Below are 57326 nucleotides of genomic sequence, written 5' to 3' on the forward strand. Positions count from 1 at the left end.
TGGCTGCTGCCGCCGGTACCCTGGCCCTGGGCGCATTGCTTGCGTCCGTCAAGGCGGGGCTGGAGCAGATGGCGCCGGTCAAGGGCCGTTTCTGCGTGCAACGCTGGGGTGGCCTCACTCTGGTGGATGACACCTACAACGCCAGCGTGGAGTCCGTGCTGGCGGGTATCGATGCCCTGACCGCCATGAACGGCTACAAGGTGCTGGTATTCGGTGACATGAAAGAGTTGGGTGAGGAGTCCGCCGCGCAGCATGCCCGGGTCGGACACCACGCCCGTGAGCAGGGCCTCGATGCCGTGCTGACCGTAGGGGAACAGAGTCGCCACACCGCAGATGCCGCGGCTGGCCGACATTTCGATAACAAGGCGTCGTTGTTTGAAGTGCTTGCGCAAATGATAAATACACATCAAGAAATCGCGATCTTGGTCAAGGGTGCCCGCGGCTCCCACATGGAAGATATCGTCGAGATGGTCAAGGGCCATCAGGAGTCAGCCACATGCTAGTCTGGCTGGCGGAACTGCTCACCCCGCACTTCACCTTCTTCAACGTCTTCTCCTACCTGACGTTTCGCGCCATCTTGTCGATCATCACCGGTCTGGTGGTGGAGCTCTGGATGGGGCCGCGCCTCATCCGTCGCCTGCAGATCATGAAGTTCGGCCAGGTGATCCGCAACGACGGTCCCGAATCCCACCTCAGCAAGAAGGGCACCCCGACCATGGGCGGCCTGATGATCATTGCAGCCATTTTCACTTCTGTGCTGCTCTGGTGCCGCCTCGACAACCCCTATGTCTGGCTGGTGCTGTTCGTGCTGGGGGCCTATGGCGCCATCGGTTTTGCCGATGACTATCTCAAGGTGGTGCGCAAGAACACCGATGGCCTCATCGCCCGCTGGAAGTACTTCTGGCAGTCCGCGGTCGCGCTGGGTGTGGCAGTCTTCCTCTACGCCACGGCCACCCACGATGGTCAGACCCAGCTGGTGGTCCCCTTCCTCAAGGATGTGATGCCCCAGCTCGGCCTGATGTTCATCCTGCTGACCTACTTCGTCATCGTCGGTACCTCCAACGCGGTCAACCTGACCGATGGCCTGGATGGCCTCGCCATCATGCCCACCGTGATGGTGGCGGGGGGCTTCGCCCTGATCGCCTGGGCGACCGGTAACGTCAACTTCGCGAACTACCTGCACATTCCCTACGTGCCCTACACCTCCGAACTGGTGATCGTCTGTACCGCCATCGTGGGCGCGGGCCTGGGCTTCCTCTGGTTCAACACCTACCCGGCCCAGGTCTTCATGGGGGACGTGGGTTCCCTGGCCCTGGGCGGCGCGCTCGGTACCATAGCCGTGCTGGTGCGCCAGGAGTTCCTGCTGGTGATCATGGGGGGCGTCTTCGTGATGGAGACCGTCTCGGTGATCCTGCAGGTCGGATCCTACAAACTGCGCGGCGTGCGGATCTTCCGCATGGCCCCCATCCATCACCACTATGAGAAGAAGGGCTGGCCGGAGCCGCGCGTCATCGTGCGCTTCTGGATCATCACCCTCATGCTGGTGCTGCTTGGCCTCGCCACCCTGAAGGTGAGGTAAGCCATGGTCATCATCATCGGACTCGGCAAAACCGGACTCTCCTGCGTCGATTACTTCCTCGACCGCGGCGTCACGCCGCTGGTGATGGACACCCGTGCCAACCCGCCGGGCAAGGACGAGCTTCCCCCCGAGGTGGAGCTCATCCACGGGCTGGACGCGGAGCGGCTCAAGCAGGCGCACATGATAGTGGCCAGCCCGGGCATCGCCCTGGCGACTCCGGAGTTGAAGGCCGCCGCCGAGTTCGGGGTGCGCATCGTCGGTGACATCGAACTGTTCGTGCGTGAAACCCAGACGCCCGTCATCGCCATCACCGGTTCCAACGGCAAGAGCACGGTCACCACCCTGGTGGGTGAGATGATCGCCGAGGCGGGACTCAAGGTCGGTGTGGGGGGCAATATTGGCACCCCGGCGCTGTCACTCCTCAAGCAGCCCATGGATCTCTGCGTGCTGGAGCTCTCCAGCTTCCAGCTCGAGACCACCTACAGCCTGCGGGCCGCCGCCTCCGTGGTCCTGAACCTCAGTGAAGATCATATGGATCGCTATGCCGGCATGGCGGATTACCGCGCCGCCAAGATGGAGATCCATCAGCACTCCCAGCACATCCTGATCAATCGCGACGATCCCCAGACCCTGCCCGATGTGGGTCAGGTGTGGCAGAGTTTCGGCCTCGACTGCAACGGCTACGGTCGCTGCGAGCTGGAGGGCCGTCACTGGCTGACCTTGCACGGCGAGCCGCTCCTGGCGGTGGACGAGATGAAGATAGTGGGTGCCCACAACCAGGCCAATGCCCTGGCGGCCATGGCCCTGTGCGATGCGGTGGGCATTCCCCGCGAGGCACAACTTGCCGTGCTGCGCCGCTTTGAAGGCCTGCCTCACCGTGCCCGCTTCGTGCGGGAGGTAAATGGGGTGCGCTGGATCAACGACTCCAAGGCCACCAACGTGGGGGCGACCCTGGCCGCCGTGGCCGGGGTACGTGAAGCGGTCAAGGGCCGCCTGCTGCTGCTGGCCGGTGGCCAAGGCAAGGGGCAGGACTTCGGCCCGGTGCAGGCGCTGCTCGGCAGCCAGATCGATCACATGTACTGCTTTGGCCAGGATGCCGAGGTGCTGCTGGCCTTGGGCGAACAGACCGAGCGGGTTGCCGATCTTGACGCTGCTGTCGCCAAGGCGGCGGTCGATGCCAGGCCCGGTGACTGGGTGCTGCTGGCGCCGGCCTGCGCGAGCCTGGATCAGTTCAAATCCTTTGAAGCGCGCGGCGATCGCTTCACCGAACTGGTGATGGGCTTATGAACGCCCTGCGCGTGGTTGCGGGATTCTTGCAGCGCTGGTTGCTACCGGCGCGCCCCGCCGGTCTCTACGATCGGCAGCTGGTGGTACTGGCTCTCGCCCTGATGGGCGTCGGGCTGGTAATAGTGGCGTCCGCTTCCATTCCTGAGGGGATCGCCATCAACAACGATCCCTTCATGTTCGTGAAGCGCCACGGCATGTTCCTGGTGATGGCGCTGGGTATCTCCTGGTTCGTGTTGCAGGTGCCCATGGCACGCTGGCAGCACTACAACGGTCCCATGTTGTTGCTGGCCATCGTGCTGCTGGTGATGGTGTTGCTGGTGGGCCGCAGCGTCAACGGTTCGGTACGCTGGCTGCCGCTGGGCCCCTTCAACTTGCAGCCGGCCGAGTTCGGCAAGCTGGCGCTGTTCGTCTATCTGGCGGGTTATCTGGTGCGCCGTCAAAGCGAGGTGCGCGAGCGCTTCATCGGCTTCATGAAACCCATGGCGGTGCTGTTCGTGGTGGCCATCCTGCTGCTGGCCCAGCCGGATCTCGGGTCAGTGGTGGTGATGTTCGTCACCTCCCTCGGGATGCTGTTCCTGGCCGGTGCCCGGCTGGTGCAGTTCATCGGTCTCATCCTGGTGGGGGTGAGCGCCGTGGTTACCCTGATCATCGCGGAGCCCTACCGGATGCGGCGGGTGACCTCCTTCCTCGACCCCTGGGCAGACCCCTTCGGCAGCGGCTATCAGCTGACCCAGTCCCTGATGGCCTTTGGTCGGGGGAGCTGGTTTGGCGAGGGGCTCGGCAACTCCATCCAGAAGATGGAGTACCTGCCGGAGGCCCACACCGACTTCGTGTTCGCCATTCTGGGCGAAGAGCTGGGCTACGTGGGGGTGCTTGGCGCACTCTTCCTGATTTTTGCGCTGGCGGTGAAGGCGCTCAAGCTGGGTCACCAGGCGCTGGTGGCCGAGCGGCTCTATGAAGGTTATCTGGCCATCGGCATCGGCATCTGGTTCAGCTTCCAGACTTTCGTCAACGTCGGTGCCGCCAGCGGCATGATGCCTACCAAGGGGCTGACCCTGCCGCTGGTCAGTTATGGCGGCTCCAGTCTCATCATCATGATGGTGGCGGTGAGCATGTTGATTCGTATCGATTTCGAGTTGCGCCAGGCAAGTGCCCAGGCGCGCGTGCGGGAGGTTGCGTGAGCAAGACGTTACTGGTGATGGCGGGTGGTACCGGGGGGCATGTGTTCCCCGGCCTGGCCGTCGCCGATCGCCTCAAGGCCCAGGGCTGGACCATCCACTGGCTCGGTACTGCCGACCGGATGGAGGCGGAGCTGGTGCCTGCCCATGGTTATCCCATCTCCTTCATCGACATCCAGGGGGTGCGTGGCAACGGCATCAAACGGCTGCTCGCGGCGCCCTACCGTGTCATCAAATCCGTGCTGCAGGCCCGCCAGGTGCTCAAGACCATCCAGCCCGATGTGGTGCTGGGCATGGGGGGCTTCGCCTCCGGCCCGGGTGGCGTGGCCGCCTGGCTGTCCGGCATTCCGCTGCTGCTGCACGAGCAGAATGCCGCCGCCGGCCTGACCAACAAGCTGCTGGCCCGTATCGCCAGGCGGGTACTGATGGCCTTCCCGGGTGCCTTCGCCCCCAATGCCCGTACCGCCGTGGTGGGTAACCCGGTGCGCCCCGAGGTGGTGGCGCTGCCGGATCCCCAACTGCGCAGCAGCAGCGATCCTCTGCGCCTGCTTGTGGTCGGTGGCAGCCTGGGGGCCCGGGTCCTCAACGAGCAGGTGCCTCCTGCGGTTGCAACTGCCGGTGTGCCCATCGAGGTGCGTCACCAGTGCGGCAAGGGCAACGGGGAGTTTGTGGCTGCCTCCTATGCCGGGCTGGGGGTCGAGGCCGAGGTGAGTGAATTTATCAAGGACATGGCGGATGCCTATGCCTGGGCCGACCTGGTGGTGTGCCGCGCCGGCGCATTGACCGTCTCCGAAGTGGCCGCTGCCGGTGTGGCCGCCATCTTCGTGCCCCTGCCCCATGCGGTGGACGATCACCAGACCCGCAACGCCCTGACCCTGGTCGACGGCGGTGCGGCCGAGTTCCTGCCCCAGTCCGAGCTGACGCCGGCGGCGCTGGCGTCGCGTCTATCCTGGCTCGCCGGGCGCAGGGAAACTCTGTTGAACATGGCCCAGGCCGCGCGCCGGGTCGCCATCATCGATGCTGCCGAACGGGTTGCCGATGAGTGCAAACGGCTCGCCACCGGCTGAGCCAAACGAGATGGAAGGCCAAGATGTGCCGCCAAGGCCCCGCTTCTGTCTTCGAACTGATGAATGTCGCCGAATGAAAATGGCCTGTGGCCGCGAATTGAGAAAGAACTATGACCAAGGTTGAACTGGCAAAACTGCGTACCGTTATCCCCGAAATGCGCCGCGTGCGTCGCATCCACTTCATCGGCATCGGTGGCGCCGGTATGGGCGGTATTGCGGAAGTGCTTGCCAATGAAGGGTATCAGGTGACCGGCTCTGATCTGGCCCGCAACGGGGTGACCGAACGCCTGGCCTCTTTGGGCGCACACATTTTTGTCGGTCACAGTGCCGAGCATGTGGACGGTGCCAGCGTGGTGGTGGTTTCCACCGCCATCAAGCAGGACAACCCCGAGCTGCTGGCTGCCCGCGAGCTGCGTATTCCCGTGGTGCGCCGCGCCGAAATGCTGGCGGAACTGATGCGCTTCCGTCACGGCATCGCCATCGCCGGGACCCACGGCAAGACCACCACCACCAGTCTGGTGGCGAGCATCTATGCCGAGGCGGATCGCGACCCCACCTTCGTCATCGGCGGTCTGCTCAACAGCGCCGGCACCAATGCCCGCCTGGGCAGCAGCCGTTATCTGATTGCCGAGGCGGACGAGAGCGACGCCTCCTTCCTGCATCTGCAACCCATGGTCTCCATCGTGACCAACATCGAAGCGGATCACATGGACACCTATGGTGGCGATTTCTCCAGGTTGAAGGCCACCTTCATCGATTTCCTGCACAATCTGCCGTTCTACGGCCTGGCCGTGGTGTGCGTGGATGACCCCGTGATCCGCGCCATGCTGCCGGAGATCGCCCGTCCCACCCTCACCTACGGTCTGAGCGATGATGCCGATGTGCAGGTGCTGGACTTCGTGCAGACCAGCAATCGCAGCCGTTTCCGGGTGCGCCGTGCAGGGGCGGGTGAGCTGGAGGTGACCCTGAATCTGCCGGGCATCCACAACGCCCTCAACGCCGCCGCCGCCATTGCGGTGGCAACCGAAGACGGCATCGGCGACGAGGCCATCATCCAGGCACTTTCCAAGTTTGAAGGGGTGGGGCGCCGCTTCCAGCAATATGGCGAGTTTGAAACCGGCCGTGGCAAGGCCATGCTGGTGGACGATTACGGTCATCACCCGAGCGAAGTGAAGGTGACCATCAACGCCGCTCGCGCCGGCTGGCCCGAGAAGCGGCTGGTGATGGTGTTCCAGCCGCACCGCTACAGCCGGACCCGGGATCTCTACGAAGATTTCGCGGATGTGCTTTCCAAGGTGGACGTGCTGGTGATGCTGGAGGTCTATGCCGCCGGTGAGGAGCCCATTCCCGGTGCCGATGGCCGTGCCTTGTGCCGTTCCATCCGCTCCCGCGGCACCCTGGAGCCCATCTTTGTCGCAACGCCGGACGATGTGCCCGCGGTGCTGGCCGACCTGATTGGCGAGGGGGATCTGGTATTGACCCAGGGGGCGGGTAACGTCGGTGCGCTGGCCCGTCGTCTCGGCGAGATGAAATTGAGCGTGGATAGCATGAAATCCGGTGCCTGAGGGCCCAATGAGTATTTTGACCGCCAAGCCGAGGCCTATATAATGGCGAACCGGTCTGCAAGTGGCCGGCATGGCGCGTTTTACGGGGATCGATCGGGTGGAGGCAAGGGCACAAGGGCGCACCAAGGGGGGCTTCATCGCCGGGGTGGCATTTTTCATCCTGGTCATGTGGGGGCTCTACCAGACTGCGCTGGATGTTAAAGACTGGCTGACGGATGCCAGTCGGTTGCCCATGAGCGAGCTGTTGCTGCAGGGGCAACACGAATATTTGAAGGCCGATGAGTTGCGTGCTGCCGTGCTGGATGGTGCCGAACTTCGCAACTTCTTCGAGCTGGATGTGAACGAATTGCAGGCGCGTCTGAACGCCCTGCCCTGGGTGGCCCAGGTCTCGGTACGAAAGAAGTGGCCGAACAAGATCAAGGTCTATCTCACGGAACAGGATGTGGCGGCTCGCTGGAACGGTAACCGCTTCGTCAACACCAAGGGTGAGGTATTCAGTGCCCCGGACAGGGTGAAGAAGCCCCTGATGCAGTTGTCCGGGCCCGATGATCAGGCCGCCAAGGTGCTGGAAGCCAGCCATCAGTACGAAACGCTGCTGGCGGCCAAGGGATACAAGTTGCTGGGGGTGAATCTGACCCCCCGCCATGCCTGGGAACTGACCCTGGATGGCAACATTCAGCTGTTTGTGGGGCGCTCGGATATCGCGCTTCGTCTGCAGCGGTTTATCGATGCCTTTCCGGTCATCGAGCCCCGTGAGCGGGTTGCTTACGTGGATCTTCGATACGACACCGGGATGGCAGTTGGCTGGAAGAAAAGCGAAGAGAAAGTGAATGACCAACACCGCAGATAGAAATTTGATTGTCGGACTGGATATCGGCACGACCAAGGTGGCGGTACTGGTTGGCGAAGTATTGCCTGATGGCGAACTCAATGTCATCGGCATGGGCAGCCACGCTTCTCGCGGGATGGAGAAGGGCGGGGTCAATGACCTCGACTCCGTGGTCAAGTCCCTGCGCCGCGCGGTGGAAGAGGCCGAGATGATGGCAGACTGCCAGATCAGTTCCGTCTATCTGGGGCTGTCCGGCAAGCACATCGATTGCCGCAACGAGACCGGCATGGTGCCCATCTCCGACGAAGAGGTGACCCAGGAGGATGTGGACAACGTCATCCACACCGCCAAGTCGGTGCGGTTGTCGGACGAGCTGCGGGTGCTGCACGTGCTGCCCCAGGAGTTCGCCATCGACTATCAGGAAGGGATCAAGAACCCGGTCGGCCTCTCCGGCGTGCGGATGGCAGCCAAGGTGCATCTCATCACCTGCCACAACGACATGGCGCGCAACATCGAGAAGTGTGTGGAGAAGGTGGGTCTGCGGGTGGATCAGCTGATCTTCTCCGCCCTGGCCTCCAGCTACGCCGTGCTGACCGAAGACGAGAAGGAGCTGGGTGTCTGCGTGGTGGACATCGGTGGTGGCACCATGGACATGTCGCTCTTTACCGGCGGCGCCCTGCGCCACACCAAGGTGATTCCCTATGCCGGCAGCACGGTGACCAGCGACATCGCCTATGCCTTCGGCACGCCGCCGCTGGATGCGGAGGCGATCAAGGTGCGCTATGGCTGTGCCCTCGGCCGCCTGGTCAGCAAGGAAGACAATATCGAAGTGCCCAGTGTCGGCGGTCGCCCGGCGCGCAGCCTGCAACGGCAGACACTGGCGGAAGTGATTGAACCCCGTTACACCGAGTTGCTCTCCATGGTGAATGACGAGCTGGTGCGGGTGCAGAGCGAACTGAAGGCACAGGGGGTCAAGCATCAGCTGGCCGCCGGTGTGGTCTTGACCGGTGGCGCGGCCCAGATCGAAGGCATTGTGGAGTGCGCAGAGCAGATCTTCCAGAGCCAGGTCCGGGTGGGCGAGCCCATGAATATCCGGGGATTGAGTGACTACGTACAGGCACCGGTGTACTCGACTGCGGTCGGGTTGTTGCAGTACGGCCGCACCAACCAATCCACCGGCAGTAACAAGGAATATGCCGCCAAGGCAAGCGTAGGTGGGCTGGTCAAACGGGTCAGCAACTGGTTGCGTGGCGAGTTCTAAAGATTTTGCTGAGTCAGGCAAATAAAGCGGAGAGACAACATGTTTGAATTTATGGATAGCCACACTGACGAAGCCGTCATCAAGGTGATAGGTGTGGGTGGCGGCGGCGGCAACGCAGTCGAGCACATGGTTCGTCAAAACATCGAAGGTGTCGAGTTCATCACCGTGAACACCGACGCCCAGGCACTGCGCAACTCCAGTGCCAATACCACCTTGCAGATCGGCGGTGGTATCACCAAGGGTTTGGGTGCCGGGGCCAACCCGGAAGTGGGTCGTGACGCCGCCATGGAAGACAGGGAAGCGCTGCGCGAGCTGCTGACCGGTTCCGACATGGTGTTCATCGCTGCCGGCATGGGTGGTGGTACTGGTACAGGTGCTGCACCGATCGTGGCCGAAGTGGCCCGCGAGATGGGTATCCTGACCGTTGCCGTCGTGACCAAGCCGTTCTCCTTCGAAGGGAAGAAGCGGATGGGCTTCGCCGCTCACGGCATCGAAGAGCTCTCCAAGAACGTCGACTCCCTGATCACCATCCCCAACGACAAGTTGCTGAAGGTGCTGGGTCGCGGCATCTCCCTGCTGGACGCCTTCAAGGCAGCCAACGACGTGCTGCTGGGTGCGGTGCAAGGCATCGCCGAGCTGATCACCCGCCCGGGCCTCATCAACGTCGACTTCGCGGACGTGCGGACCGTGATGCGCGAGATGGGTACCGCCATGATGGGTACCGGCTCCGCCTCCGGTGACGACCGTGCCGAAGAAGCGGCCGAGAAGGCCATCTCCAGCCCGCTGCTGGAAGACGTGGATCTGGCCGGTGCCCGCGGCATCCTGGTCAACATCACTGCCGGCATGGACATGACCATCGAAGAGTTCGAGACCGTGGGTAACGCGGTCAAGGCCTTCGCGTCCGAGAACGCCACCGTGGTGGTGGGTACCGTAATCGACCCGGAAATGCACGACGAACTGCGCGTTACCGTAGTGGCGACCGGTATCGGTGCCGAGCGCAAGCCCGACATCACTCTGGTCAAGAACAACATGGTTCAAGAGCGTCCGGCTCGTCAGCCCCTGATCAGCGAAGCCCTGCAGTCTCGCGTGATGGAAGAGGCCCCGGCCAAGGTGGTGAACGCCGAGCCGCAAGCTCGTCGCGAACCGGATTATCTCGATATTCCTGCGTTCCTGCGCAAGCAGGCAGACTAAGCCTCTGATGGCTCTGGTTTGTTTGTTGCTTAAGGATTGTGCTAAGATGGCCCGGCAACGACCATCTGGTCAGGAATTTGAGCTGTTAAAGCGGATACGCCCATGATTAGACAAAGAACCTTGAAAACGAGTGTCCAGGCCACCGGTGTGGGCCTGCATTCGGGCCGGAAAGTCACTATGACGTTCCGTCCGGCGCCTGTTAACACAGGGATCGTTTACTTGCGTACCGATCTGAATCCTGTGGTCGCGCTGCCAGCCAATGCCGATCAGGTGCGTGATACTGTGCTTTGTACCGCTCTGGTGAATGAAGCCGGTGTTCGCGTGTCGACCATCGAACATCTGTCTGCCGCTCTGGCCGGGATGGGGATCGACAACCTCTATGTCGAGGTTGATGCCCCCGAGATCCCGGTAATGGACGGCAGTGCGCATCCGTTCATCTATCTGCTGCAGGAAGTGGGTATTCGTGAACAGAACGCACCCAAGCAGTTCGTGCGGATCAAGCAGAGCATCCGGGTTGAAGACGGCGACAAGTGGGCGGAATTCCACCCCTATCGCAACGGCTTCAAGATGGATCTCGAGATCGATTTCCAGCATCCGGTGTTTGAAGGGCGCAACCAGCGTTGCGTGCTGGACTTCTCCGGCAGCTCCTTCGTGAAAGAGATCAGCCGTGCTCGTACCTTCGGCTTCATGCGTGATATCGAGTACCTGCGTTCCCAGAACTTGGCACTGGGCGGCAGCCTGGAAAACGCCGTGGTGCTGGATGACTACCGGGTGCTGAACGAAGATGGTCTGCGCTACGAAGACGAGTTCGTGAAGCACAAGATGCTGGATGCCATCGGCGATCTGTACATGTGCAATCGCAGTATCATCGGTGAATTCCGTGCCTACAAGACGGGCCATGCCCTGAACAACAAGCTGCTGCGTGCCTTGCTGGCCCAGCAAGAGGCTTGGGAACTGGTGACCTTCGAGGGTGAGGGCGACAAAGCGCCTATCGCTTACTACGACAACGGTCTGGTTCTGGCCTGATAGCTGTGCAACAGGACGTCGGTCATCTCTCCGCACCGACGTCCTGTCATTTGTTTATTCCATCCTTTAATACCGATTATCTCCCGGTTTTATTGCCCGTGCAGGCCCTTGGCCTCACCTGACCGAGAAGACAGATTTCTATGAGCATTACCCTGATCCTCCACGGTAAGCAGCGCCGCAGGTTGCACTTACCCAAACAACGTCTGGCCTGGGTCGGCGGTATTCTCTTCACTGTATTGGCCTTGGGGGGCGGCTGGCTCTGGCAGAGCTGGCAGCAGAAAATGGAGGCGCTGGAAGTGGCGCTGACCCTGGCGCAGCAGCAAAAATCCACGCAAGGGGCCGATGAAGCCCGCGAACAGCTTGCCATGCTGGCCGCCCAGGTGGGCACCATGCAGGGACAACTTGGTCGCCTCAACGCCCTCGGCGAGCGCCTGACCGAGAAGGCGGACCTCGATCCCGAGGAGTTCAACTTCAAGGAGCTGCCCCCCATGGGCGGCCCTTCCTATGATGCAGACCTGGAAGTCAGCCTGGGTGAACTGCAAGATTCCATGGAACACCTCAGCCGTCAGCTCAGCAGCCGCGAAGAACAGCTGTCGGTACTTGAATCCTTCATCATGAACCACCATATCACCGATGCGGGTTTCATCCCCGGCTCACCGGTCAAGCAGGAGCGTGTCTGGATCTCCTCCGGTTTCGGTGGGCGGGTCGATCCGTTCAACGGTCGCGCCAAGATGCACAAAGGGGTGGATTTCCGCGGCAGGCCCGGCACCCCCATCCTGGCGACAGGCAAGGGGATTGTCAGCTGGGCAGGGCGCCATCCGGAGTTTGGCAACATGGTGGAGATTGACCATGGCAATGGTCTGGTCACCCGCTATGCCCACAATTCCAAGTTGCTGGTGGATGTGGGCACCCTGGTCGATGAGGGCCAGAAGATTGCCCTGATGGGGCGAACCGGTCGTGCAACCGGAGTTCATTTGCATTACGAAGTGTTGAAAGATGGTCGTCAGGTCAACCCCGCGCGCTTTCTGAATGCCAGACGGGGTTAGGTTTTTTCTTCAGGTTCCAGTGACGGAACGCTTATATAACCAAAACAGTTGGTACCCATGATTAGCACACTGCTCACCAAGATTATCGGCAGCCGGAACGACAGAACGCTCAAGGCTTTGCGCAAAATTGTAAAACAAATCAATGCGATGGAGCCTCAGTTCGAGGCGCTGTCCGATCAGGAACTGCAGGCGAAGACCGCCGAGTACCGTCAGCGTCTGGAGCAGGGCGAAACACTGGAGCAGTTGCTGCCGGAAGCGTTCGCCACCGTCCGTGAAGCCTCCCGCCGTGTGTTCGGCATGCGTCACTTCGACGTCCAGCTGATCGGCGGCATGGTGCTGAACTCCAACCGCATCGCCGAAATGAAGACAGGTGAAGGTAAAACCCTGACGGCCACGCTGCCGGCCTACCTGAACGCCCTGACCGGCCGCGGTGTGCATGTCGTGACGGTGAACGACTATCTGGCCAAGCGTGATGCGGAAGCCAACCGCCCGCTGTTCGCCTTCCTCGGCATGACGGTGGACTGCAACGTGCCCGGCATGGATGCATCCCAGAAGCGCGATGCCTACGCTGCCGACATCACCTACGGTACCAACAACGAATTCGGTTTCGACTACCTGCGCGACAACATGGCATTCTCGCCGGAGCAGCGCGTACAGCGTCCGCTCAACTACGCGCTGGTGGATGAGGTGGACTCGGTGCTCATCGATGAAGCCCGCACCCCGCTCATCATCTCCGGTCCGGCGGAAGACAGCTCCGCCATGTACACCCAGATCAACAAGTTGATCCCCCTGCTGGTCAAGCAGGACAAGGAAGACTCCGAGGAGTACACCGGCGACGGCCACTACACGGTGGACGAGAAGAACCGCCAGGCGCTGCTGACCGAGAACGGCCAGATCTTCGTGGAAGAGCTGCTCAAGAAAGAGGGACTGCTGGCCGAGGATGACTCCCTGTTCTCCGCCACCAACATCAGCCTGCTGCATCACGTCAATGCCGGCCTGCGCGCGCACACCCTGTTCGAGCGCAACGTCGACTACATCGTCCAGAAGGACGAGATCGTCATCGTCGACGAGCACACCGGCCGCACCATGCCGGGTCGTCGCTGGTCAGACGGTCTGCACCAGGCGGTCGAGGCGAAGGAAGGGGTCAAGATCCAGAACGAGAACCAGACCCTGGCCTCCATCACCTTCCAGAACTACTTCCGTCTGTACGACAAGCTGGCGGGCATGACCGGTACTGCGGATACCGAAGCCTTTGAATTCCAGCAGATCTATGGCCTGGATACCGTGGTCATCCCGACCAACAAGCCGATGGTGCGCAAGGACATGGGCGATCTCGTCTACCTGACCGCCCAGGAGAAATACGCGGCCATCGTGCAGGACATCCGCGAGTGCGTGAAGCGCGGCCAGCCCGTGCTGGTTGGCACCGTCTCCATCGAGAACTCCGAGCTGCTCTCCGGCATCCTGACCAAGGAAAATATCCCGCACAAGGTACTGAACGCCAAGTTCCATGCCATGGAAGCGGAGATCGTCGCCCAGGCTGGCCAGACCGGCGCCGTCACCATCGCCACCAACATGGCCGGTCGTGGTACCGACATCGTGCTCGGCGGCAACTGGCAGGCGGAGATCGCCCAGCTGGAAAACCCGTCAAGCGAGCAGATTGCCGAGCTGAAAGCGGCCTGGCAGGTGCGTCATGACGAAGTGCTGGCGGCCGGTGGCCTGCACATCATCGGTACCGAGCGTCACGAATCCCGTCGTATCGACAACCAGCTGCGCGGCCGTTCCGGTCGTCAGGGTGATCCGGGTTCCTCCCGCTTCTACCTCTCTATGGAAGATACCCTGATGCGGATCTTCGCCTCCGACCGCGTGACCGGCATGATGAAGAAGCTGGGCATGGAAGAGGGCGAGGCCATCGAGCATCCCTGGGTGACCAAGGCCATCGAGAATGCCCAGCGCAAGGTGGAAGGTCGCAACTTCGACATCCGTAAAAACCTGCTCGAGTTCGACGACGTGGCCAACGATCAGCGCAAGGTGGTCTACGAGCAGCGCAACGAACTGCTGGACACCAACGACATCTCCGAGACCATTCACGTCATCCGTGACGACGTCTACGGCGCCATCATCGACGAGTACATCCCGCCCCAGTCCCTGGAAGAGATGTGGGACGTACCGGGTCTGGAAGCGCGTCTGAAGTCCGATTTCGCCCTGGATCTGCCGTTGCAGCAGTGGCTGGCGGAAGACGACAAGCTGTATGAAGAGAAGCTGCGCGAACGCATCCTGGATGAAGCCACCAAGCTCTATGCCCACAAGGAAGAGCTGGTCGGCAAGGAGGTGCTGCGCAACTTCGAGAAGGCGGTGATGCTGCAAACGCTGGATGGTCTGTGGAAGGAGCACCTGGCGGCCATGGATCACCTGCGCCAGGGCATCCATCTGCGCGGCTACGCCCAGAAGAACCCCAAGCAGGAGTACAAGCGCGAATCCTTCGATCTGTTCACCCAGATGCTGGAGACCCTCAAGCGCGACGTGGTCAGCATCCTGAGCCGAGTACAGGTGCAGGAGCGGGATGTGGAGGCGATGGAAGAGCAGCAGCGCCAGCAGGCCGAAGCCGCTCCCCGTACCTACACCCATGCCACGGCCGAAAACCAGCTGGCTGACGAGGAAACGGGTGGGGCCGAGGGCCATACCACCTTCGTGCGCGACGAACAGAAGATCGGGCGCAATGATCCCTGCCCCTGTGGTTCGGGTAAAAAATACAAGCACTGTCACGGTCAGCTGACGTGACACCCTGCCATGATGAATACACCGCCTCCGGGCGGTGTATTCATTTTCGGACCAAGGAGGGGACGATGAGCAGATTGCCGGCGGGATGGGATGGGGAGGCACATGGGCACTGGCTGCAGGAGAGACGCCAGGAGGCGATCCGTTGTGTGCTGAGCAGGCTGAACGCAGAGACGAACAAATCTGTTCCCCTGCAACTGCAGTTTGCCTATTACCTCTTTTTGTCCGGCGATCCCGCCTCGGCGGCCCAGGTGCTGACGCTGGCGTACCGGTCCGCACCCGATAACACTGAGGTGCTGCGCAATCTCTGTGTCTGCCTCTCGCGCTCCGAACAACATGAGCGGGCCGTGATGCACCTGGTCGAACTGGTGCGGCGCGAGCCGGATGATTATCTGGTCCATGACGGGCTTTGCACTTCCCTTGCCAAGCTGGGACGCCATGAAGAAGCGGCACAAGCGGGAACCCGTGCCCTGACTCTCAAGGATGAGGCCGTCTCGCAGCCTGTCGCGGGGTGGGTGCTGCCGGCAGAGGGGCCGGATGACTGGCTCGCGGAGCAGGGGGAGAAGCAGGCAGTCATCGCCTTCTCCTTGTGGGGAGTACAGCCCCGCTATTTGCGGGGAGCGCTCGACAATGTGCTGGCCGCAGCTTACCTCTATCCGGGCTGGCGGGTGCGTTTTTATGTGGATGGCAGTGTCCCTCAGGGGTTTCTGGCCTGCCTGCAAGAACATGGCGCCGAGATAAAGGTGCAGCCCGATGGCCAATCCCAGCGTCAGCGCCTCTGCTGGCGCTTCCAGGTCGCCAATGATCCCGGAGTGGGGCGCTTTCTTGTGCGCGATGCGGACTCCGTGCTGAATCTGCGGGAGCGGCTTGCGGTCGATGACTGGCTTGCATCGGGGCGCTGGTTCCATATCATGCGTGACTGGTGGAGCCACACCGATCTGGTGCTGGCCGGCATGTGGGGCGGTGTGGCCGGTGTGCTGCCTCCCCTTGCGCCGCTGATGGCGAGCTATCAGCCCAGTACCATGGAAACACCGAACATCGACCAGTGGTTCTTGCGAGACTGTTTATGGCGCTATCTGCGCCAGAGCGCGCGGGTACACGATCGTTGTTTCACTCCGCCCGGTGCGGTGCCCTGGCCGCAGGTTGCGCCGCCGGGCAATGAGCATGTCGGGCAGGATCTCTTCAGGGCCCGGGGGGATCAGCAGGCCATTCGGCTTGCCCCCTGGATCGCCCGTTTGCCGTGTTTACGCTGAGGACAATGATGGAACAGAAGAAACGGATCTGGGTGGCGGTGGGCGTCATCGAGAACGAACGGGGCGATATCTTCATCGCCAAACGCTCAGCCGATCGCCATCAGGGGGATCGCTGGGAGTTTCCCGGTGGCAAGGTGGAGTCGGGGGAGGATCTGCTCACCGCGCTGGACAGGGAATTGTGGGAAGAGATCGGGATCCGGGTGCAGGATTGTGCCCCCTTCATGGAGCTGCACCACGACTACCCCGACAAGCAGGTCTTGCTGGATATCTGGAAGGTGACCCGCTTCCACGGCGAGCCCTTTGGCAAGGAGGGGCAGGAGTGCCGCTGGGTGCCACTGGCCTCGCTGCACGAATACCGCTTCCCGGATGCCAACGGCCCCATCGTCGCGCGGTTGCAGGCCTCGCTTGCCTGAAAGGGAATCGATACCAACGAAAAAGGGCCTGAGGGCCCTTTTTTGATCGTGAAGTGTTTATTGCCAGGGATCGCCCTGTTCCGGGTCGGGCAGCAGATCCGGGTTGATCTCGCCCGGGATGCGCTTCTGTTCATCCGCCCACTCGCCGAGGTCGATCAGCTGGCAGCGCTTGCTGCAGAAGGGGCGAAACGGGCTCTGCGGGCCCCATTCGATCTCGCTCTGACAGGTCGGGCACTTTACCTTGGTCACCATGGGGCGCTCCTCAACAACAGGCGAGCTGGAAGGAAACGTCGCCTATCTGCTGTTCCGTCGTTGGCAGGAAGCGCAGGGCGAAGCGGTTCTTGTGGCCGCTCAGGGTCGGATAGCAGGGCTGGGTGCCCGCCAGACGGATGCGGATCAGTTCAGCCCCTTCGGCGGTATCCTGGAAGAAGCCGTTGGTGGCCACCTGGTCGCTGAAGTTGCCCGACTCGCGCCACAGGCGCAGCAACAGGGAGATGGCGTTCATCAGCAGGGTGATGTCACTCAGCCATTGCTGCATCTGCTGGTGGCGGGTGACGGCCGGGGTCGCCAGCCAGTGGTGCAGTTGCGGCACATCGAAGGCGCACAGACCACCCGGAATGGAGAAGCGCTGACGAATGGAGCCGAGCAGGCGATCCTCTTTCAGACGGGCGCCGGGGCGCGGGGAGTTCAGCAGGTTGCGGGAGAGCTGGGTACTCTCCTGCTGCATCCGCTGGATCTGCTCGAGATCGACGTCAGGCAGACTGGCCCAGTGGCTCAGGCGTTGGCCGAGGCGCTCCAGATCCTTGATGAGATCGGCTCGCAGGTCACCACGCTCCAGCAACTCCTGCAAATCGAACAACCCCTTGAAGAAGGCGATATGTGCCCAGGACTGGTCACTCTCCAGATTGTCGCGGATCTGGGAAAACAGAGACTCCAGACGAAGATAGGTCCGGCTTTTTTCATTGAGGGGAAAATCGTAAATCATGCCTAATCCTGGCCAGCCATAAACCGGCCTAGTGTACTCACAGTTGGTGGGCTTGTTGAGAGGCAAATGCCAGATATGTCTGGTGCAGGGCGAAAATTCGCTGCCAGATGGTCTCACTCGTACCACTCTGGTTGTCCAGGACGTCGTCGGCCATCGCAAGGCGCTCGCTGCGGCTCGCCTGGGACGCCAGTATCGCCTGGGCCTGTTCCCGACTGACGCCATCGCGGCGGCAGGTACGCTCGATTTGTGTCGCTTCGTCCACATCGATCACCAGTACCCGATCGGCGAGGGAAGTGAGCCTGTTTTCCACCAGCAAGGGGACGACCAGCAGGCAGTAGGGGGAGCGGGTTGCCGCACACTGGCGCAGCATCTCGCTGCGGATGAGGGGATGGAGCAGGGCATTGAGCCACTCCTTGGCCTGCGAATCGGTGAAGATCCGCTCTCGCAGCCGGCGGCGATCGAGCTGGCCATCGGGGGCAACGACATCCGGGCCAAAATGGGCGGCGATGGCAGCCAGAGCAGGGGTGCCGGGCTCCACCACCTCACGGGCGATGATGTCCGCATCCACCACCTCGATACCCAGCTCGGCAAAGCGGTTGGCAACCGTGGTCTTGCCGCTGCCGATTCCCCCAGTGATTGCGACTACATACATGGGTCAGAGATCCTTTTGCTAGAGCACGACATCAAGATACCAGCGGGTGATGCTATCGCCCCACAGCAGCGTTATCCAGCCCGCGATGGCGAGATAAGGGCCAAAGGGAATGGGTTTGCCCTGGTGGTGGTTGCGCAGCAGGATGAGACCGATGCCGATGATGGCGCCCGCCAGCGAAGAGAGCAGCAGCACGATGGGCAAGGCTTGCCAGCCGAGCCAGGCGCCCAGTGCCGCCAGCAGTTTGAAGTCGCCATAGCCCATCCCTTCCTTGCCGGTCAGCAGCTTGAAGGCCCAATAGAGGCTCCAGAGCACCAGATAGCCCGCCATGGCGCCGACCACCGCATCGGCCAGGGGCACGAAACCGCCCGCCAGATTGAACAGCAGGCCACCCCAGAGCAGGGGCAGGGTGAGCTGATCCGGCAAGAGCATCTTGTCCAGGTCGATGAAGGTCAGTGCGACCAATGTCCAGGTGAGCAACAGAGCAGCAAGGGTGCCCCAGCCGGGGGCAAGCGCGGCTGCCACCGAGACCGACAACAGTGCGGTGAGCAGCTCGACCAGGGGATAGCGGGCCGAAATGGGAGCGTGGCAGTTGCGGCAGCGCCCTCTGAGGCATAGCCAGCTCAGCAGGGGAATGTTCTCCAGCGCCCCTATGGGGTGGTCGCAGTGGGGGCAGCGGGAGCGAGGCACCATGAGGTTGTATCGTCCGGTTGCAGGAGGAGTCTCTTCATCGTCACCGAAATAGTCGCTGTATTCGGCATGCCAGGCCTGCTCCATCATGATGGGCAGACGATGGATCACCACGTTCAGGAAGCTGCCCACCATCAGGGAGAAAAGGAAAATCAAGGAGAGATAGAGCCAGGGCAAGCCCTGGGCCAGTTCGATCAAAGGCACCATAGATCAATCGCTTGTGTCGGGAACGGGGATGACAGATGGCCGGGGGAAATGCACCGCCCGGCCCTCTGTCGAGGGGGTCAGTGTATCACAGAGCCCAGCTTGAAGATGGGGAGGTACATGGCCACGACCATGCCGCCGACCAGCACCCCGAGCACCACCATGATGATGGGTTCGAGCAGGCTGGTGAGGCCGTCGACCATGTCGTCCACCTCCTGTTCGAAAATGGCGGCGACCTTGGAGAGCATGTCGTCGATGGCGCCGGATTCCTCACCGATCATCACCATCTGGGTCACCATGTCGGGGAAAAGATCCACGGTGCGCATGGCGACGTTGATCTGCATGCCGGCCACCACCTCGTTGCGAATGGCCATGGTCGCAGTGCGATAGACATAGTTGCCCGATGCTCCGGCCGCCGAGACCAGGGCATCCACCAACGGGATACCGGCGGAGAAGGTGGTGGAGAGGGTGCGGGCAAAACGGGCCATGGCAGCCTTGTGCAGTATGTTGCCCACCACGGGAATGGTGAGGATGAACTTGTCCGTGTTGTCCCTGACCTTCTGGGATTTTCGCCAGGCCCGCACATAGAGGAAGACGGCGAGAGCAGCGCCGCCAAAGATGGCGTACCACCACTCCTGCATAAAGCGGGAGATGGCGATGACGAACCGGGTAAAGGCAGGCAGCTCGGCACCGAAGCTCTTGAAGATATCCTCGAACTGGGGAATGACGAAGAGCAGCAGGATGGAGGTGACGACGATGGCCACCAGAATGACCATGGATGGATAGAACATGGCCTTCTTGATCTTGGATTTGAGGGCTTCGTTCTTCTCGCGGTAGATGGCGATACGGTCGTAGATGGTCTCCAGGGCACCGGATTGCTCCCCGGCCTCGACCAGGTCGCAATAGAGGTCGTCGAAGTGGCGGGGATGGCGGCGCAACGCCTCCGAGAGCGGGGTGCCCGTTTCCACATCGGCGGCGATCTGACCGATGAGCTCGCGCACCGCCGCTTTCTCGTGGCCGCGGGCAATGATCTGAAGACTCTGCACCAGAGGCACGCCGGCGGAGAGCATGGTGGTGATCTGGCGGGAGATGACGGCGATGTCCATCGGCTTGATCTTGGCGCCGCCCTTGGAGAAGAGCCCCTGGCTCTGCTTGCTGACCCTGGTGACGTTGACGCCCTGCTTGCGCAGCTCGGCCTTGACGGTGGTGATGCTGTCGGCTTGCAGCTCGCCTGAGACCTTCTGTCCCTTGCGGTTGACGCCGTGCCAGCGGTAGGAGAAGACTTTTTTCGGTGCGTTGCGTTTTTGAGCTAATGTGGCCATCACTGCATCCTGCAATTGGGCGACGGTGGCCGGATGCTGCTGCCTGTCCGGCTCATCTTGGCTTGAAGAAGGTCATCGGGGTGATGGCAGCGGCTTCACCCGGCGAGATGACTCGGGCACTGCGAACTCAGTTGGTGGTGATCCTGTTGATTTCGGCCAGGCTGGTGACGCCAAGACGCGCTTTCTCGAGGCCGGATGTACGCAGGGTGCGCATCCCTTCCTTCTGGGCTATCGCGGCAATCTGCAGCGAGTTGGCTCCCTGCATGATGAGTTTGGCGATGTTGTCGGACATCAGCATGATCTCATAGATGCCGACCCGGCCTCTGTAGCCTCCCGAGCACTCCTTGCATCCCACGGGCTTGAACAGCCGCAACCCGGCGGCCAGTTGCTGCTGGGTGAAGCCCAGCTCCAGCAACTCGGCTTCCGGCACCACTTCCGGCGCCTTGCAGTGATCGCAGAGTTTGCGGGCAAGGCGCTGGGCCATGATGAGGGTGACCGAAGAGGCGATGTTGAAGGCCGGCACCCCCATGTTCATCATCCGGGTAAGCGTTTCTGCCGCCGAGTTGGTGTGCAGGGTGGAGAGCACCAGGTGACCGGTCTGGGCGGCCTTGATGGCGATCTCGGCGGTTTCCAGATCCCGTATCTCCCCTACCATAACGATGTCGGGATCTTGGCGCAGGAAGGAGCGCAGGGCGCTGGCGAAGGTGAGCCCTGCTTTGGGATTGATCTGCACCTGGTTGACGCCGGGCAGGTTGATCTCGACCGGATCTTCGGCGGTGGAGATATTGACCTCGCTGGTGTTGAGGATGTTGAGGCCGGTATAGAGTGACACCGTCTTGCCTGACCCCGTCGGGCCGGTCACCAGGATCATGCCCTGAGGTTTGGAGAGGGCGTGCAGGTATTGCGTCTTCTGCCGGTCGTCAAAGCCGAGCTGATCGATATTGAGCCGGGCGGCCGAGGAGTCCAGCAACCGGATCACGATCTTTTCGCCCCACATGGTGGGCAGGGTGTTGACCCGCATGTCCATGGATCTGTTGCGTGAGATCTTGAGCTTGATCCGGCCATCCTGGGGCAGGCGCCGTTCGGCAATGTCGAGCCGCGCCATCACCTTGAGGCGAGCCGCGAAGCGGTTGGCCAGGTTGACCGGCGGCGTGGCGACTTCGTGCAGTATGCCGTCTACCCGAAAGCGGATCCGGTACTTGGTCTCGTAGGGTTCGAAATGCAGGTCGGAGGCCCCGCGCTTGATGGCATCCATCATGATCTTGTGGATGTATTTGACGATGGGGGCGTCATCGTCCGCGGTGTTGACGCTCTCGTCGAGGCGGGAACTCTCGTCGGAGACCTCGAGTTCGGAGATCTCGGCCTCGTCGATATGATCCATGCCCAGGGTATCCTGCTCGCTCTCCATCAGCTTGCCGATGGCGGCGGTCAGCTTGCTCTCTTCAACCAGCAGGGCTTCTGTATGCAGGCCGAAGCTGAAGCCAAAATCTTCCAGAGCCGACACATTGGTCGGATCGGACATGGCGATATAGAGGGTATGCCCCTGGGTGTAGATGGGCAGGACATGGTGCTTTTCAATCAGCTTTTGATTGAGGTATTTCTGCGGGATCTCGGCGAGATCGAAGGCCGCCAGATCCAGCAGAGGTACCCCATATTCCAGCTCGCAGAAATCGGCGAGGGCTTTGCTGTCGAGGATGTCGTTTTCAATCAGGAAGGTGACAAAGGGCTTGCGCTGCGCCTTGGCCTGGCTCAGATAGCGCTGTGAGTCCGGCTCACTGAGGAGGGAAGAAGCGGCCAGGCTGGTGGCCAGGCCGCTATTGAGGCTAGAGGTCATGCGTTAGCAAATGCCTTGGCCTGTACAGGTTGCTGAGCTATCTGGGGTCCAAAGAATTTGTCCGCCACTGGCAACACCATCCAAAATATATTCTACGCCATCAAATGGATCTGCTCCGACAGCGGTAATACTTGCACCTGATGTAATGCTGCCAACCGTTACCGATTTAACATACCCACTCGCACCTGCCGCAGACGGAATACCACCAGAGCCATTAGCATCGCAAAGCCCCATATCTCCAGTGGTTTGATAACACACTTCAATTGCCGTCTTAACACCACCAGTTGCAGCGATCACTTCTGAGAATTTAGCTTTTTTGGTATAAGTCTGATACGCCGGCAAGGCGATGGCGGCGAGGATGGCGACGATCGCAACGACGATCATCAATTCGATTAGCGTAAACCCTGACTGTCTTTTCATGTGAAATATCCTTTTTTCCATGTTTCCTGATAAGCACCGGTGGAATGCTATCCACGCTGGTATCTTATCCGAGCGCTTCGGGTTGGCAACAGAGGCGGGGACCTTGTTAGCCACTTTTATGTCATTTAGTGAAATGTGTAGAAAAATCAAAGATTAAATGGCTTCCATTGGCACTTGTCATGAGGCGGGAGGGCCCATCTTCACACTCCTTATGTCGTGGGATCCTGCATAAAGAAAAGGCGCCGATGGCGCCTTTTGCAAGTTTCGAGCCCTGTAATATTTTTGGGCACGAGCAACGGATGGAGCTTGCTCAAGCCGCGACAAAGCGCATGGAGAGATCCAGTGCCCGCACATGCTTGGTCAGCGCTCCCACCGAGATGAAGTCGATCCCGGTCGCGGCGTATCCGGCAAGGGTATCGAGGGTGACGTTGCCGGAGACTTCCAGCTTGGCTCTGCCCTGATTGAGGCGAACGGCTTCCTGCATCATGGGGATGTCGAAGTTGTCCAGCATCACGATGTCGGCCCGTGCGGCCAGGGCCTGCTCCAGCTCGGCCAGGGATTCGACCTCGACTTCCACCGGTTTGTCCGGATTGAGACGGCGCGCTTCGCTGATTGCTTCAGGGATGCCGCCGCAGGCGAGAATGTGGTTCTCCTTGATGAGGTAGGCATCAAACAAACCGATACGGTGGTTTTTGCCGCCGCCGCAGGTGACCGCATACTTCTGGGCGCTGCGCAGGCCGGGCAGGGTCTTGCGGGTATCGAGCAGGCGGCAGTCAGTGCCTTCCAGCTCGGCTACATAACGGGCGGTCAGGGTGGCGACCCCGGAAAGGGTCTGCACGAAGTTCAGCGCATTGCGCTCGCCGGTCAGCAGCACGCGGGCGGGGCCATGGAGGCGGAACAGCTCCTGATTGGGGGCAAGGCGTTCACCATCTTGCACTTTCCACTCGACCTTCACTTCGCCACCGAGCTGGGCAAACACCTCATCGACCCAGGGCTGGCCGCAGAAGACGCCCGCCTCGCGGGTGATGACTCGCGCGGTCGAGATGCGATCGGCCGGGATCAGCTGGGCCGTGATGTCGGCGCTGGCATCCGGTTGATCCAGCGCGGTGAGGGCATCGCCCAAGTCTTCGAGAAGTGCGGCGCGCACGGCGCGGCGGATGTCCTGTTGTAACATGCCTTATTCCTGCAAGGGTCTGAGAAGCAATTGCCTGTCTTTCTGGCGCAATTCCAGCCTGCCCAGGGCATTCATGCCCACCAGGATCTCCTCCCCGTCGGCAGCCGGATTGATAAAGACGGACAAATCGTACAGGGTCAGCGGACCCATCGCCAGACTTTCGATCCGGCCGGTTTCGACCTGGATCTCTCCGGCTGCCGTGTTGACACGGCTGCGGCCCGTGGCGACGAGGCCGAGCCGGGCGGCCACCTGACTCGGTATGGTCACCCGGGTTGCTCCTGTGTCCAGCAGCAGTTGCACCGGCTGGTCGTTGATGGCACCCTCCAGACGATAATGGCCGCTGGCATCGGCCCTGAGCAGCAGATCGCCGCTGGCGCTCACCGACGGTTGTTCACGACCATGAAAGTAGAGGGTCAGCAGACCCAGCAGCGAGAGCCAGGCGAGCAGCCAGAGACGGCGTGCCATCGGGTGCATAGTGTGTCCCATATCGCGCTAGTGAATGGCTCAGCCTAACATAGCGTTATCCATGAATTCAGAGACTTGTTCCCAGTTTTCCCATCCCGCCAGAGGCACATCGCTTCCATTTGTGAGTCGAGCAGACGATGACACAACCCACAACCCTGTTTTCCATCGATCGAGAAGGGTGGTGCGAGCAGGCCCGCAAGGTGCCTTCCCCCCATCACAATGAGAGGCTCAGCCCGGAGGATGTCTCCTTGCTGGTGATACACGGTATCAGCCTGCCCCCCGGGCAGTTTGGTGGCCCCTTTATCGACGATCTGTTTCTGGGGCGCCTCGATCCCGGTGCTCACCCCTATTTCGCCGGTATTCATCAACTGAGGGTCTCGGCCCACTGCCTGATCCGCCGCGATGGGGAACTGGTTCAGTACGTGCCTTTTGGCGCCAGGGCATGGCATGCGGGAGTCTCGAGCTGGGAGGGGAGGGAGGCGTGCAACGATTTTTCCATCGGGATCGAACTGGAAGGGGCCGACGAGCTTCCCTACAGCGACAAGCAATACGAGGTACTGTCGGACCTCAGCCGGGCGATTGTTCACCGTTATCCCGCCATCACGGCGGACCGTATTGTCGGCCACTGCGACATCGCGCCGGGCCGCAAGACGGATCCGGGTGACAGTTTCGAATGGCCTCGCTATCGGGAAAAGCTTCACTTTGAGTGAAAAATCTAAAAATTATTTTGTGTTTTTAGAATCAATGGCTTGCCTTGTCTGGCAAGCCATTTTTCATGTTGTTGAACAAATGTTATCGGTGAGCAAGCTCACAAACATTGGTCAGACCATTTTCTATGAGCTATATCATGATTCCGCGCTCTTACCCCCAAAGTGGCAACCGAGCTTCTTGATTCAGATCATCTTTTGGGTGGACTTTTTTCAAGCCCTCTGCTAATTTTCGCCCCAACCATAAAATTGGTAATACCAATTTAACAAAGTAGCCTCATGCCCTATATCAAGATAACTCAGCCCAAGCTGGCCGACGCCATTGTCGCCGAGCTGGAAAGCATGATTCTGGAAGGCAGCCTGCAGCCGGGCCAGAAGTTGCCGCCCGAGCGGGAACTCGCCATCCAGTTTCAGGTGTCGCGCCCTTCCTTGCGCGAAGCCATCCAGCGCCTGGAAGCGAGAGGACTCTTGTATCGTCGTCAGGGCGGTGGCACTTACGTACAAAATGCCCTGAGCAAGGGGATCGCCGACCCTCTGTTCGAACTGCTCAGCACTCACCCGGAAGCCCAGTACGACCTGCTGGAGTTTCGTCACGCGCTGGAAGGCATCTGTGCCTACTATGCGGCGCTGCGGGGCACCGAGGCTGATTTCGAACGGATTCGCCTGGCGCAAGCCGCCATCGAAGAAGCCGGTCAGCAAGGGTCGCTGGTGGTCGAATCGGCCGCCGTGACCCAGTTCTATCTGGCCGTGGCCGAGGCCTCCCACAACGTGGTGCTGCTGCATCTGTTGCGGGCCATGGGCCCCATGCTCGAGCAGAACATTTTACGCAATAACGAAATTTTGAATCGCCGTCCGGGAGTGGTCGCCAAGATCCGTCGCCATCGTGCGAGCCTGATCGAGGCTATCCTGTCGGGGGCTCCGGAGCGGGCCAGGGCTGCTTGTCATGAGCACCTGGCCTTTATCGAGGACACCTTGTTGGATATGCAGAGGGAAGACAGCCGGATCCAGCGATCCATGCGTCGGATCCGTCAGCAGGAAAACTAATCCCACAAGGCTTTCTTAATTGTCGAATGCTTGCGCCCTTCGCCGTGCAATGCCGTGCAATCACAACAACATAGGAACCAGCCATGTCTGATATCCTGAAGAACGATGTGGACCCGATAGAAACGCTGGAGTGGCTTGCCTCTCTGGAATCCCTGCTGCGTGAAGAGGGTCCGCAACGCGCTCAGTTCATCCTTGAACAGTTGGCCGAGAAAGCCCGCGCAAGCGGTGTGGACGTGGCTGCCAAGGCAAACCGCGACTACATCAACACCATCCCGTCCAGCGACGAGCCGGCCTACCCGGGCGACCTGGAAATGGAACGCCGCATTCGCGCCATCATCCGCTGGAACGCCATGATGATCGTGCTGCGCGCCTCCAAGAAAGACCTGGACCTGGGTGGTCACATGTCTTCCTTCGCTTCTTCCGCGACCATCTATGAAGTCTGCTACAACCACTTCTTCCGTGCCCGCAACGAGAAGGACGGTGGCGATCTGGTCTACTTCCAGGGTCACATCTCCCCGGGCATCTACGCCCGTGCATTCGCCGAAGGTCGCCTGACCGAAGAGCAGCTGGACAACTTCCGTCAGGAAGTGGATGGAAAGGGTATCCCTTCCTACCCGCACCCGAAACTGATGCCGGAATTCTGGCAGTTCCCGACCGTTTCCATGGGTCTGGGCCCCATCGCCGCCATCTATCAGGCGCGTTTCCTGAAGTACCTGACCGACCGTGGCATCAAGGATTGCTCCGAGCAGACCGTTTACGCCTTCCTGGGTGACGGCGAGATGGACGAGCCGGAAGCCAAGGGTGCCCTGACCGTTGCCGTGCGTGAAAAGCTCGACAACCTGGTGTTCGTGGTCAACTGCAACCTGCAGCGTCTGGATGGTCCGGTTGTCGGCAACGGCAAGGTCATCAACGAGCTGGAAGGTCTGTTCGCCGGCGCTGGCTGGGACGTGACCAAGGTCATCTGGGGTCGCAAGTGGGATGAGCTGCTGAAGAAAGATACTTCCGGCAAGCTGATCCAGCTGATGAACGAGACCGTGGATGGTGACTACCAGACCATGAAGTCCCGCGACGGTGCCTACGTGCGCGAGCACTTCTTCAACCGTTACCCGGAAACCGCCGCGCTGGTCAAAGACATGACCGACGAGGAGATCTTCGCCCTGAACCGTGGTGGTCACGACCCCCGCAAACTGTTCGCCGCCTTCTCCAAGGCTGCACAGACCAAGGGCAAGCCGACCGTGATCCTGGCCAAGACCATCAAGGGTTATGGCATGGGCGAAGCGGCCGAAGGCAAGAACATCGCTCACCAGGTCAAGAAGATGGATCTGGGCTCCGTGCGCCACCTGCGCGATCGTTTCAACCTGCCGGTCACCGACGAGCAGCTGGAAAACCTGCCGTACCTGAAGATCGAAGAGGGTACCGAAGAGCACAAGTACCTGCACGCCCGCCGTGCCGCACTGAAGGGCTATGTACCGACCCGTCTGCGCGAGAGCACCACCAAGCTGGAAATCCCGGCGCTGGATGCCTTCGGTCCGCTGCTGGGTGAACAGGCGCGCGAAATCTCCACCACCATGGCGTTCGTGCGTTCCCTGAACGTGATGCTGAAAGACAAGTCCATCGGCAAGCGCATCGTCCCGATCCTGGCTGACGAAGCCCGTACCTTCGGTATGGAAGGCCTGTTCCGCCAGATCGGTATCTACAGCCCGCACGGTCAGCAGTACACCCCGCAAGACCGCGACATCGTCTCCTACTACAAGGAAGACAAGCAGGGTCAGGTTCTGCAAGACGGTATCAACGAGCTGGGCGCCATGTCCTCCTGGCTGGCTGCTGCCACCTCTTACAGCACCAACGACTGCCCGATGATCCCGTTCTACATCTACTACTCCATGTTCGGCTTCCAGCGGATCGGCGACATGGCGTGGGCAGCCGGTGACCAGCAAGCCCGTGGCTTCCTGCTGGGCGCGACCTCCGGTCGTACCACTCTTAACGGAGAGGGCTTGCAGCACGAAGATGGTCACAGCCACATCCTGGCCAACACCATCCCGAACTGCATCTCCTACGACCCGTCCTACGCCTATGAAGTGGCGGTGATCGTACAGGACGGCCTGCGCCGCATGTACGGTGAGAACCCGGAGAACGTGTTCTACTACATCACTACCCTGAACGAGAACTATGCCATGCCGGCCATGCCGGAAGGCGCCGAGGAAGGCATCCGCAAGGGTATCTACAAGCTGGAAACCGTGGCCGGCACCAAGGCCAAGGTACAGCTGCTGGGTTGTGGTTCCATCCTGGGTCACGTGCGCACTGCCGCCCAGATCCTGGCCAGCGAGTACGGCGTGGGTTCCGACGTGTTCAGCGTCACCTCCTTCAACGAACTGGCTCGTGACGGTCAGGACGCGGATCGCTGGAACATGCTGCACCCGACCGCCGAAGCGCGTGTGCCCTACATCGCTCAGGTACTGGGTTCCGAAGCCACCATCGCCGCGACCGACTACATGAAGTCCTTCGCCGATCAGGTGCGTGCCTTCGTTCCGACCGAGAACTACCGTGTACTGGGTACCGACGGTTACGGCCGCTCCGACAGCCGTGCCAACCTGCGTCGTCACTTCGAAGTGAACGAGTTCTACGTAGTGGTTGCTGCCCTGACCGAACTGGCCAAGCGCGGCGAGGTAGACAAGCAGGTTGTGGCTGAGGCCATCGCCAAGTACGGCATCGATGCCGACAAGGTCAACCCGCTGTACGCGTAAGAGGATTGAGTGTCGCGCCGGGTATCCGGCGCGACCTTGCCTGGGTTTAAACGGATAACGCGGGATGCGCGTGGTGATGCTCAGGCAGCCACGCGAATGCACGCAAGAGGATAAAGCGCAATGTCCAAACAGATTATGGTGCCGGATATCGGTGCCGATGAAGTTGAAGTCACCGAGATCATGGTGGCCGTGGGTGACAAGGTCGAGCTGGACCAGTCCCTGATCGCCGTGGAAGGTGACAAGGCCTCCATGGAAGTCCCGGCCCCCGCCGCCGGTATCGTCAAAGAGATCCTGATCAAGGTGGGCGACAAGGTTGCCACCGGTTCCCAGATCATGGTCTTCGAAGCCGAGGGTGCTGCCGCACCGGCTCCGGTCCAGGCTGCTGCCCCGGTTGCTGCCGCACCGGCCGCCGCTCCTGCTGCCGCTCGTCAGGACGTCAACGTGCCGGACATCGGTGGTGACGAAGTCGAAGTGACTGAAATCATGGTTGCCGTGGGCGACATGGTTGAAGCCGACCAGTCCATCATCGCCGTGGAAGGTGACAAGGCCTCCATGGAAGTGCCGGCACCGTTCGCGGGCCGCGTGGTCGAGATCAAGGTCGCCGCCGGCGCCAAGGTTTCCACCGGCTCCCTGGTGATGGTCTTCGAAGTGGCGGGCGCTGCCCCGGCCGCTGTTGCCGCGTCGGCTCCTGCAGCCCCCGTGGCTGCCGCTGCTCCGGTTGCCGCCGGTGCCAAAGACGTCAACGTGCCGGACATCGGCGGTGACGAAGTGGAAGTGACCGAAATCATGGTCGCCGTGGGTGACAAGGTTGAAGCCGACCAGTCCCTGATCACCGTGGAAGGCGACAAGGCCTCCATGGAAGTGCCTGCGCCGTTCGCTGGTGTGGTCAAGGAGATCAAGGTGAAGGCGGGTGACAAGGTCTCCACCGGTTCCCTGATCATGGTATTCGAAGTGGCGGGTGCCGCTCCGGCTGCCGTGGCTGCTCCGGCTCCTGCCGCAGCGCCCGTTGCTGCCGCGCCGGCTGCCGCCGCTCCTGCACCGGTTGCCCAGGCTGCTGCCGCTTCCGATTTCGTCGCCAACGACGCCTACGTCCACGCCTCCCCGGCAGTACGCCGTCTGGCGCGCGAGTTCGGTGTCAACCTGGCCAAGGTGAAAGCCTCCGGTCGCAAGGGTCGCATCGTCAAAGAAGACGTGCAGGCTTATGTGAAGGATGCGGTCAAGCGCGCCGAGTCCGCTCCGGCTGCCGGCACCGGTACTGGCAACGGCATGAGCGTCGTGGCCTGGCCGAAGGTTGATTTCAGCAAGTTCGGCCCGGTCGAAGAGCTGGAACTGACCCGTATCCAGAAGATCTCCGGTCCTGCCCTGCACCGCAACTGGGCCATGATCCCCCACGTCACCCAGTTCGACGAAGCCGATACCACGGATCTGGAAGCGTTCCGCAAAGAGCAGAACATCCTGGCCGAGAAGCAGAAGCTGGACGTGAAGATCACCCCGCTGGTGTTCATCCTGAAGGCGGCCGCCAAGGCCCTGGAAGCCCATCCGCGCTTCTGCAGCGCCCTGTCCGAAGACGGCAGCAAGCTGATCATGAAGAAGTACATCCACATCGGTGTGGCGGTGGATACCCCCAACGGCCTGGTGGTTCCGGTGGTTCGCGACGTCAACAAGAAGGGCATCCACGAGCTGTCCCGCGATCTGGCCGAGATCTCCAAGAAGGCCCGTGCCGGCAAGCTGACCGCTGCCGACATGCAGGGCGGTTGCTTCACCATCTCCAGCCTGGGTGGCATCGGCGGTACCAGCTTTACCCCGATCGTCAACGCGCCGGAAGTGGCCATCCTGGGCGTCTCCAAGTCCGAGATGAAGCCGAAGTGGAACGGTAAAGAGTTCGTGCCGCGCCTGATGCTGCCGCTGGCTCTGAGCTACGACCACCGCGTCATCGATGGCGCCGACGGTGCCCGCTTCATCACCACCCTGAGTGGTGTGTTGTCCGACATTCGTCGACTGGTCCTGTAAGTGAGAGGGCGGGCCCAGAGCCCGCCCTTTTTGCTTCTCATTTCGTTAACAGGATTGTAAACTTGCCCCGTTTTTTTCACGGCTGCAGCGGCCTTGTTTGGCATAAGACTGTGCTGTCCGGGGATATAAGAACGACAAAGAGGTCATGATGAGTAAAGAAATCAAAACCCAGGTCGTAGTACTGGGTGCTGGCCCTGCCGGTTATTCCGCTGCCTTCCGTGCGGCTGACTTGGGTCTGGATACCATTATCGTCGAGCGTTACTCCACCCTGGGTGGCGTCTGTCTGAACGTGGGTTGCATCCCGTCCAAGGCACTGCTGCACGTCGCCAAAGTCATTGAAGAAGCCAAGGCGCTGGCCGAGCACGGCATCGTCTTCGGTGCCCCGCAGACCGACATCGACAAGGTGCGTCTGTGGAAAGAGAAGGTCATCAACCAGCTGACCGGCGGTCTGGCTGGCATGGCCAAGATGCGTAAAGTCCAGGTTGTTAACGGTTTCGGCAAGTTCACCGGTCCGAACACCCTGGAAGTGGAAGGTGCCGACGGCAAGACCACCGTCACCTTCGACAACGCCATCATCGCCGCCGGTTCCCGTCCGGTGAAGCTGCCGTTCATCCCCCATGACGACCCCCGCGTATGGGACTCTACCGATGCGCTGGAGCTGACGACCGTTCCTGGCAAGCTGCTGGTCATCGGTGGCGGCATCATCGGTCTGGAGATGGGTACCGTGTACTCCTCCCTGGGTTCCGAGATCGACGTGGTGGAGTTTGCCGACCAGCTGGTACCGGCTGCCGACAAAGACATCGTCAAGATCTACACCAAGCGCGTTGCCAAGAAATTCAACATCATGCTGGAGACCAAGGTTACCGCCGTTGAAGCCCGTGAAGACGGCCTGTACGTCTCCTACGAAGGCAAGCACGCCCCGGCCGAGCCGGTTCGCTACGACAACGTGCTGGTTGCCGTAGGCCGTGTGCCGAACGGCAAGATGCTGGATGCCGAGAAGGCTGGTGTTGCCGTCAACGAGCGCGGTTTCATCGAAGTCGACAAGCAGCTGCGTACCAACGTGGCCCACATCCACGCCATCGGCGACATCGTCGGTCAGCCCATGCTGGCCCACAAGGGTGTACACGAAGGCCACGTGGCGGCCGAAGTCATCGCCGGCAAGAAGCACTACTTCGACCCGAAAGTGATCCCGTCCATCGCCTATACCGAGCCTGAGATGGCCTGGGTGGGTCTGACCGAGAAGGAAGCCAAGCAACAGGGTCTGAACTTCGAAGTCGCCACCTTCCCGTGGGCTGCTTCCGGTCGCGCCATCGCGTCCGACTGCTCCGACGGCATGACCAAGCTGATCTTCGACAAGGAGAGCGGCCGCGTCATCGGTGGTGCCATCGTGGGTACCAACGGCGGTGAACTGCTGGGTGAAATCGGTCTGGCCATCGAGATGGGTGCCGACGCTGAAGACATCGCGCTGACCATCCACGCTCACCCGACTCTGCACGAGTCCGTGGGTCTGGCTGCCGAAGTGTTCGAAGGCTCCATCACCGACCTGCCGAACGCCAAGGCCAAGAAGAAAAAATAATCTTCTGCCCGTTTCATAAGAAAAGCCGCTCCATGGAGCGGCTTTTTGTTGTCTGTCTTTCGGCACCCAGCGGTCAGCAGCGCCCCTTCTTGGCCTGTCCCGGTGGGCAGAAGGTACCGTCGCCTCCGCGATCCCCATCACTGACCCGGATCCGGGTATCGTCCACGCTCACATCGGCCCCGTGCACCCGCACGGGCCCGCTGCTGCAGGCACTGAGCAGCACCCCCAGCACTATCATCACGACCAGCTTGCCCATCATACCTCCTCGCGTTTTCCTGATTATGAGGCATGTGGCAGGGCGGTGGGAGACGACGTATCCCCCGTGCGTCACGGCTTGCCGTGGTCATGAAGAAGGGCGCCGAAGCGCCCTGGTGCGGGTCAGGAAGAGGTGCCGGACGCTCAGAGGCGGAAGTTGCCGACCAGCTTGTCGAGCTCACCGGAGAGGTGCTGCAGGTTGCGGCTCGACTCAGTCAGGTGATGGGCGATGTCGGCGGTCTCCATGGTGAGCTGGTTGATGTCCTCCACGTTGCGGTTGAGTTCGCCCACCACGCTCGACTGCTCTTCGGTGGCGGTGGCGACCTGGATGTTCATGTCGCTGATCTGGGTGATGTGTCCGGTGATCTGGTCGAGGGCGCCGTTGGCCTCGTCGGCCTGGGTCACCACCCGCAGGCTCTGGTTGCGGCCCTGGGCCATGGCGCTGACGGCGCGGGCGCTCTGCTCCTGGAGGCTGTTGATCATGCCCTGGATCTCGGCGGTGGAGGCGGCGGAGCGGCTGGCGAGGTTGCGCACCTCGTCGGCCACCACGGCGAAGCCTCGGCCCTGCTCGCCGGCGCGGGCGGCCTCGATGGCGGCGTTGAGGGCCAGCAGGTTGGTCTGCTCCGAGATGCTGCGGATGGTGTCGAGGATGCTGCCGATGGAGTCGGTCTGGCTCGCCAGGGACTCGATGACCCCGGCGACCTGTTCGATTTCACCGGAGAGGCCGACGATGCCGTGACGGGCCTGGGCGACGACCTGGGCCCCCGCATCGGCCTGCTCGTTGGCCTGCTTGGCGACGTCGGCGGCGAGAGACGCATTGCCGGCGATCTCGGTGACGGTGGCCCCCATCTCGTGGATGGCGGTGGCGACCTGGACGGTGCGATCCCGCTGGGCGGTGCAGTTGTGCTGGGTGAGCTGGGCTTTGGCTGCCACCTCGTTGGCGGTGGCGGCGAGCTGGCGGGAGTTGCTCGCCACCTGTTCGATGGAGCCGTGGATCTTGGCGACAAAGTTGTTGAAGCCGGTCGCCACCTGGGCCAGTTCGTCACGGCCATCGACCTTGAGGCGATGGGTGAGGTCGCCATCACCGCTGCCGAGTTCGCGGAACAGGCGGGCCAGTTCGTTGAGGGGGCGGCTCACGGAGCCCGCCAGGAGAACGCCGAGCAGCCCCATGCCGACGGCGATGGCCAGGCTGACCAGCACCATGTGCAGGCGCGCTCTGTCCAGTTCGGCATAAATCTCGGCCTCCGGCACCTGGGCCACCAGATACCAGTCGAGCAGGGGGATGTAGCTGCTGGCCAGGATTACTGGCTGGCCGTCGACCTCGGCATGGGTGGCGGCAAAGGGCTGCTTGTTGAGCAGGTTGGTGCTACTGCCGCTGGCCAGCTGGGTCAGGTTGTCCCGATCGATGCGGGCGGCGTCGGGGTGCAGCTTCACCTTGCCGCTGCCGTCTGTCATGAAGACGAAGCCGCTGTCGCCGATGCGGAAGTTGGCGAGCATGCTGACCATGCTGTCGAGGGATTTGGCGAGGCCGGCGAGGCCGCGTCCGTCGAGTTGCTGGAAGTTGACGAACAGTTTCACCTCGCCGTTGCTCTCCCGAAAGATGCTAAGCATCAGATCCTGGCGGCTCTTGGTGTAGTCATAGAACCAGTTGTCCTGCTCGTGGTTCAGGATGCGCAGAAAACCGTCCTGGTTGTAGTAGGCGGCACTCTGACGATCGGCGAAGGAGGCGGTGACCAGACCATACTGGCTCGTCATGTCCTTGAGCTGGTTGATGAGGATGGACTCCTGCTCCTTGGGCATGCCGCGCTCGACCCAGTCCAGCACGAAGCGGTCGTTGGCAAGCTGTCTGGCGGCATTGGCGACCGAAGTGAGATCCTTTTCGATCTCCTTGCCGATGCGCTGGGTCAGGTTGGGCAGCTCCTGCTCGAACATGCGGTCCTCGATCAGCTGCTGGGCAGAACGCTGGCTGAAATAGCCCACCAGCAGGCAGGAGAGGGCCACGGCGAGGATGACGGTGGCCAGAATTTTCTGTTTCAGTGTCAGGCTTGCGAACATAAGGGTGACTCGGAAGTGTGAACCAGGGTTGAACTCATAATAGCGGCTGATTTGGCGCGCTCTTGAGGCGGCGGGAGCCTTTATTGTCGATTAACGTTTGCGCTCACACCCGGATTGGGCTGGATTGGCGCCCGATTTTGCCGAGACATCGTCGCAAGCGGGGCGACCCCTCGCCAGCACCCCGGCTTGCGGTTAAAGTGCTTGCACTTATAGTAGGCTGCACCTGACTGGCGGCCTGCCCGCTCGACTCGCACCGGATTTATGGACTCTCATATGCGCATCTTTCATCGGGGATGGACCCACCTGCTCGTGCTCCTGCTGGCGACCCTGCCGTTCATGGCGGCGGCCGGAGCCAATGATCCCGCGCCTTCGGCCAGAAACCCGGGGGCAACCAAGATGGAGCGTCCGAGGATCGCCCTGGTACTGAGCGGCGGCGGGGCCAAGGGGTCGGCCCATATCGGGGTGCTCAAGGTGCTGGAGGCAAAGCACATCCCGGTGGACATCATCGTCGGGACCAGCATGGGCTCCTATGTGGCGGGCATGTATGCCATGGGGCTCAGCGCCGAGGAGGTGGAGCGCACGACGCTGGCCATCGACTGGAACAAGGGCTATCAGGACAAGGTGGGGCGCGACGAGCTATCCCTGCGCAAGAAGCAGCAGACCGAGAAGTACCAGCTGCGCACCGACATCGGGGTCAACGGTGACCAGACCCAGCTGCCGCACGGCTTCTTCCAGGGACAGTCCATGGCCAGCCTGCTGCGCCACGCCACCTCCAACCTGCCGGCGCAAAAGAGTTTCGACAACCTGCCTATCCCCTATCGCGCGGTGGCGACCGACATGGAGACGGTGACCCCCTTCGTGCTGGATCACGGCAGCCTCGCCAAGGCAATGCAGGCCTCCATGTCCATTCCCGGTGCCCTCAAGCCGGTGGAGTGGGACGGCCGCATCCTGGCCGATGGTGGCACGGTCAACAACATGCCGGTGGACGTGGCCAAGGCCATGGGGGCCGACGTGGTGATCGCGGTGGACATCAGCGCCAAGCTGCGTACCCGGGAGTCCCTCAAGTCGGGATTGGCCATGATCGATCAGCTCACCACCTACATGACCCAGGTGGGGACCGAAAAGCAGAAGGCGCTGCTCGGCCCCAGGGACATCCTGCTGACCCCCGAGTTCGGCAACATGGGGATCGCCGACTTCGCCCTGATGCCGGAGGGGATCAAGATCGGGGAGGCGGTCGCCAACAGTGCAGCGGCCCGGCTCGATGCACTCTCTCTCTCGCCCGCCGCCTACGCCGACTATCGCAACGGCAAGCTGAGCCGGCGCGCCGAGCGCAGCGGCCAGCCCGCCTACTACATCGACAAGGTGGAGATCATCAACAAGTCGCGCCTCTCCGACGACACGGTGCGGGCCATGCTGAACGTGCGTCCGGACAAGGTGCAGACCTACGAGAGCCTGGAGGCGGGGATCCGTCGCCTCTACGCCCTGGAGTCGTTCGATCGCATCACCTACGAGGTGGAGGAGCGGGACGGGGAGAACGTGCTGGTGGTGGACGCCAGCGAGAAGAACTGGGGGCCGGGTTATCTCAACTTCCAGCTCGGCTTCTCCGATGACTTCGAGAGCAGCTCCAACTACAACGTCGGCATGTCCTACACCCTCACCAACGTCAACGACTGGGGAGGCGAGTGGCTGACCGAGGCGTCCCTCGGGACCGCCAAGCACCTCAAGACCGACTTCTACACCCCGCTGGAGCCCTCCCAGACCTACTTCGGCGAGACGAGCCTGGCCTACGACAAGACCCAGCGACGCGTCTTCTTCCCGGAAGAGAGCAGGTCGTCGTCCGGGGTCAGCTATCTGGACTCCGAGTACAGCTTCACCAGCGTGGATCTTGCCGTCGGCTGGAATCGCCAGCCCTGGAGCCGCTTCTCCCTTGGGCTGGAGGGCAAGATCGGCAGCGTGGAGATCCAGAACCTCACCAACGCGGATGCCGATGCCTCCGCCTGGGGACCCTACATCCGCTTCGAGCACGACACTCTCGACAGCCGCTACTTCCCCTATCAGGGGGTCTACTGGGACATCAAGGGGGGCTACTCCTACGTCGATCTGGACCCCTCGGACGGCCCCTCCGAGCAGGCCGAGGGGGTGAATTACCGGCTGGTGATGATCAAGCCCTGGTCCTGGGACAGGCACAGCCTCAACCTGATGCTGGAAGGGGGCGGCTCAAGCTCCCAGGAGACGGTACCGCTGTTCGTGCAGGATCTGGGGGGGCTGTTCCGCATGTCCGGCTTCCAGCATTACCAGTTGAGCGGTCGCTACAGCCTGTTCGGCGGATTGCGCTACATCTACCGGGTGGCGGACAACGACTTCGGTGCCTTCAAGGCGCCCCTGTTCCTCGGGGGCTCCCTCGAGCAAGGGGGGGTCTGGGACAAGGGAGAGGACATCAGTATCGAATCCTCCTATACCTCGGGTTCCCTCTATATGGGGGTGGAGAGTTTCCTCGGTCCCATCTTCCTCGGCTATGGCGTGGCGGAGGGGGGACACGACATGTTCTATCTGCAATTAGGCACTACGTTCCAATAAGGGCGAAATGCTGCCTTTTTGTTAACTCACCTTGGGTGGGCGGCTTGTCACTCTAAAAAAACCTAATGGGTTTATATGGTTATGCTGGTTTGATGAATAACTGCACAGGGTTTGGATTTTAATTAGTCGTTAAAACTTATATAGTGGGGGGCACCCTACGGGTGTCCCGCAAGGACGATCGCCGCGAGCTTGGGCGAACCCCAAAAAAAAGACCAAAGAGGAATTAGTCGTGCTTGAAACATACCGTAAACACGTCGCAGAACGTGCCGCCGAAGGCGTGGTTGCCAAACCTCTGGACGCAGAGCAGGTCGCCGCCCTGGTTGAGCTGATCAAGAATCCGCCCGCCGGCGAACAGGACTTTCTGAAAGAACTGTTGTCCTCCCGCATTCCCCCGGGTGTTGATGAAGCGGCCTATGTGAAAGCTGGCTTCCTCACTGCCGTCGCCAAGGGCGAGGCCCATTCCCCCATCCTGACTGCCGCCGAAGCCGTCGAGCTGCTCGGTACCATGCAGGGTGGTTACAACATTCAGCCGCTGATCGACCTGCTGGACGATGCGACCCTGGCTCCTCTTGCCGCCAAGGGCCTTTCCCACACCCTGCTGATGTTCGACTCCTTCCACGACGTGGAAGAGAAGGCCAAGGCGGGCAATGCCCACGCCAAGCAGGTGCTGCAATCCTGGACCGACGCCGAGTGGTTCCTGAACCGCCCGGCCCTGGCCGAGAAGATCACCGTCACCGTGTTCAAGGTGACCGGCGAAACCAACACCGACGATCTGTCGCCGGCGCCGGACGCCTGGTCCCGCCCGGACATTCCGCTGCACGCCCTGGCGATGCTGAAGAACGCTCGTCCCGGCATCACCCCGGACAAGGATGGCGTCATCGGCCCCATCAAGACCATCGATGCCCTGAAAGAGAAAGGTTTCCCGCTGGCCTACGTGGGTGACGTGGTCGGTACCGGCTCTTCCCGTAAATCCGCCACCAACTCCGTGCTCTGGTTTATGGGCGACGACATTCCGTTCGTGCCGAACAAGCGTGCCGGCGGCGTTTGCCTCGGCGGCAAGATTGCCCCCATCTTCTTCAACACCATGGAAGATGCCGGCGCCCTGCCCATCGAAGTGGACGTCTCCAAACTGGAGATGGGCGATGTCATCGACATCTACCCGTACCAGGGCAAGATCTGCAAGCACGGCACCGACCAGGTGCTGGCCCAGTTTGAACTGAAAACCGACGTGCTGATCGACGAAGTGCGCGCCGGTGGCCGCATTCCGCTGATCATCGGCCGCGGCCTGACCGACAAGGCCCGCGAAGCGCTGGGTCTGCCGTTCTCCACCGTGTTCCGTCGTCCGCAGCCTGTTGCCGACACCGGCAAAGGCTTCACCCTGGCCCAGAAGATGGTGGGCAAGGCGTGCGGCGTGAAGGGCATTCGCCCGGGCACCTACTGCGAACCCAAGATGACCACGGTCGGCTCCCAGGACACCACGGGCCCCATGACCCGCGACGAGCTGAAAGATCTCGCCTGCCTCGGTTTCTCCGCCGATCTGACCATGCAGTCCTTCTGCCACACCGCCGCTTATCCGAAGCCCATCGACGTACAGACTCACCACACCCTGCCGGACTTCATCATGAACCGCGGCGGTGTCTCTCTGCGTCCGGGTGACGGCGTCATCCACTCCTGGCTGAACCGCATGCTGCTGCCGGATACCGTGGGTACCGGTGGTGACTCCCACACCCGTTTCCCCATTGGTATCTCCTTCCCGGCGGGCTCCGGCCTCGTGGCCTTCGCCGCCGCCACCGGCGTGATGCCGCTGGACATGCCGGAATCCGTGCTGGTGCGCTTCAAGGGCGAGCTGCAGCCGGGCATCACCCTGCGTGATCTGGTCCATGCCATCCCCTACGCTGCCATCCAGAAAGGGTTGCTGACCGTCGAGAAAGCGGGCAAGAAGAACATCTTCTCCGGCCGCATCCTCGAGATCGAAGGTCTGCCGACCCTCAAAGTGGAGCAGGCATTCGAGCTGGCGGACGCCAGCGCCGAGCGTTCCGCCGCCGGTTGCACCATCAAGCTGGATAAAGAGCCGATCATCGAGTATCTGAAGTCCAACATTGTGATGCTGAAGTGGATGCTCTCTGAAGGCTACGGCGACGTGCGCACCATCACCCGCCGCATCAAGGGGATGGAAGAGTGGCTGGCCAACCCGGTACTGATGGAAGCGGACAAGGACGCCGAGTACGCCGAAATCATCGAGATCGACCTGGCCACCATCAAGGAACCTATCCTGTGTGCGCCGAACGATCCGGACGACGCCCGTCTGCTGAGCGACGTGGCGGGTGACAAGATTGACGAGGTGTTCATCGGTTCCTGCATGACCAACATCGGCCACTTCCGCGCTGCCGGCAAGCTGCTCGAGAAGTACCAGGGCGAGCTGCCGACCCGCATGTGGATCGCCCCCCCCACCAAGATGGACAAGGATCAGCTGACCGAAGAGGGCTACTACGGCATCTTTGGTCGGGTCGGTGCTCGCATCGAAATACCCGGCTGTTCCCTCTGTATGGGCAACCAGGCGCGCGTGGCGGAAGGGGCCTCCGTGGTCTCCACCTCCACCCGCAACTTCCCGAACCGTCTGGGCAAGGGTGCCAACGTCTATCTGGCTTCTGCGGAGCTGGCCGCGGTTGCCGCCATCATCGGCAAGATCCCGACCGTGGAAGAGTATCTGCAGTACGCCAAGACCCTGGACGCCACTGCGGCCGACACCTACCGCTACCTGAACTTCAACGAGATCGCCTCCTACACCAAGAAGGCCGATGCGGTGATCCTGCAGCAAGCGGTCTGAGACTCGCCGGTCTGACCACTGAAAATAACAATGCCGCGTCTCGACGCGGCATTTTCCATTTCAGGGGGCTGCGCGATAATGACCCGCCATGCCCAGCAACGGCGTCGTCGATTTGCCTGGTACGCGCGTTGCGCTTTCGTTGTCTGGCCATGATGGCCCCACCGCTTCCTGGTGGGCATTTTTATACCGCGGTACCTGCGAAGCGGGCCCGCGCATTGCGGCGTGGTTGCTATGTTTCTGTTCCGGATTGATCTGGCCCGCATGAAGTGGCGCCTTGGTTGTGCCCTGCTGGTGTTGGCCCTGCCCCTGGTGGTGGGAGGGTGGATGGTGCATGACAGCTACGAGCAGGAGCTGAAAAACGATGCCAGTGCGTCAGCCAGCAAGGCCAGAACCTTGCTGGAGCGCATGCTGGATCAGGCCGAGCGGGCCAACCTCGAGGTATTGCCGCTGGCCGGTCGCTCCTGCAGCGACAACCTGTTGCTGCTGCGCAAGCGGGTGGCGCTGGAGCCGTTCCTGCGCTCCATCAATCTGGTGCGACAGGGGATCATCAACTGCACCTCGCTGTTCGGGCCTGCCAGGGAAGTGGATGACGGCTCCCGCTACACGGATCGCAAGTTGCTGCTGATGAGCGGTAACCTGGTGCGCAAGAATCACCCCTTGCTGGTGGTGCGTCAGGAGCGGGGGCGTGATGCGGCACTGAGCGCCATTGACAGCAGCCAGCTCAGTTTCATGCTCACCCTGAGCAGCGATCCCAGCGAGCTGTTCTTGCAGGTGGGGTCCGCCTGGCTCGATGAGTCCGGCCACTTCCAAAGCGATCCGCCGAAACTGCACAGCAAGTTTGCCCTGATACTCGCCTCCCAGCGTTACCCCTTCACCATCCACGCCGGTTATGCCATGCCGATCTACTGGCGTGCCCTGTGGGAGGCTCGCCATCTGCAGCTGATCTGGCTGGGAGCCAGTTCGCTGGTGCTCTCACTGCTGGTGTGGTGGCTGCTTGGGCGGCCGGGGGCCCTGACGGACGAGCTGAGACGCGGGCTGCGAGCCAGGGAGTTTGTCCCCTATCTGCAACCGCTGATCGCCAGCAAGGGCGGCAAGATGGTGGGAGCCGAGGTACTGATGCGCTGGCAACATGCCACCGAGGGGCTGATCCGCCCCGATCTCTTCATCCCCCAGGCGGAAGAGTCTGGCCTGATCGTGCCCATGACGGTCAACCTGATGAAGACGGTGGCCAAGACACTCCACCCGGTACAGGAGCAGTTGCCCGAGGCATTTCACATCAGCTTCAACATCAGTGCCATCCACTGCCGGGACCTCTCCCTGGTGGCGGAGTGCCGCGACTTCCTCGGCCATTTCGTTCCGGGACGGGTGGTGCTGGTGCTGGAGCTCACGGAGCGGGAGCTGCTGGTGACCAGCCCGCAGACCCTCTCCCTGTTTCGCCAGCTCGACGAGATGGGGGTGCAGCTCGCCATCGATGACTTTGGCACCGGCCACTCCAGCCTCATCTATCTGCAGCAATTCCACGTGGACTATCTCAAGATCGACCGCTCCTTTATCGGCCGTATCGGGACGGAGTCCCTCTCCGAGCACATCGTGGACAACGTCATCGACCTTGGGGGACGGCTGGGGTTGTCCCTGGTGGCCGAAGGGGTAGAGACGGAGCAGCAGGCCGCCTATCTGAGAGGCAAGGGGGTCCAGTATCTGCAGGGATACCTGTTTGCCCGCCCCATGCCGATACGCCAGTTCTGCCGGGAGCTGACGGCGGGAGAGATACAGGTCGCCGCCGGGCGCACCGCCCAGGGCTAGGCCGCGCCCACCAGGCTGTGCAGCCAGTTCACCAGGATGTCGTGGGGGCTGCCGGGTTCGGGAGGGGCGGGGGCGAGCAGGTGATAGCCGGTGCCGTCGGGGACGAAGCCGAGCGGTGCCACCAGCAGGCCGGCCTCGATATCGTCGCACACCTGGCGGTAGGGGCCGATGGCGACTCCCAGCCCGGCGACTGCCGCCTGCAGGCTGAAATAGAAGTGCTCGAAGGTCTGACCCGGCACCTCCTCGTCGGCGGACATACCTGCGTGCTGCTGCCACTCCAGCCAGGCGCCCGGACGGGTCTTGGTGTGCAGACGGGGGGCCGTTGGCCTGAGGGCCTGCACATCCCCCCTGGATTCAAAGAAGTGCGCCACCTTGCCCGGCGGGCAGACAGGGCCGGTCCGCTCTTCGAACAGCAACTGGCTGTAGAGCTCGGCAGGCCAGTGAAAGTCGTTGCGCCGGATGGCGAGATCGATGCCGCTGCCAAAGCTGAGGGCGCCGCCGCCCGCCATCAGGTGTACGTCCAGCTCCGGGTGCAGAGCCTGGAAGGCGGGCCAGCGCGGGATCAGCCAGCGCATCAGAAGGGTGGGTTCGCAGGAGAGCACCAGTGATTGAGGGCGGCTCTGCTGGCGCAGGGCCTGCGCCGTCTGGCGGATGCTGCCCAACCCCTCTCTGACCGCCTGATAGAACCGTTCACCCGCGTCGGTCAGAAAGACCCGGCGCTGGCGCCGATCGAACAGCATGACCCCCAGATCCTCCTCGAGCAGTCGTACCGCCCGGCTGATGGCGCCATGGGTGAGATGCAGTTCATCGGCGGCGCGGCCGAAATGCTCGGTGCGGGCCGCCACCTCGAAACAGCGCAGGGCGGTAAGGGAGGGAAGCGAGAGGGCTTTTTGTGAGTTTTTTTCACCATTCATGTCAGAAATCATCGTTCGTTATTGGTGTTATTGGCAAATAAAATAGCCGATATCCCCTCTAATCAGGACTCTTTTCATGACCGAACTGTTAGCCGTTGTCGCCATTACCCTCTTTGCCGTCATCAGCCCCGGACCCGACTTTGCCATGGTGTCGCGCAACAGCCTGCTGCTCTCGCGCCGCACCGGCGTGTTGACGGCGATCGGCATCGCGGCCGGGGTCTGCGTGCACGTGACCTACACCCTGCTGGGGGTGGGCCTGCTGATCCAGCAATCCCTCTGGCTGTTCAACCTCATCAAGCTGGCAGGGGCCGCCTATCTCATTTTCCTCGGCATCAAGATGCTGCGGGCCAAACCGGCTGCCGATGAAGAGAGCATCTGTCAGCCTGCCCTCTCCAGTCCGGGTGCGCTGCGCATCGGATTTCTGACCAATGTGCTCAATCCCAAGACGACCATCTTCATCGTCAGCCTCTTCATGCAGGTGGTGCAGCCGCAGACGCCGCTGGCGGTCCAGATCGGCTATGGCGCCTTCATCGCGCTGGCGCACGCCCTCTGGTTTGGTGCGGTGGCGCTCTTCTTCTCCACCCCTGCGGTGCGGGACCGACTGCTGGCGGTACGCCACTGGATCGATCGGGTGTTCGGGGGCCTGCTGGTGGGATTCGGCATGTTGCTGGCATTGACCCAGCAGACGCGCTGAGGCGGGGAGGGGCGCTCCCCCTATCCACCCCCGACTATAGGGTCTTGTTTTTCATGCCTTGGCAGCCACTTTTCGGTAGAATTGGCGCTCATTTTGAAGTCAGATGAGGCGCGGTATGACGGTCAGGTTCCAGGCATTTCACAGCATCAAGGCGATTGGCAATCGGGAGGTGCTGTTCAACTGGTCCAGAACCAACCCCCTCGGCGCCCTTGATCAGGTGTGGCGCCCGACGACCCGTGACGAGCTGCAGCAATTGCTGCGGGAATACCCCGAGCGCAAGCTGCGGCTCATCGGCTCCGGCCTCTCTTTCGAACCCATCCACAGCGTCTACGCCGAAGGCAGCCAGGCGCTGCTGGTGGACCTGCACCACCTGCGCGGCCAGCTGGACAAGACTGCCGATACGGTGACCTACCTGGCGGGGACGCCGCTTGATACCGTCTATGCCGACCTCATCGCCATGGATCGCATGCTGCCGGCGTCCCCCGGCGTCATCGGCATCCAGACCCTGGGCGGTGCGCTCAGCACCGGCACCCATGGGCAGGGACTGCACCAGTCCGCCCTGTGCGATGCGGTGGCTGCCCTGACCGTGATGCTGGCGAGCGGCGACATCATCCGTGTGGATCGCACCGATCCGCGCTTCGGCGCCTTCGTGATGGGCATGGGGATGCTCGGCATCCTGCTGGATGTGACCCTCAACACTGTGCCCAACCGCATCATGCGCTGCACCAAGTTCACCACCGACTACCCCTTCCTGCTGGAACACAACGAGCGCCTCAACCGGGAGCACGCCTTCGTGAAGAGCTGGTGGTTCGCCTGGACCGGCGAGAGCCACATCTGGCTGGTGGATCCCGCCTCCGATGACGAGGTGGCCCGCTACCGCGCTGGGGGCAGCGAGCCGCTGGTGCTGGAGGGAGACATGGACGAGCGCATGAACCTGGCGCTCAATGCCACCATAGACGCGACCCTGCAGAAGATGGCCAGAGACACCAAGGACGAGGCCAGGGCAGGCGAGCACTTCGAGACGGTGCGCCGCTTCAAGGACGCCTCGGATCTGGTGGGCAACGTCTACCAGATCCTCTGCAAGGGGATCCCGGCGCCCCAGATCAACTGCGAGGTGGCCGTGCCCCTCGAACGCATGGGGGAGGCCCTTTCAATCCTGCAGGCATGGCAGGAGGCGAACCCCGGCGTGCTGCACTACCCCTTCATCCTGCGCTGCACCGGTCCCTCCGTGGCCTGGCTCAGTGCCGCCCATGACAAGTCGGTGTGCTGGATAGGTTTTTTGGTCTATCTGGCGGCGGACGGGACCTTTGTCGGGGGCTCCATGGAGCAGATGCGCGAGTTGCAGCAACTGCTGGTGCCCCTCGGCGGCATTCCCCATTTCGGCAAGCACCTGGCGATGGACCTCTACGACTTCCCGGCCCTGTTGCCGCGCTGGCACGACTTCCTGGCCCTGAAGCGGGAGCTTGACCCCCATGGCCGTTTCGAAAACCGCTGGCTCGGCGACCTGTTCGCCAACCGGTAAGGATCTGACATGACCGATATGCAAGACACTCGCTTACTCATCCTCCTGCCGATCAGAGGGGGGGCAACCCGATGACAGACATGCAAGACACCCGCATCCCCGTGACCCTGCTGACCGGTTTTCTCGGCAGCGGCAAGACCACCTTGCTCAACCACTGGGTCAAGCAGCCCGAGCTCGGGGAGTGCGCCGTGCTCATCAATGAGTTCGGCTCCGTGGGGCTGGATCACCATCTGGTACAGCAGGTGGACGAGCAGGTGGTGCTGCTCGATTCCGGCTGCATCTGCTGCTCGGTGCAGGGCTCCCTGGTGGAGGCGCTGCAGGGGCTTTTCATGAAGGCCATCCAACGGAAAATCAAACCCTTCAAACGGCTGATTATCGAGACCACGGGTCTGGCCGATCCGGCCCCCGTGCTGTTCACGTTGAGGGAAGAGGGCTTTATCGCCCAGCGCTACCGCTTCGATGGCACCGTCACCGTGGTGGATGCCGGCCATATCGAGCAGCAGCTGGCCGCTCAATATGAGGCGGTCAAACAGGTGGCGCTGGCGGATCTGCTGGTGGTGAGCAAGGGGGACCTGGTGGACGAAGAGACCCTTGCGAGGGTGGAACCCCAACTGGCGGCCCTCAATCCGGCAGCCCCCATCCAGCGGGTCAGCAATGGGGTGCTCTCGCCCGCGGTGCTGGAGAAGCTCGGCGCCTACAACGAGGCGGCGGGGCGCGACGTGCGCCAGTTGCTGGCCTGGCTGCGTACCGAATCCCCGAAACAGGGGCTGGCTTCGCCCATGCAGCCGAAGATGACGCCGTTTGCCGCCAAGGTGGGGACGGTCGCGCCCACCCGCTTCGAGCACGGCAATATAGAAAGTTTCTCCCTGCGCATCGGCGAGCCGCTCAAGCCCTCCCGCCTGCTGGCCGCCATCGATGCGGTGCAGGCGCAATACGGCGATGCCCTGCTGCGCCTCAAGGGGATATTGCAACTGGAAGGGGAGAGCCAGCCCGTGGTGATCCACGGCGTGCACGGCCAGCTCTATCCGTTGCAGGCGCTGGGGGAGTGGCCCGAAGGCAAGGCCCAGTCCCGGCTGGTGTTCATCGTGAAGAGCCAGGACAGGGTAGGCATAGAGCAGTTGTTCCTCTCGACCCTCAAGGCCCCCGAACCCAGCCTGGAAGAGCACCTCAAGGCCATGCTCGGCCAGCCGGATGCCTGATATGCTGATATGACCCGCGCTCGTGCGGGTCTTTTCTTATGTGATGAGGAGAGACAGAACCATGCCTGACAGCTCCCCGATGGTGACGCCCGCCCAGCGCAAATGGCTGCCCTGGCTGACGGCGGTCGGTTTTTTCATGCAGACACTGGATGGCACCATCCTCAACACCGCCCTGCCCAGCATGGCCGAGGCCCTGGGCGAGAGTCCGCTGCAGATGCAGTCCGTCATCATCGCCTACATGCTGACGGTGGCCCTGCTCATTCCCGCCTCCGGCTGGTTGGCGGACAGATTCGGCACCCGCCGGGTCTATCTGGTCGCCATCCTGCTGTTTACTCTGGGTTCCCTGGCCTGTGCCATCGCCAACACCCTGCCCATGCTGGTGATCGCCCGGGTGTTGCAAGGGGTCGGGGGGGCCTTGCTGATGCCCATCGGGCGTCTGGCGGTGCTGCGGGTCTACAGCAAGCATGAGCTGCTGAGGGTGATGTCGTTCGTCACCATCCCCGGTCTGCTCGGCCCCCTCATCGGCCCGGCCCTGGGGGGCTGGCTGGTGGAGGTGGCGAGCTGGCACTGGGTCTTCCTCATCAACCTGCCGGTGGGCCTGCTCGGCTTCGTGGCGAGCTGGCACTTCATGCCCGACCTTCGCCAGCACACCGCCAGGTTTGACTGGCAGGGGTTTGTGCTGTTCAGTGTCGGCATGGTGCTGGTATCCGTCGGTCTGCAAGGCCTGGGGGAGCACAGCATCTCAACCGGCTGGGCCCTGTTTGCGGTATTGTTCGGTCTGGCCGCCATGGCGAGCTACTGGCTCTATGCCGCCACGGCGGAGCAGCCCCTGTTCAGTCTGGCGCTGTTCAAGACGTCCACCTTCGCCATCGGTATCTGGGGCAATCTGTTTGCCCGCCTCGGCAGCGGCGCCATGCCGTTTCTCACCCCGCTCTTCCTGCAACTGGGGCTCGGCTTCTCCCCGAGCAAGGCGGGGATGACCATGATCCCCACGGTGATCGGCGCCATGCTGACCAAGACGCTGGTGAACAAGCTCATTCCGCGCATCGGTTATCGCCGCATCCTGATCGGCAACACCCTGGCGCTCGGGGCCATGATCGCGAGCTTCTATTTCATCGACAACCAGGTGCCCCACGGCGTACTGCTGGTGTGGCTGGCGGTCTTTGGCGCCATCAACTCCCTGCAATTTTCCGCCATGAACACCCTGACCCTGCAGGATCTCAGCAGCGAGCACGCCAGCAGCGGCAACGGTCTGCTGTCGGTGGTGATGCAGCTCTCCATGAGCCTGGGGGTGGCCATCGCCGCCAGCCTGCTGGGACTCTTCTCCATCGGCCAGCCCGAGGAGAGTGGCCGCTGGCTGGAGGGGTTCCACCTCACCTATCTGTGCATCGGCCTGATGTCCATGCTGGCGGCGCTGATCTTCGCCCAGCTGGCGCGGGAAAAGCGCTGAGTCCCAGGCTCAGGGGGCGGGCAGGTAGCTCACGTCGCAGGGTAATCGGGCCAGCAGTCCGGCCAGGTGGGTGGTCTCCAGCAGGAAAGTCTGCTCGGGGTGGCCCGGCGTCCAGGTAAAGGCATGGTGATTCATGAGCACGGGATCCACCAGCAGGGGGATGTCGGCGCGTGGCAGGAAGGGGCAGACGGCTCCCGGCAGGCAGCCAATCTCGGTCTGCATCTCGTCAGCGGTGCAGATGGAGGGTTTGGCACCGAGCGCCGCCTTGACCGCCTTGCTGTCGAGCCGGCCGTCCCTGTGGGTCAGCAGCAGGGCGAAGCGACCATCCTTGAATTTGAGGAAAAGGGTCTTGCTGAACTCGGCCTGCCAGCCGAGGCGAGCCTTGACCCGCTCGTCGGTGGCGTAATCGAGGATGGGTTCGTGCTCGAAGCGCTGGTGGGGCAGGTCGGTGAGCAACTGACGGTTGAAGTCGTGAATGGCATCGAGTGGCATGGGGTTCTCCTGTGATGGCGGTCATCCTGCCACTTGCACCGGCGCAGGCCCAATCACCGTTTCTTATCCGTCATCAGCGGAGTCATCAACAAGGGCACCCGAGGGTGCCCTTGTCGTTCAGTGATGCTGCAATTCGCCCGCTTTCCAGTGGAAGGGAATGGGGTCAAGGCGCTGGGAGGCTTTGTCGTAACCTGCCCACAGCTCACCGATGGTGCGACCATCGATGGGATGGCGGAATGTGGGAGCCAGCTCCGCCAGCGGCCAGAGCACGAAGGCGTTGGTGAGGATCTCGCCGCGCGGCAGCACCAGCGGTGTCTCGCAGACCAGCTCGCCGTAGAGCAGCAGATCGAGATCCAGGGTGCGCGGGGCGAACTTCTTGGCATCCGGTTCGCGGCCGTGAGCGAACTCCATGGCGCGCAGCCGCTGGCACAGGGTCGCCAGGGGCAGCTCGGTATCGGCACCCACCACCAGGTTGTAGAAGGGGCGGCCGTTGAAGCCCACTGCCTCGCTCTCGAATACCCGGGAGACCTGCAACTCGCCGAATTCGGCGTGCAGGGCATCGAGGCCGGCGCGGATATGGCGTTCCCGTTCGATGTTGGATCCCAGACTGATATAGATGCGGGTCATCAGTTGGCGCTCGCAGCCGGCGTGCGATGGCGCAAGATCTCGACCCCGACGCCTGCCGCATTGGGCACGGCACCCGGTTTGGTCAGGGTCACCTTGACCCACTGTACCCGCTCGTCTTCCAGCACCAGGGCGGCGACCTGCTCGGCCATGGTCTCGACCAGCTCCACTATCTTGCCCTGGGCGTGATCACAGATCTTGCGAGAGAGGGTGGCGTAATCCAGCGCCAGATTGATATCGTCGGTTGCGGCGGCTGGGCGATTGTCAAACCCCATCTCGAGGTCGAAACAGAGCTTCTGGCGAATGCCCTTCTCCCACTCATATACCCCTATGGTGGTCAAAACCTCGAGTCCGCGAATAAACACCTTGTCCATGACAGTACTTCTTCTTTACTCTTGATGGGCTGTGAAAACAGCGCAGGGATGCAGGCCCGGCAAGCAGATTGCCGCTGGCGGCCGGTTTGGGCGACACGCTTTCGGGCAAGCCCGGGCCTGGGAATGTGGCCCGCATCATACCCCATTCATATCGTGGTAAAAACGACCAAGATGACGGCCCTGACGATTTTGATGATTATTCTGGCCTATCTGGGCGGTTCGCTGTCCAGTGCCGTGCTGGTTTCCCGCATCACGGGTCTGCCGGATCCCCGTGACCATGGTTCCCACAACCCGGGGGCGACCAATGTGTTGCGCCTCGGCGGCCGGATGGCGGCGCTGATCGTACTGCTTCTCGACGTCCTCAAGGGGATGACCCCCGTCTACCTCGCCTGGTATCTGCAGATCAAGCCCGTCTACCTCGGCTTTATCGGGGTGGCCGCCTGTCTGGGCCACATGTACCCCCTCTTCTTCCACTTCCGTGGCGGCAAGGGCGTCGCCACCGCCCTCGGTACCATGCTGCCCATCGGCTTTGCCATGGGGGGCGCCGTCATCACCACCTGGCTGCTGGTGCTGCTGGTGAGCGGCTATTCGTCACTGGCGTCCATCGTGACCGTGTTGCTGACTCCGCTCTTTACCTATCTGCTCAAACCGGAATACACGTTGCCGGTCTCCCTGCTCTCCTGTCTCATCCTGATCCGTCATCACGAGAACATTACCCGCCTGCTCAAGGGGGAGGAGTCCCGCCTCTGGGGGCGCCGGGGAGCGGTCCCGCCAGCAGAAGTGATGAAAATGGATGATGCTGCGCAAAAAAGAGACGAACGAGACGAAAAGTGAAATTTCCCGTTGACCACCTGCCCTAAAATCCGTTTAATAGCGCCCACGCCCAGATAGCTCAGTCGGTAGAGCAGGGGATTGAAAATCCCCGTGTCGGCGGTTCGATTCCGTCTCTGGGCACCATATTTTGGTGCCATGAAATAAAAACGTGTTCATGCACAATGGTTTGAAGTGTGCCGGCTTAGCTCAGTAGGTAGAGCAACTGACTTGTAATCAGTAGGTCACCAGTTCGATTCCGGTAGCCGGCACCATTTGCCCAGATAGCTCAGTCGGTAGAGCAGGGGATTGAAAATCCCCGTGTCGGCGGTTCGATTCCGTCTCTGGGCACCACGAATAATTCCTCCTTAGCTCAGTCGGTAGAGCGACGGACTGTTAATCCGCAGGTCGCTGGTTCGAGCCCAGCAGGAGGAGCCAAATAAAAAGCCCAGCAGCAATGCTGGGCTTTTTCTTTTCCCATTGTCCCCGTCCTGAATATGGCTTATACCTTCTTCCCCGAATAGATGGAGATCTCGATGGGACAAGGTGTGAAACGCACACAGCGCGATTACTCACTGAGGTTTAAATTGTCCCTGGTCGAGCAGATTGAAAAAGGTGAACTCACCTACCAGTAGACACAATTCCAATATGGCATTCAGGGCAATTCGACCATTCTGGTATGGTTGCATAAGCATGGTCTGCAGGGTTGGAGCCAGGGAGCATCGATTAGAGCTGGCAGGATCACATCATGCCTGATCCCGGCAACCAAATGTCTGAACAGCGTATCAAGGAGCTCGAGTAGCTGGCGCAGATGAGCCTGGAGGCTCAGTTCTTTGAAGGCGCCTCAATCGTAAAAAACGACCTGGTAAGCTCTCTCGCAGCGGTATGTCGAAAAGCTGACCATCTTCAGTGCTTGCTGGTTCCTCGGAATAAACCGTTAGGCTGACTACAATCGCAATCGGGTCGCCGACCTGCGTCATGCACAAGGGCAGCAGGTAGTGAGCTTTGTGCGCAAAGTTCACTACGGGTGGGCATCCACAAGTAGCATTATCTGCTGCAGGGCCAAGACGATGCTGGGCTGACGGTCTGGTGGGACAGACTGTTTAGGATATTGGCCGAGCACCGTCTGTTGGTGCAGCCCAAACGGGCCTATCACAAGACGCTCCACAGTTTTCAGCGTTTCTATCGCCATCCCAACTTGCTCAAACCCGGCCCGGTGAAAATCACTGCGGTGGCGCCAGGGCAGGTCTTGGTTGCCGACATCACTTACCTGCCGGCAAAGAGCGGGCCACTCTACCTGAGCCTGGTGACGGATGCCTGCTCGCGTAAGATAGCGGGGCATCACGTGCACGAAGGGATGCATGCTGAGTTGGTTGTGATGGCGCAGAGCACTGAAGCAACGGCGTGGCAGCGGGGAGTTTATCCATCACTCGGACGGCAGGGTGCAGTATTGCTCAGGCTTGAATCAGACGCTGTATGAACGGTACGGAGTACAGTACTCGATGACTGATGGGTATGACTGTTATCAGAATGCGCTGGCAGAGCGGGTGAACGGGATACTGAAAGGAGAGTTGCTGTAGCAAAGCCCGTAGGACCTGGTGTAGACGAGGAAGATGGTGCATAAGGTGGTGGGTAGTTATAACCTAGAATGATCGCATTAGGCCTCGCAATGCAGAATCCCCGATGCGGTACATCGGGTTCTGAGTGCCAGAAGTTAACTGAAAACATGTAAACGGACTTCAGGATTTCAGGCCCGCTCTTCGGTCAGGGGGCTGACACTCAGCACGGGGGCGGCATCGATGCCGTCGGCATTCATCATGGCGGAGATGCGTTGCAGGGATGAGAGCAACAACCCTTGCTCCCAGTTCTCCAGCGCCTGAAAACGTTGAATGAAACTCTCCTGCAAGGGGGTCGGAGCCTGGGCAAGCAGGGCGCGTCCCGCGTCAGTGAGCGTTGCATGCACCTTGCGTTTGTCGGTTTCGCTGCGAATGCGCTGTACCAGCTGGCGGCTCTCCAGCCGGTCCATGATGGTGGTGGCGGTGGCCTGGCTCATGTTGGTGTGATCCGCCAACTGGCGCATGGAGATCTGGCCAAGCTCGTCGATGCCCTTGAGCAGCAGGAGTTGAGGCGAGGTCAGGCCGGCCTCCTTGATCAAGCGCTTGGAGTGCATGTCGATGGCACGGATGATCTGGCGCAGGGCGATCAGCACTTCATCATGTTTTTCCATGGGGTCTGGGTCATCGCAGGGCTGTGGAGAGGCGCGAAATTCTCCGCCTAATCCATAACAAGGTCAATATGGTTTTTGATGTAATGGTTTTAGCTCTAATGAATATTGTGTTAGGTTATCGGACAATTGCCCCATTCCAACCCGATATTTGAGGAGTGAAATCATGCATGACGACCTGGATATCAAGTCCCTGGTTGCCGACCTGCGTGTGGTCAGAGTTCGCTATGAACTGCCGGACACCGCAGCATTTGTGCGTTATCAACCTGCCTATGACGAGGACCCCAACAACCTCAAGGTACACCACTACGATGGTGAGCTGCCGCTCTCTTGCAGCAACACAGGTTCTTTCAGTCTAAAGGAGTTGGTCAATGAGCTGCGCTATGCCTATGTGCTGGTTCACCTCTTCCCCGACGAGAGTGCCATGAACTTTTATCTGGCGGGTCTGGACAATGGGCTGGCACAGCTGGAGTTCATCGGTGGCTCCTATGACTTCAACCGCCTCTGGATCACCAGCGGTGTCTCCAATCTGGGGGTGCCCATGGCTATCTTCCTCGGCAAACGCCACGCAGTGAACGGCCAGCCGTCGGTGACCCTGGTGGATCACCGTGAGCAGGTGGCAGGTCGTCTGGCCTATCGCGCCATCGGCGGTGCCGGCGATCACGTGGGTGAAGACTTTTTCAACAACGACTAAGGAGGCCCGATGCGAGCAACCAAAGGGCTTTTGAAAGGCCTCAATCCCACCATGGCCATGACGGCCCTGACCGTCGTGACCCTCTTCCTGCTGTTCGGCGTCTTTGATCCGGATACCGCAGGCACCTGGTTTACCGGGGCCAAGGACACCATCATTGCTGGCTTCAAGTGGTATTACATCCTGGTGGTCGCCCTGTTCCTGTTCTTCGCCGTCTACCTGATGTTCAGCCGCTTTGGCAGCATCCGGCTGGGCGACGACGACCAGGTACCGGAGTTTGGCTACTTTGCCTGGTTTTCCATGCTGTTCAGCGCAGGCATGGGCATAGGCCTGGTGTTCTGGAGTATCGCCGAGCCCATGTATCACCTGCAGGGCAACCCCTTCATCACCGAAGGTATGACGCCGGAAGCGGCCCAGATCGCCATGCGCCTCACCTTCTTCCACTGGGGTCTGCACCCCTGGGCCATCTATGTGATCGTCGGCCTGTCGCTGGCCTTCTTCAGCTACCGGCGCAAGTTGCCGCTGGCCATCCGCTCCGTGCTCTACCCCATTCTTGGCGATCGCATCTACGGCTTCTGGGGCCATGCCGCCGACGTGCTGGCGGTGTTCGGTACCGTGTTCGGGGTGGCGACCTCCCTTGGGCTGGGAGTTTCCCAGATGAACACCGGCCTCAATCAGATGTTCGGCATGGGCGTGTCACAAGCGAACCAGCTCTGGCTCATCGGTGGCATCAGCCTGATTGCCACCCTGTCGGCCATCTCCGGCGTCGGGCGCGGGGTGAAGATCCTCTCCGAACTCAATATCTGGTTGAGCGTGTTCGTGCTGGGCCTCTTCCTGGTGCTGGGGCCGACCACCTACATACTCAACGCCTATGTGCAGAACATCGGTGATTACCTGCAGAACATCGTCAAGCTGAGCTTCTGGACCAATACCGAAGCCAACGGTACCTCGGCCTGGCAGTCTAGCTGGACCGCATTTTACTGGGGCTGGTGGATCGCGTGGGCACCCTTTGTCGGCATGTTCATCGCCCGCATCTCCAAGGGCCGCACGATTCGTGAATTCGTGCTCGGTGTTCTGCTGGTGCCCTCCCTGCTCGGCATGTTCTGGCTCACCGTGTTCGGCGGGACTGCCATGAACCTGGAGCTGTTCGGTGGCGGCGGCGTGGTGGAAGCGGTCAATCAGGATGTCACCATGGCGCTCTACAAGACGGTGGAACTGCTGCACTGGGAGACCTTCGGCTGGATTGCCAAGGGGGTGCTGACCCTGCTTATCTGCACCTACTTCATCACCTCCAGCGACTCGGGCACGCTCGTGATTACGACGCTGCTCTCCATCGGCGACCAGGATCCCCCCGTGCTGCACCGTGCCATCTGGGGACTGGGGCAGGGGCTGGTCGCGGCCATTCTGCTGGTCTCCGGCGGGCTTGCCGCCCTGCAGGCCGCCAGCATCATCGCCGCGCTGCCCTTCTCGGTCATCATGCTGGCCATGTGCTACTCCCTGATGCAGGGGCTCAAACAGGAGAGCCAGCACCAGTTCGAATACAGGCAGAAGCTCAAGCGCCATCCGGGGTCGGTCAATCTGAGCCTGATGGATCGCATCGGTCCGGGCTGATGACAGGTTCGGTCAAACGAAAGGGGAACCTCGCGGTTCCCCTTTTTCATGCCTGTTCGGCGGTCGGTAGCTACAGCATCTGCTTGAGTCGATAGAGCAGGTCAAGGGCCTGGCGCGGGGTCAGCTCGTCCGGGCGAACTGCTGCCAGCTCCTCCACCACAGGATGGGGTTGCGGGGCGAGAGTTACCGGAGCCGGACGGCTTTCGCCGGCGGCCACCGGAGTGGCACTCTCCAGCTCGTGCAGTTTGTGGCGGGCCTGGTGGATCACCGATTTCGGCACCCCGGCCAGCGCCGCTACCTGCAGGCCGTAGGATCGGCTGGCCGCACCTTCCTGCACCGCGTGCATGAAGGCGATGGTGTCGCCGTGCTCCACCGCATCCAGGTGGACGTTGGCCAGCCCACTCATCAGCTCGGGCAGGCGGGTCAGCTCGAAGTAGTGAGTGGCGAACAGGGTGTAGGCGCCAATCTTGCTTGCCAGCTGCTCGGCGCAGGCCCAGGCCAGCGAGAGGCCGTCGTAGGTGCTGGTGCCGCGGCCAATCTCGTCCATCAGCACCAGACTGCGGGCGGTGGCGTTGTTGAGGATATTGGCGGTTTCGGTCATCTCCACCATAAAGGTGGAGCGGCCGGAGGCGAGATCATCCGACGCCCCGATGCGGGTGAAGATGCGGTCGATGGGGCCGATGCGGGCGCTGTCGGCGGGCACGAATGCGCCGATATGGGCCAGCAGCACGATGAGCGCGGTCTGGCGCATGTAGGTCGATTTACCGCCCATGTTGGGGCCGGTGATGATCAACATCCGCCGCTCCCGCTCCAGCCGTATCGGGTTGGCGATAAAGGGGTCGGTCATCACCTGCTCCACCACCGGATGGCGGCCCGCCTCGATGAGGATCTGATCCTCGTCGATGAGTGTGGGGCAGCGATAGTCGAGGGTCTCTGCCCGCTCGGCCAGGTTGGCCAGCACGTCCAGCTCCGCCAGTGCGGCAGCAGACTCCTGCAGATCGCCGAGGTGCGGCAGCAGGGCGTCGAGCAGCTCTTCGTAGAGACGTTTTTCCAGCGCCAGCGCCTGGGCCTGGGCGGTGAGCACTTTGTCCTCGTACTTCTTCAGCTCATCGATGATGTAGCGCTCGTTGTTTTTCAGCGTCTGGCGGCGGATGTAGTGGGCCGGCACCAGGTGGCTGTTGGCGCGGCTCACCTCGATGTAGAAGCCGTGCACCTTGTTGTAGCCCACCTTGAGGGTGTTGATGCCGGTGAGCGCCTTCTCCCGCTCCTCGATGCGGGCTAGGCTGGCGGTGGCGCCATTGGCCAGATCCCGCAGCTCGTCCAGCTCCTGATTGAACCCTTCACGGATGACGCCGCCATCGCGGATGAGCACCGGCGGCACCTCCATCACGGCACGCTCCAGCAGGTCGAACAGCTCGGGGAAGGTACTTGCCCGCTCGCGCAGCTGCTGCACCGCCTCGTGCTCGCTCTCCGCCAGCAGACGCTGCAACTCGGGCAGCTGAGCAAAAGCCTGCCGCAGCCGGGTCAGATCGCGCGGGCGGGCACTGCGCAGGGCGAGGCGCGCCAGCACCCGCTCCACATCGCCGACCTGGCGCAGCAGGCTCCCCAGCTCGTCATAGAGGTTCTGCTCGATGAGCTCCTTGATGGTGCTCTGGCGACCTTTGAGGATCACCCGGTCGCGGATCGGCTGGTGGATCCAGCGCTTGAGCAGGCGGCTGCCCATCGGCGTGGCGGTGCAATCGAGCACGGCGGAGAGGGTATTGTCGTGACCGCCGGCCAGATTCTGGGTCAGCTCCAGATTGCGGCGGGTGGCGGCATCCATGATGACCGCATGATCGGGCTGCTCCAGGCGCACGCTGCGAATGTGGGGCAGGGCGGTGCGCTGGGTGTCTTTCACGTACTGCATCAGGCAGCCGGCGGCGCACAGGGCGGTCTCGCTCTGTTCGACCCCAAAGCCCACCAGATCCTGGGTGCCGAACTGCTGGCACAAGAGCTTGCGGGCGGTGCCGAGCTCGAACTCCCACTCCGGGCGGCGGCGCAGACCGCGGCGACCCTCGACATGGTGCAGGAAGGCGAACGATTCGGGGTAGAGCAGCTCCGCCGGATTGGTGCGTTGCAGCTCCGCCAGCAGGGTCTCCTCTTTCTCGAACTGGTTGATGAAGAAGCGACCGGAGCCGATGTCCATGGTGCCGTAACCGAAGCGGCGGCCATCGTGGTAGACGGCGGCGATCAGGTTGTCCTGCCGCTCGCTGAGCAGCGCCTCGTCGGAGACGGTACCCGGGGTGATGATGCGAATGACCTTGCGCTCCACCGGCCCCTTGCTGGTGGCGGGATCCCCCACCTGCTCGCAGATGGCGGCCGATTCGCCGAGCTGTACCAGCTTGGCGAGATACCCCTCGATGGCGTGATAGGGCACCCCGGCCATCGGGATGGGGCTGCCGGCCGACTGGCCGCGCTTGGTCAGGGAGATGTCGAGCAGCTGGGAGGCCTTGCGGGCGTCGTCGTAGAAGAGCTCGTAGAAGTCACCCATGCGATAGAACAGCAGGATCTCCGGGTTTTCGGCCTTGAGAGTCAGATACTGCTGCATCATGGGGGTGTGGGCGCTCAAGTTGGCGCCTGGCGCTTGGTATTGTGCTGTCATGTGCTATTCCAGAAGGTGCTCTTGCGGGCAAACGTCTGCCGTCATGGGTCTGAATCTGGGGGCCATTCTACATGCTCGAGGCAAGATGGTGAGGAGGAATCTCCGTCTTGGAGGCAAAGCCGGCATCCCGTCGCGGATCTGTGCATCCGGATGATGCTGACTAGAGTGGTCTGGGGGGAGCCTGGCCGAAAAGAGGCATGGGGGAGGAGAAATAGCATCCCCGCACGGATGCGGGGATGGGAGAGACGGGGAGAGTGTCGCCCTCAGTA

The 57326-nt window shown here is 61.7% G+C and carries 48 protein-coding genes, 4 tRNA genes and 1 pseudogene (2 of these 53 only partly in view); 35 read left to right on the plus strand and 18 right to left on the minus strand.

Annotation, left to right across the window (positions count from 1 at the left end):
- From murF to mutT, 14 genes are all read left to right on the plus strand, one after another.
- Positions 1-503: the 3' portion of a UDP-N-acetylmuramoyl-tripeptide--D-alanyl-D-alanine ligase gene (gene murF / locus AB5Y50_RS14705; RefSeq protein ID WP_257710025.1), read on the plus strand. It extends 853 nt beyond the left edge of the window; the window shows 503 of its 1356 coding nt (coding positions 854-1356); the start codon falls outside the window, past its left edge; the stop codon is at positions 501-503.
- The gene (gene mraY / locus AB5Y50_RS14710) at positions 497-1579 is read left to right on the plus strand and encodes a phospho-N-acetylmuramoyl-pentapeptide-transferase (protein WP_113978319.1); all 1083 of its coding nucleotides are present in this window, start codon (positions 497-499) and stop codon (positions 1577-1579) included. The genes murF and mraY overlap by 7 nt, the downstream gene beginning before the upstream one ends.
- A 3-nt stretch (positions 1580-1582) precedes the next feature.
- The gene (gene murD / locus AB5Y50_RS14715) at positions 1583-2866 is read left to right on the plus strand and encodes a UDP-N-acetylmuramoyl-L-alanine--D-glutamate ligase (protein WP_041211794.1); all 1284 of its coding nucleotides are present in this window, start codon (positions 1583-1585) and stop codon (positions 2864-2866) included.
- On the plus strand, positions 2863-4047 hold the full coding sequence (gene ftsW / locus AB5Y50_RS14720) for a cell division protein FtsW (RefSeq protein WP_010675836.1): 1185 nt from the start codon (positions 2863-2865) through the stop codon (positions 4045-4047). Before murD ends, ftsW begins: the two co-directional genes overlap by 4 nt.
- A complete protein-coding gene (gene murG / locus AB5Y50_RS14725) occupies positions 4044-5111 on the plus strand; it encodes an undecaprenyldiphospho-muramoylpentapeptide beta-N-acetylglucosaminyltransferase (RefSeq protein ID WP_223919404.1) in 1068 nt (355 codons plus the stop codon). The genes ftsW and murG overlap by 4 nt, the downstream gene beginning before the upstream one ends.
- Positions 5112-5221: 110 nt before the next feature.
- Positions 5222-6676, plus strand: a complete 1455-nt coding sequence (gene murC / locus AB5Y50_RS14730) for a UDP-N-acetylmuramate--L-alanine ligase (protein ID WP_045522161.1) — start codon at positions 5222-5224, stop codon at positions 6674-6676.
- 97 nt (positions 6677-6773) lie between these two features.
- Positions 6774-7526 carry a cell division protein FtsQ/DivIB gene (locus AB5Y50_RS14735; protein WP_029314839.1) on the plus strand — a complete coding sequence of 251 codons (753 nt, stop codon included), beginning with the start codon at positions 6774-6776 and terminating at the stop codon, positions 7524-7526.
- Entirely contained in the window at positions 7507-8766 is a 1260-nt protein-coding gene (gene ftsA / locus AB5Y50_RS14740; protein WP_010675832.1) for a cell division protein FtsA, read from the plus strand. The genes AB5Y50_RS14735 and ftsA overlap by 20 nt, the downstream gene beginning before the upstream one ends.
- Positions 8767-8805: 39 nt before the next feature.
- Positions 8806-9957, plus strand: a complete 1152-nt coding sequence (gene ftsZ / locus AB5Y50_RS14745) for a cell division protein FtsZ (RefSeq protein ID WP_005305686.1) — start codon at positions 8806-8808, stop codon at positions 9955-9957.
- 102 nt (positions 9958-10059) lie between these two features.
- On the plus strand, positions 10060-10983 hold the full coding sequence (lpxC, locus tag AB5Y50_RS14750; RefSeq protein WP_010675831.1) for a UDP-3-O-acyl-N-acetylglucosamine deacetylase: 924 nt from the start codon (positions 10060-10062) through the stop codon (positions 10981-10983).
- A 140-nt stretch (positions 10984-11123) separates the two neighbouring features.
- On the plus strand, positions 11124-12029 hold the full coding sequence (locus tag AB5Y50_RS14755; RefSeq protein WP_039040495.1) for a M23 family metallopeptidase: 906 nt from the start codon (positions 11124-11126) through the stop codon (positions 12027-12029).
- Between the two features lie 57 nt (positions 12030-12086).
- Positions 12087-14807 (plus strand): preprotein translocase subunit SecA, encoded by a 2721-nt coding sequence (gene secA, locus AB5Y50_RS14760; protein ID WP_039040496.1) that lies wholly within the window; start codon positions 12087-12089, stop codon positions 14805-14807.
- 65 nt (positions 14808-14872) lie between these two features.
- The gene (locus AB5Y50_RS14765; RefSeq protein WP_049637195.1) at positions 14873-16057 is read left to right on the plus strand and encodes a tetratricopeptide repeat protein; all 1185 of its coding nucleotides are present in this window, start codon (positions 14873-14875) and stop codon (positions 16055-16057) included.
- An 8-nt stretch (positions 16058-16065) separates the two neighbouring features.
- Complete coding sequence (gene mutT / locus AB5Y50_RS14770; RefSeq protein ID WP_171864957.1) at positions 16066-16470, plus strand: 8-oxo-dGTP diphosphatase MutT; 405 nt, start codon at positions 16066-16068, stop codon at positions 16468-16470.
- Between the two features lie 57 nt (positions 16471-16527).
- Here mutT and yacG read toward each other — a convergent pair whose 3' ends face one another.
- From yacG to AB5Y50_RS14815, 9 genes are all read right to left on the minus strand, one after another.
- Complete coding sequence (yacG, locus tag AB5Y50_RS14775) at positions 16528-16722, minus strand: DNA gyrase inhibitor YacG (protein WP_039040499.1); 195 nt, start codon at positions 16720-16722, stop codon at positions 16528-16530.
- 10 nt (positions 16723-16732) lie between these two features.
- On the minus strand, positions 16733-17455 hold the full coding sequence (gene zapD / locus AB5Y50_RS14780) for a cell division protein ZapD (RefSeq protein WP_010675825.1): 723 nt from the start codon (positions 17453-17455) through the stop codon (positions 16733-16735).
- A 37-nt stretch (positions 17456-17492) separates the two neighbouring features.
- Positions 17493-18107: a dephospho-CoA kinase gene (gene coaE / locus AB5Y50_RS14785; RefSeq protein ID WP_042864857.1), complete on the minus strand. Its 615-nt coding sequence runs from the start codon at positions 18105-18107 to the stop codon at positions 17493-17495.
- A gap of 18 nt (positions 18108-18125) precedes the next feature.
- Positions 18126-19001: an A24 family peptidase gene (locus tag AB5Y50_RS14790; protein ID WP_202007072.1), complete on the minus strand. Its 876-nt coding sequence runs from the start codon at positions 18999-19001 to the stop codon at positions 18126-18128.
- 77 nt (positions 19002-19078) lie between these two features.
- The gene (locus tag AB5Y50_RS14795) at positions 19079-20320 is read right to left on the minus strand and encodes a type II secretion system F family protein (protein WP_010675822.1); all 1242 of its coding nucleotides are present in this window, start codon (positions 20318-20320) and stop codon (positions 19079-19081) included.
- A 127-nt stretch (positions 20321-20447) separates the two neighbouring features.
- Positions 20448-22154 (minus strand): PilB family type IVa pilus assembly ATPase TapB, encoded by a 1707-nt coding sequence (gene tapB / locus AB5Y50_RS14800; protein WP_041213997.1) that lies wholly within the window; start codon positions 22152-22154, stop codon positions 20448-20450.
- A gap of 3 nt (positions 22155-22157) precedes the next feature.
- On the minus strand, positions 22158-22574 hold the full coding sequence (gene tapA, locus AB5Y50_RS14805) for a type IVa pilus major pilin TapA (protein ID WP_194859978.1): 417 nt from the start codon (positions 22572-22574) through the stop codon (positions 22158-22160).
- A 310-nt stretch (positions 22575-22884) separates the two neighbouring features.
- Positions 22885-23748: a carboxylating nicotinate-nucleotide diphosphorylase gene (nadC, locus tag AB5Y50_RS14810; RefSeq protein WP_010675819.1), complete on the minus strand. Its 864-nt coding sequence runs from the start codon at positions 23746-23748 to the stop codon at positions 22885-22887.
- A gap of 3 nt (positions 23749-23751) precedes the next feature.
- The gene (locus tag AB5Y50_RS14815; RefSeq protein WP_041211784.1) at positions 23752-24222 is read right to left on the minus strand and encodes a TIGR02281 family clan AA aspartic protease; all 471 of its coding nucleotides are present in this window, start codon (positions 24220-24222) and stop codon (positions 23752-23754) included.
- Positions 24223-24350: 128 nt separating this feature from the next.
- Here AB5Y50_RS14815 and ampD point away from each other — a divergent pair, with 128 nt between their 5' ends.
- The 5 genes from ampD (at position 24351) to lpdA (ending at position 32294) form a co-directional block, all read left to right on the plus strand.
- Complete coding sequence (gene ampD / locus AB5Y50_RS14820) at positions 24351-24923, plus strand: 1,6-anhydro-N-acetylmuramyl-L-alanine amidase AmpD (protein ID WP_048208561.1); 573 nt, start codon at positions 24351-24353, stop codon at positions 24921-24923.
- 276 nt (positions 24924-25199) lie between these two features.
- Positions 25200-25964 (plus strand): pyruvate dehydrogenase complex transcriptional repressor PdhR, encoded by a 765-nt coding sequence (pdhR, locus tag AB5Y50_RS14825; protein WP_010675815.1) that lies wholly within the window; start codon positions 25200-25202, stop codon positions 25962-25964.
- An 83-nt stretch (positions 25965-26047) separates the two neighbouring features.
- Positions 26048-28708 carry a pyruvate dehydrogenase (acetyl-transferring), homodimeric type gene (gene aceE / locus AB5Y50_RS14830; protein WP_039040509.1) on the plus strand — a complete coding sequence of 887 codons (2661 nt, stop codon included), beginning with the start codon at positions 26048-26050 and terminating at the stop codon, positions 28706-28708.
- A 120-nt stretch (positions 28709-28828) separates the two neighbouring features.
- Positions 28829-30718: a pyruvate dehydrogenase complex dihydrolipoyllysine-residue acetyltransferase gene (gene aceF, locus AB5Y50_RS14835; RefSeq protein WP_319882739.1), complete on the plus strand. Its 1890-nt coding sequence runs from the start codon at positions 28829-28831 to the stop codon at positions 30716-30718.
- A gap of 148 nt (positions 30719-30866) precedes the next feature.
- A complete protein-coding gene (gene lpdA / locus AB5Y50_RS14840; RefSeq protein WP_010675812.1) occupies positions 30867-32294 on the plus strand; it encodes a dihydrolipoyl dehydrogenase in 1428 nt (475 codons plus the stop codon).
- Positions 32295-32367: 73 nt separating this feature from the next.
- On the opposite strand, the gene AB5Y50_RS14845 is transcribed toward lpdA, so the two are convergent.
- Both AB5Y50_RS14845 and AB5Y50_RS14850 read right to left on the minus strand, forming a co-directional pair.
- Positions 32368-32550, minus strand: coding sequence for a hypothetical protein (locus tag AB5Y50_RS14845; protein ID WP_202007084.1), 183 nt, complete (start codon positions 32548-32550; stop codon positions 32368-32370).
- 143 nt (positions 32551-32693) lie between these two features.
- Complete coding sequence (locus tag AB5Y50_RS14850; RefSeq protein WP_290434678.1) at positions 32694-34604, minus strand: methyl-accepting chemotaxis protein; 1911 nt, start codon at positions 34602-34604, stop codon at positions 32694-32696.
- Between the two features lie 273 nt (positions 34605-34877).
- On the opposite strand from AB5Y50_RS14850, the gene AB5Y50_RS14855 reads away from it, so the two are divergent.
- The 3 genes from AB5Y50_RS14855 (at position 34878) to AB5Y50_RS14865 (ending at position 41811) form a co-directional block, all read left to right on the plus strand.
- Complete coding sequence (locus AB5Y50_RS14855) at positions 34878-37181, plus strand: patatin-like phospholipase family protein (RefSeq protein WP_319882741.1); 2304 nt, start codon at positions 34878-34880, stop codon at positions 37179-37181.
- A gap of 229 nt (positions 37182-37410) precedes the next feature.
- On the plus strand, positions 37411-40008 hold the full coding sequence (acnB, locus tag AB5Y50_RS14860) for a bifunctional aconitate hydratase 2/2-methylisocitrate dehydratase (protein ID WP_319882742.1): 2598 nt from the start codon (positions 37411-37413) through the stop codon (positions 40006-40008).
- Positions 40009-40239: 231 nt separating this feature from the next.
- Positions 40240-41811 carry a cyclic diguanylate phosphodiesterase gene (locus tag AB5Y50_RS14865; RefSeq protein WP_041211776.1) on the plus strand — a complete coding sequence of 524 codons (1572 nt, stop codon included), beginning with the start codon at positions 40240-40242 and terminating at the stop codon, positions 41809-41811.
- On the opposite strand, the gene AB5Y50_RS14870 is transcribed toward AB5Y50_RS14865, so the two are convergent.
- Positions 41808-42725, minus strand: coding sequence for a LysR family transcriptional regulator (locus AB5Y50_RS14870; protein ID WP_202007092.1), 918 nt, complete (start codon positions 42723-42725; stop codon positions 41808-41810). The genes AB5Y50_RS14865 and AB5Y50_RS14870 overlap by 4 nt on opposite strands.
- Before the next feature lie 76 nt (positions 42726-42801).
- On the opposite strand from AB5Y50_RS14870, the gene AB5Y50_RS14875 reads away from it, so the two are divergent.
- The 4 genes from AB5Y50_RS14875 to mdtD all read left to right on the plus strand — a co-directional run bounded on the left by AB5Y50_RS14875 (position 42802) and on the right by mdtD (position 47590).
- Entirely contained in the window at positions 42802-43419 is a 618-nt protein-coding gene (locus AB5Y50_RS14875; RefSeq protein ID WP_202007094.1) for a LysE family translocator, read from the plus strand.
- Between the two features lie 115 nt (positions 43420-43534).
- Entirely contained in the window at positions 43535-44941 is a 1407-nt protein-coding gene (locus tag AB5Y50_RS14880) for a D-arabinono-1,4-lactone oxidase (RefSeq protein WP_041213987.1), read from the plus strand.
- Positions 44942-45012: 71 nt separating this feature from the next.
- A complete protein-coding gene (locus AB5Y50_RS14885; RefSeq protein WP_161470804.1) occupies positions 45013-46140 on the plus strand; it encodes a GTP-binding protein in 1128 nt (375 codons plus the stop codon).
- A gap of 22 nt (positions 46141-46162) precedes the next feature.
- The gene (gene mdtD, locus AB5Y50_RS14890) at positions 46163-47590 is read left to right on the plus strand and encodes a multidrug transporter subunit MdtD (protein WP_223919390.1); all 1428 of its coding nucleotides are present in this window, start codon (positions 46163-46165) and stop codon (positions 47588-47590) included.
- A 9-nt stretch (positions 47591-47599) separates the two neighbouring features.
- On the opposite strand, the gene AB5Y50_RS14895 is transcribed toward mdtD, so the two are convergent.
- The 3 genes from AB5Y50_RS14895 to folB form a co-directional block, all read right to left on the minus strand.
- Positions 47600-48082, minus strand: a complete 483-nt coding sequence (locus AB5Y50_RS14895) for a YbaK/EbsC family protein (protein WP_042864868.1) — start codon at positions 48080-48082, stop codon at positions 47600-47602.
- A 117-nt stretch (positions 48083-48199) separates the two neighbouring features.
- Positions 48200-48709 carry a 2-amino-4-hydroxy-6-hydroxymethyldihydropteridine diphosphokinase gene (folK, locus tag AB5Y50_RS14900; protein ID WP_041211771.1) on the minus strand — a complete coding sequence of 170 codons (510 nt, stop codon included), beginning with the start codon at positions 48707-48709 and terminating at the stop codon, positions 48200-48202.
- Positions 48709-49080, minus strand: a complete 372-nt coding sequence (gene folB, locus AB5Y50_RS14905; RefSeq protein WP_010675798.1) for a dihydroneopterin aldolase — start codon at positions 49078-49080, stop codon at positions 48709-48711. Before folB ends, folK begins: the two co-directional genes overlap by 1 nt.
- 171 nt (positions 49081-49251) lie before the next feature.
- Between folB and plsY the strand changes: the two genes are divergently transcribed.
- The 7 genes and pseudogenes from plsY to AB5Y50_RS14940 all read left to right on the plus strand — a co-directional run bounded on the left by plsY (position 49252) and on the right by AB5Y50_RS14940 (position 51370).
- The gene (plsY, locus tag AB5Y50_RS14910; protein ID WP_052815398.1) at positions 49252-49914 is read left to right on the plus strand and encodes a glycerol-3-phosphate 1-O-acyltransferase PlsY; all 663 of its coding nucleotides are present in this window, start codon (positions 49252-49254) and stop codon (positions 49912-49914) included.
- A gap of 47 nt (positions 49915-49961) precedes the next feature.
- Positions 49962-50037: transfer RNA gene (locus AB5Y50_RS14915), tRNA-Phe, on the plus strand.
- A gap of 52 nt (positions 50038-50089) precedes the next feature.
- Positions 50090-50165, plus strand: a tRNA-Thr gene (locus AB5Y50_RS14920).
- Positions 50166-50168: 3 nt separating this feature from the next.
- Positions 50169-50244: transfer RNA gene (locus tag AB5Y50_RS14925), tRNA-Phe, on the plus strand.
- An 8-nt stretch (positions 50245-50252) separates the two neighbouring features.
- Positions 50253-50328, plus strand: a tRNA-Asn gene (locus AB5Y50_RS14930).
- Between the two features lie 98 nt (positions 50329-50426).
- Positions 50427-50606, plus strand: a pseudogene (locus tag AB5Y50_RS14935) (IS3 family transposase); the annotation flags it as partial.
- 395 nt (positions 50607-51001) lie between these two features.
- Positions 51002-51370 carry a hypothetical protein gene (locus AB5Y50_RS14940; RefSeq protein WP_223930540.1) on the plus strand — a complete coding sequence of 123 codons (369 nt, stop codon included), beginning with the start codon at positions 51002-51004 and terminating at the stop codon, positions 51368-51370.
- Positions 51371-51637: 267 nt separating this feature from the next.
- On the opposite strand, the gene AB5Y50_RS14945 is transcribed toward AB5Y50_RS14940, so the two are convergent.
- Positions 51638-52117, minus strand: a complete 480-nt coding sequence (locus tag AB5Y50_RS14945; RefSeq protein ID WP_010672813.1) for a MarR family winged helix-turn-helix transcriptional regulator — start codon at positions 52115-52117, stop codon at positions 51638-51640.
- Between the two features lie 163 nt (positions 52118-52280).
- On the opposite strand from AB5Y50_RS14945, the gene AB5Y50_RS14950 reads away from it, so the two are divergent.
- Both AB5Y50_RS14950 and AB5Y50_RS14955 read left to right on the plus strand, forming a co-directional pair.
- Entirely contained in the window at positions 52281-52808 is a 528-nt protein-coding gene (locus AB5Y50_RS14950) for a hypothetical protein (protein WP_010672814.1), read from the plus strand.
- 9 nt (positions 52809-52817) lie between these two features.
- Complete coding sequence (locus tag AB5Y50_RS14955; RefSeq protein ID WP_049636524.1) at positions 52818-54416, plus strand: BCCT family transporter; 1599 nt, start codon at positions 52818-52820, stop codon at positions 54414-54416.
- Positions 54417-54486: 70 nt separating this feature from the next.
- On the opposite strand, the gene mutS is transcribed toward AB5Y50_RS14955, so the two are convergent.
- Positions 54487-57057, minus strand: a complete 2571-nt coding sequence (gene mutS / locus AB5Y50_RS14960) for a DNA mismatch repair protein MutS (RefSeq protein ID WP_039040927.1) — start codon at positions 57055-57057, stop codon at positions 54487-54489.
- A 263-nt stretch (positions 57058-57320) separates the two neighbouring features.
- Positions 57321-57326: the 3' portion of a Spy/CpxP family protein refolding chaperone gene (locus AB5Y50_RS14965; RefSeq protein ID WP_052815400.1), read on the minus strand. It continues 402 nt past the right edge of the window; 6 of the gene's 408 nt are visible here — the last part of the coding sequence; its start codon lies beyond the right edge, outside the window — the gene reads right to left on this strand; the stop codon is at positions 57321-57323.

Origin of the sequence: Aeromonas sp. s6, assembly GCF_040907815.1 — a bacterium.
Taxonomy (GTDB): domain Bacteria; phylum Pseudomonadota; class Gammaproteobacteria; order Enterobacterales; family Aeromonadaceae; genus Aeromonas; species Aeromonas caviae.

Bases quoted from the DNA above. Each gene is read 5' to 3' on its own strand.
- aceE (WP_039040509.1), top strand. From the start codon at position 26,048: ATGTCTGATATCCTGAAGAACGATGTGGACCCGATAGAAACGCTGGAG.
- AB5Y50_RS14865 (WP_041211776.1), top strand. From the start codon at position 40,240: ATGTTTCTGTTCCGGATTGATCTGGCCCGCATGAAGTGGCGCCTTGGT.
- secA (WP_039040496.1), top strand. From the start codon at position 12,087: ATGATTAGCACACTGCTCACCAAGATTATCGGCAGCCGGAACGACAGA.
- murD (WP_041211794.1), top strand. From the start codon at position 1,583: ATGGTCATCATCATCGGACTCGGCAAAACCGGACTCTCCTGCGTCGAT.
- ampD (WP_048208561.1), top strand. From the start codon at position 24,351: ATGACACAACCCACAACCCTGTTTTCCATCGATCGAGAAGGGTGGTGC.
- zapD (WP_010675825.1), bottom strand. From the start codon at position 17,455: ATGATTTACGATTTTCCCCTCAATGAAAAAAGCCGGACCTATCTTCGT.
- mraY (WP_113978319.1), top strand. From the start codon at position 497: ATGCTAGTCTGGCTGGCGGAACTGCTCACCCCGCACTTCACCTTCTTC.
- ftsW (WP_010675836.1), top strand. From the start codon at position 2,863: ATGAACGCCCTGCGCGTGGTTGCGGGATTCTTGCAGCGCTGGTTGCTA.
- AB5Y50_RS14885 (WP_161470804.1), top strand. From the start codon at position 45,013: ATGACAGACATGCAAGACACCCGCATCCCCGTGACCCTGCTGACCGGT.
- folB (WP_010675798.1), bottom strand. From the start codon at position 49,080: ATGGACAAGGTGTTTATTCGCGGACTCGAGGTTTTGACCACCATAGGG.
- AB5Y50_RS14955 (WP_049636524.1), top strand. From the start codon at position 52,818: ATGCGAGCAACCAAAGGGCTTTTGAAAGGCCTCAATCCCACCATGGCC.
- AB5Y50_RS14790 (WP_202007072.1), bottom strand. From the start codon at position 19,001: ATGGTGCCTTTGATCGAACTGGCCCAGGGCTTGCCCTGGCTCTATCTC.
- AB5Y50_RS14875 (WP_202007094.1), top strand. From the start codon at position 42,802: ATGACCGAACTGTTAGCCGTTGTCGCCATTACCCTCTTTGCCGTCATC.
- plsY (WP_052815398.1), top strand. From the start codon at position 49,252: ATGACGGCCCTGACGATTTTGATGATTATTCTGGCCTATCTGGGCGGT.
- AB5Y50_RS14950 (WP_010672814.1), top strand. From the start codon at position 52,281: ATGCATGACGACCTGGATATCAAGTCCCTGGTTGCCGACCTGCGTGTG.
- mutT (WP_171864957.1), top strand. From the start codon at position 16,066: ATGGAACAGAAGAAACGGATCTGGGTGGCGGTGGGCGTCATCGAGAAC.
- nadC (WP_010675819.1), bottom strand. From the start codon at position 23,748: ATGTTACAACAGGACATCCGCCGCGCCGTGCGCGCCGCACTTCTCGAA.
- AB5Y50_RS14815 (WP_041211784.1), bottom strand. From the start codon at position 24,222: ATGCACCCGATGGCACGCCGTCTCTGGCTGCTCGCCTGGCTCTCGCTG.
- AB5Y50_RS14795 (WP_010675822.1), bottom strand. From the start codon at position 20,320: ATGGCCACATTAGCTCAAAAACGCAACGCACCGAAAAAAGTCTTCTCC.
- folK (WP_041211771.1), bottom strand. From the start codon at position 48,709: ATGACCCGCATCTATATCAGTCTGGGATCCAACATCGAACGGGAACGC.
- aceF (WP_319882739.1), top strand. From the start codon at position 28,829: ATGTCCAAACAGATTATGGTGCCGGATATCGGTGCCGATGAAGTTGAA.
- pdhR (WP_010675815.1), top strand. From the start codon at position 25,200: ATGCCCTATATCAAGATAACTCAGCCCAAGCTGGCCGACGCCATTGTC.
- AB5Y50_RS14845 (WP_202007084.1), bottom strand. From the start codon at position 32,550: ATGGGCAAGCTGGTCGTGATGATAGTGCTGGGGGTGCTGCTCAGTGCC.
- mutS (WP_039040927.1), bottom strand. From the start codon at position 57,057: ATGACAGCACAATACCAAGCGCCAGGCGCCAACTTGAGCGCCCACACC.
- coaE (WP_042864857.1), bottom strand. From the start codon at position 18,107: ATGTATGTAGTCGCAATCACTGGGGGAATCGGCAGCGGCAAGACCACG.
- AB5Y50_RS14880 (WP_041213987.1), top strand. From the start codon at position 43,535: ATGACGGTCAGGTTCCAGGCATTTCACAGCATCAAGGCGATTGGCAAT.
- AB5Y50_RS14870 (WP_202007092.1), bottom strand. From the start codon at position 42,725: ATGAATGGTGAAAAAAACTCACAAAAAGCCCTCTCGCTTCCCTCCCTT.
- AB5Y50_RS14855 (WP_319882741.1), top strand. From the start codon at position 34,878: ATGCGCATCTTTCATCGGGGATGGACCCACCTGCTCGTGCTCCTGCTG.
- yacG (WP_039040499.1), bottom strand. From the start codon at position 16,722: ATGGTGACCAAGGTAAAGTGCCCGACCTGTCAGAGCGAGATCGAATGG.
- ftsZ (WP_005305686.1), top strand. From the start codon at position 8,806: ATGTTTGAATTTATGGATAGCCACACTGACGAAGCCGTCATCAAGGTG.
- lpdA (WP_010675812.1), top strand. From the start codon at position 30,867: ATGAGTAAAGAAATCAAAACCCAGGTCGTAGTACTGGGTGCTGGCCCT.
- AB5Y50_RS14895 (WP_042864868.1), bottom strand. From the start codon at position 48,082: ATGCCACTCGATGCCATTCACGACTTCAACCGTCAGTTGCTCACCGAC.
- lpxC (WP_010675831.1), top strand. From the start codon at position 10,060: ATGATTAGACAAAGAACCTTGAAAACGAGTGTCCAGGCCACCGGTGTG.
- tapA (WP_194859978.1), bottom strand. From the start codon at position 22,574: ATGAAAAGACAGTCAGGGTTTACGCTAATCGAATTGATGATCGTCGTT.
- murC (WP_045522161.1), top strand. From the start codon at position 5,222: ATGACCAAGGTTGAACTGGCAAAACTGCGTACCGTTATCCCCGAAATG.
- ftsA (WP_010675832.1), top strand. From the start codon at position 7,507: ATGACCAACACCGCAGATAGAAATTTGATTGTCGGACTGGATATCGGC.
- AB5Y50_RS14755 (WP_039040495.1), top strand. From the start codon at position 11,124: ATGAGCATTACCCTGATCCTCCACGGTAAGCAGCGCCGCAGGTTGCAC.
- tapB (WP_041213997.1), bottom strand. From the start codon at position 22,154: ATGACCTCTAGCCTCAATAGCGGCCTGGCCACCAGCCTGGCCGCTTCT.
- AB5Y50_RS14945 (WP_010672813.1), bottom strand. From the start codon at position 52,117: ATGGAAAAACATGATGAAGTGCTGATCGCCCTGCGCCAGATCATCCGT.
- AB5Y50_RS14765 (WP_049637195.1), top strand. From the start codon at position 14,873: ATGAGCAGATTGCCGGCGGGATGGGATGGGGAGGCACATGGGCACTGG.
- AB5Y50_RS14850 (WP_290434678.1), bottom strand. From the start codon at position 34,604: ATGTTCGCAAGCCTGACACTGAAACAGAAAATTCTGGCCACCGTCATC.